The 57439-nt window shown below is 62.3% G+C and carries 52 protein-coding genes, 1 pseudogene and 1 CRISPR repeat array (1 of these 54 running past the window's edge); of the genes and pseudogenes, 27 read left to right on the forward strand and 26 right to left on the reverse strand.

The features are described 5' to 3' along the window. Positions 1-385 precede the first annotated feature (385 nt). From ACH6CV_RS02655 to ACH6CV_RS02680, 6 genes are all read left to right on the forward strand, one after another. Positions 386-1219, forward strand: coding sequence for a MurR/RpiR family transcriptional regulator (locus ACH6CV_RS02655; RefSeq protein ID WP_456356612.1), 834 nt, complete (start codon positions 386-388; stop codon positions 1217-1219). Between the two features lie 17 nt (positions 1220-1236). After that, positions 1237-2568 carry an ADP-dependent glucokinase/phosphofructokinase gene (locus ACH6CV_RS02660; RefSeq protein ID WP_456356613.1) on the forward strand — a complete coding sequence of 444 codons (1332 nt, stop codon included), beginning with the start codon at positions 1237-1239 and terminating at the stop codon, positions 2566-2568. 33 nt (positions 2569-2601) lie between these two features. After that, entirely contained in the window at positions 2602-4155 is a 1554-nt protein-coding gene (locus ACH6CV_RS02665; protein ID WP_456356614.1) for a sugar ABC transporter ATP-binding protein, read from the forward strand. After that, positions 4142-5122, forward strand: a complete 981-nt coding sequence (locus ACH6CV_RS02670) for an ABC transporter permease (RefSeq protein ID WP_456356615.1) — start codon at positions 4142-4144, stop codon at positions 5120-5122. The genes ACH6CV_RS02665 and ACH6CV_RS02670 overlap by 14 nt, the downstream gene beginning before the upstream one ends. Positions 5123-5177: 55 nt before the next feature. Continuing rightward, positions 5178-6125, forward strand: a complete 948-nt coding sequence (locus ACH6CV_RS02675; RefSeq protein WP_456356616.1) for a substrate-binding domain-containing protein — start codon at positions 5178-5180, stop codon at positions 6123-6125. A gap of 85 nt (positions 6126-6210) precedes the next feature. After that, on the forward strand, positions 6211-7077 hold the full coding sequence (locus ACH6CV_RS02680) for a ketose-bisphosphate aldolase (RefSeq protein WP_456356617.1): 867 nt from the start codon (positions 6211-6213) through the stop codon (positions 7075-7077). Here the strand turns inward: ACH6CV_RS02680 and ACH6CV_RS02685 are convergent. The 8 genes from ACH6CV_RS02685 to ACH6CV_RS02720 form a co-directional block, all read right to left on the reverse strand. After that, positions 7065-8792 carry a DEAD/DEAH box helicase gene (locus tag ACH6CV_RS02685; RefSeq protein WP_456356618.1) on the reverse strand — a complete coding sequence of 576 codons (1728 nt, stop codon included), beginning with the start codon at positions 8790-8792 and terminating at the stop codon, positions 7065-7067. The genes ACH6CV_RS02680 and ACH6CV_RS02685 overlap by 13 nt on opposite strands. After that, complete coding sequence (locus ACH6CV_RS02690; protein ID WP_456356619.1) at positions 8789-9169, reverse strand: hypothetical protein; 381 nt, start codon at positions 9167-9169, stop codon at positions 8789-8791. The genes ACH6CV_RS02685 and ACH6CV_RS02690 overlap by 4 nt, the downstream gene beginning before the upstream one ends. 3 nt (positions 9170-9172) lie before the next feature. Further along, positions 9173-9382, reverse strand: a complete 210-nt coding sequence (locus ACH6CV_RS02695; protein WP_456356620.1) for a heavy-metal-associated domain-containing protein — start codon at positions 9380-9382, stop codon at positions 9173-9175. Between the two features lie 61 nt (positions 9383-9443). Next, on the reverse strand, positions 9444-9941 hold the full coding sequence (locus tag ACH6CV_RS02700) for an HD domain-containing protein (RefSeq protein ID WP_456356621.1): 498 nt from the start codon (positions 9939-9941) through the stop codon (positions 9444-9446). After that, positions 9941-11710 (reverse strand): ABC transporter ATP-binding protein, encoded by a 1770-nt coding sequence (locus ACH6CV_RS02705; RefSeq protein WP_456356622.1) that lies wholly within the window; start codon positions 11708-11710, stop codon positions 9941-9943. The genes ACH6CV_RS02700 and ACH6CV_RS02705 overlap by 1 nt, the downstream gene beginning before the upstream one ends. Next, positions 11711-13432 (reverse strand): ABC transporter ATP-binding protein, encoded by a 1722-nt coding sequence (locus ACH6CV_RS02710; protein ID WP_456356623.1) that lies wholly within the window; start codon positions 13430-13432, stop codon positions 11711-11713. Positions 13433-13447: 15 nt separating this feature from the next. Continuing rightward, complete coding sequence (locus ACH6CV_RS02715) at positions 13448-13765, reverse strand: AzlD domain-containing protein (RefSeq protein WP_456356624.1); 318 nt, start codon at positions 13763-13765, stop codon at positions 13448-13450. Then, entirely contained in the window at positions 13766-14461 is a 696-nt protein-coding gene (locus ACH6CV_RS02720) for an AzlC family ABC transporter permease (protein WP_456356625.1), read from the reverse strand. 122 nt (positions 14462-14583) lie between these two features. Here ACH6CV_RS02720 and ACH6CV_RS02725 point away from each other — a divergent pair, with 122 nt between their 5' ends. Genes ACH6CV_RS02725 through ACH6CV_RS02740 form a run of 4 tightly spaced genes read left to right on the forward strand, consistent with a single transcriptional unit; the run spans position 14584 to position 16767 of the window. After that, positions 14584-15234 carry an endonuclease gene (locus ACH6CV_RS02725; protein ID WP_456356626.1) on the forward strand — a complete coding sequence of 217 codons (651 nt, stop codon included), beginning with the start codon at positions 14584-14586 and terminating at the stop codon, positions 15232-15234. 55 nt (positions 15235-15289) lie between these two features. Further along, a complete protein-coding gene (locus ACH6CV_RS02730) occupies positions 15290-15724 on the forward strand; it encodes a pyridoxamine 5'-phosphate oxidase family protein (RefSeq protein ID WP_456356627.1) in 435 nt (144 codons plus the stop codon). Continuing rightward, the gene (locus ACH6CV_RS02735; protein ID WP_456356628.1) at positions 15724-16257 is read left to right on the forward strand and encodes a putative immunity protein; all 534 of its coding nucleotides are present in this window, start codon (positions 15724-15726) and stop codon (positions 16255-16257) included. Before ACH6CV_RS02730 ends, ACH6CV_RS02735 begins: the two co-directional genes overlap by 1 nt. A 12-nt stretch (positions 16258-16269) precedes the next feature. Further along, on the forward strand, positions 16270-16767 hold the full coding sequence (locus tag ACH6CV_RS02740) for an N-acetyltransferase family protein (protein ID WP_456356629.1): 498 nt from the start codon (positions 16270-16272) through the stop codon (positions 16765-16767). A 95-nt stretch (positions 16768-16862) separates the two neighbouring features. Here ACH6CV_RS02740 and ACH6CV_RS02745 read toward each other — a convergent pair whose 3' ends face one another. The 8 genes from ACH6CV_RS02745 to ACH6CV_RS02780 form a co-directional block, all read right to left on the reverse strand. Further along, positions 16863-18518, reverse strand: coding sequence for a bifunctional metallophosphatase/5'-nucleotidase (locus ACH6CV_RS02745; RefSeq protein WP_456356630.1), 1656 nt, complete (start codon positions 18516-18518; stop codon positions 16863-16865). 85 nt (positions 18519-18603) lie between these two features. After that, complete coding sequence (locus ACH6CV_RS02750; protein ID WP_456356631.1) at positions 18604-19815, reverse strand: MFS transporter; 1212 nt, start codon at positions 19813-19815, stop codon at positions 18604-18606. Continuing rightward, a complete protein-coding gene (locus ACH6CV_RS02755; RefSeq protein ID WP_456356632.1) occupies positions 19812-20795 on the reverse strand; it encodes a PHP domain-containing protein in 984 nt (327 codons plus the stop codon). The genes ACH6CV_RS02750 and ACH6CV_RS02755 overlap by 4 nt, the downstream gene beginning before the upstream one ends. Before the next feature lie 10 nt (positions 20796-20805). Beyond that, positions 20806-22062 (reverse strand): MFS transporter, encoded by a 1257-nt coding sequence (locus ACH6CV_RS02760; RefSeq protein WP_456356633.1) that lies wholly within the window; start codon positions 22060-22062, stop codon positions 20806-20808. Between the two features lie 273 nt (positions 22063-22335). After that, on the reverse strand, positions 22336-25353 hold the full coding sequence (locus ACH6CV_RS02765) for a glycoside hydrolase family 2 TIM barrel-domain containing protein (RefSeq protein ID WP_456356634.1): 3018 nt from the start codon (positions 25351-25353) through the stop codon (positions 22336-22338). 68 nt (positions 25354-25421) lie between these two features. Continuing rightward, positions 25422-26231: a carbohydrate ABC transporter permease gene (locus ACH6CV_RS02770; RefSeq protein WP_456356635.1), complete on the reverse strand. Its 810-nt coding sequence runs from the start codon at positions 26229-26231 to the stop codon at positions 25422-25424. Further along, on the reverse strand, positions 26228-27148 hold the full coding sequence (locus ACH6CV_RS02775) for a carbohydrate ABC transporter permease (protein ID WP_456356636.1): 921 nt from the start codon (positions 27146-27148) through the stop codon (positions 26228-26230). Before ACH6CV_RS02775 ends, ACH6CV_RS02770 begins: the two co-directional genes overlap by 4 nt. Positions 27149-27265: 117 nt before the next feature. Next, complete coding sequence (locus tag ACH6CV_RS02780; RefSeq protein WP_456356637.1) at positions 27266-28534, reverse strand: ABC transporter substrate-binding protein; 1269 nt, start codon at positions 28532-28534, stop codon at positions 27266-27268. 306 nt (positions 28535-28840) lie between these two features. On the opposite strand from ACH6CV_RS02780, the gene ACH6CV_RS02785 reads away from it, so the two are divergent. From ACH6CV_RS02785 to ACH6CV_RS02795, 3 genes are all read left to right on the forward strand, one after another. Beyond that, complete coding sequence (locus tag ACH6CV_RS02785; protein WP_456356638.1) at positions 28841-29881, forward strand: LacI family DNA-binding transcriptional regulator; 1041 nt, start codon at positions 28841-28843, stop codon at positions 29879-29881. Positions 29882-29967: 86 nt separating this feature from the next. Continuing rightward, positions 29968-31329 carry a CRISPR-associated endonuclease Cas3'' gene (locus tag ACH6CV_RS02790; RefSeq protein WP_456356639.1) on the forward strand — a complete coding sequence of 454 codons (1362 nt, stop codon included), beginning with the start codon at positions 29968-29970 and terminating at the stop codon, positions 31327-31329. 334 nt (positions 31330-31663) lie between these two features. Continuing rightward, positions 31664-33018: a CRISPR direct-repeat array (repeat unit 32 nt; unit sequence GTCGCGCCCTACACGGGCGCGTGGATTGAAAT). Positions 33019-33303: 285 nt separating this feature from the next. After that, positions 33304-34149: a class II fructose-bisphosphate aldolase gene (locus tag ACH6CV_RS02795; protein ID WP_456356640.1), complete on the forward strand. Its 846-nt coding sequence runs from the start codon at positions 33304-33306 to the stop codon at positions 34147-34149. A gap of 135 nt (positions 34150-34284) precedes the next feature. Here the strand turns inward: ACH6CV_RS02795 and ACH6CV_RS02800 are convergent, their stop codons facing one another. Together ACH6CV_RS02800 and ACH6CV_RS02805 are read right to left on the reverse strand one after the other, a co-directional pair. Next, positions 34285-35649, reverse strand: coding sequence for a DUF1254 domain-containing protein (locus ACH6CV_RS02800; RefSeq protein ID WP_456356641.1), 1365 nt, complete (start codon positions 35647-35649; stop codon positions 34285-34287). Between the two features lie 225 nt (positions 35650-35874). Then, on the reverse strand, positions 35875-36354 hold the full coding sequence (locus ACH6CV_RS02805; RefSeq protein ID WP_456356642.1) for a hypothetical protein: 480 nt from the start codon (positions 36352-36354) through the stop codon (positions 35875-35877). 670 nt (positions 36355-37024) lie between these two features. Here ACH6CV_RS02805 and ACH6CV_RS02810 point away from each other — a divergent pair. Together ACH6CV_RS02810 and ACH6CV_RS02815 are read left to right on the forward strand one after the other, a co-directional pair. After that, positions 37025-37153 (forward strand): amidase domain-containing protein, encoded by a 129-nt coding sequence (locus ACH6CV_RS02810; protein WP_456356643.1) that lies wholly within the window; start codon positions 37025-37027, stop codon positions 37151-37153. Between the two features lie 117 nt (positions 37154-37270). Next, the gene (locus tag ACH6CV_RS02815; protein WP_456356644.1) at positions 37271-37855 is read left to right on the forward strand and encodes a hypothetical protein; all 585 of its coding nucleotides are present in this window, start codon (positions 37271-37273) and stop codon (positions 37853-37855) included. Between the two features lie 277 nt (positions 37856-38132). On the opposite strand, the pseudogene ACH6CV_RS02820 reads toward ACH6CV_RS02815, so the two are convergent. Then, positions 38133-38730 (reverse strand): annotated as a pseudogene (locus ACH6CV_RS02820) (IS256 family transposase); the annotation flags it as partial. A 107-nt stretch (positions 38731-38837) separates the two neighbouring features. Between ACH6CV_RS02820 and ACH6CV_RS02825 the strand changes: the two are divergent. Continuing rightward, positions 38838-38993, forward strand: a complete 156-nt coding sequence (locus ACH6CV_RS02825) for a YegP family protein (protein WP_456356645.1) — start codon at positions 38838-38840, stop codon at positions 38991-38993. Between the two features lie 980 nt (positions 38994-39973). Here the strand turns inward: ACH6CV_RS02825 and ACH6CV_RS02830 are convergent. From ACH6CV_RS02830 to ACH6CV_RS02855, 6 genes are all read right to left on the reverse strand, one after another. After that, on the reverse strand, positions 39974-40990 hold the full coding sequence (locus ACH6CV_RS02830; protein WP_456356646.1) for an ABC transporter ATP-binding protein: 1017 nt from the start codon (positions 40988-40990) through the stop codon (positions 39974-39976). Next, complete coding sequence (locus ACH6CV_RS02835) at positions 40991-41962, reverse strand: ABC transporter ATP-binding protein (protein ID WP_456356647.1); 972 nt, start codon at positions 41960-41962, stop codon at positions 40991-40993. 2 nt (positions 41963-41964) lie between these two features. Next, positions 41965-42804, reverse strand: coding sequence for an ABC transporter permease (locus ACH6CV_RS02840; protein WP_456356648.1), 840 nt, complete (start codon positions 42802-42804; stop codon positions 41965-41967). Positions 42805-42814: 10 nt separating this feature from the next. After that, positions 42815-43813, reverse strand: coding sequence for an ABC transporter permease (locus ACH6CV_RS02845; RefSeq protein WP_456356649.1), 999 nt, complete (start codon positions 43811-43813; stop codon positions 42815-42817). A 101-nt stretch (positions 43814-43914) separates the two neighbouring features. Next, positions 43915-45783, reverse strand: coding sequence for an ABC transporter substrate-binding protein (locus ACH6CV_RS02850; protein WP_456356650.1), 1869 nt, complete (start codon positions 45781-45783; stop codon positions 43915-43917). A gap of 85 nt (positions 45784-45868) precedes the next feature. Further along, on the reverse strand, positions 45869-46582 hold the full coding sequence (locus ACH6CV_RS02855; protein ID WP_456356651.1) for a pseudouridine synthase: 714 nt from the start codon (positions 46580-46582) through the stop codon (positions 45869-45871). Between the two features lie 88 nt (positions 46583-46670). On the opposite strand from ACH6CV_RS02855, the gene ACH6CV_RS02860 reads away from it, so the two are divergent. The 5 genes from ACH6CV_RS02860 (at position 46671) to ACH6CV_RS02880 (ending at position 51634) form a co-directional block, all read left to right on the forward strand. Beyond that, the gene (locus ACH6CV_RS02860; RefSeq protein ID WP_456356652.1) at positions 46671-47906 is read left to right on the forward strand and encodes a DUF1015 domain-containing protein; all 1236 of its coding nucleotides are present in this window, start codon (positions 46671-46673) and stop codon (positions 47904-47906) included. Between the two features lie 239 nt (positions 47907-48145). After that, on the forward strand, positions 48146-49315 hold the full coding sequence (locus ACH6CV_RS02865; RefSeq protein ID WP_456356653.1) for a class I SAM-dependent rRNA methyltransferase: 1170 nt from the start codon (positions 48146-48148) through the stop codon (positions 49313-49315). A gap of 18 nt (positions 49316-49333) precedes the next feature. After that, the gene (locus ACH6CV_RS02870) at positions 49334-50194 is read left to right on the forward strand and encodes a class I SAM-dependent methyltransferase (RefSeq protein ID WP_456356680.1); all 861 of its coding nucleotides are present in this window, start codon (positions 49334-49336) and stop codon (positions 50192-50194) included. Continuing rightward, on the forward strand, positions 50191-50910 hold the full coding sequence (locus ACH6CV_RS02875; RefSeq protein ID WP_456356654.1) for an RluA family pseudouridine synthase: 720 nt from the start codon (positions 50191-50193) through the stop codon (positions 50908-50910). Before ACH6CV_RS02870 ends, ACH6CV_RS02875 begins: the two co-directional genes overlap by 4 nt. Then, entirely contained in the window at positions 50897-51634 is a 738-nt protein-coding gene (locus ACH6CV_RS02880) for an acyl-[acyl-carrier-protein] thioesterase (protein ID WP_456356655.1), read from the forward strand. Before ACH6CV_RS02875 ends, ACH6CV_RS02880 begins: the two co-directional genes overlap by 14 nt. Positions 51635-51870: 236 nt before the next feature. On the opposite strand, the gene uvsE is transcribed toward ACH6CV_RS02880, so the two are convergent. Beyond that, positions 51871-53130: a UV DNA damage repair endonuclease UvsE gene (gene uvsE, locus ACH6CV_RS02885; protein ID WP_456356656.1), complete on the reverse strand. Its 1260-nt coding sequence runs from the start codon at positions 53128-53130 to the stop codon at positions 51871-51873. 503 nt (positions 53131-53633) lie between these two features. Between uvsE and ACH6CV_RS02890 the strand changes: the two genes are divergently transcribed. The 6 genes from ACH6CV_RS02890 to ACH6CV_RS02915 form a co-directional block, all read left to right on the forward strand. Further along, positions 53634-54329: an RNA polymerase sigma factor gene (locus tag ACH6CV_RS02890; RefSeq protein WP_456356657.1), complete on the forward strand. Its 696-nt coding sequence runs from the start codon at positions 53634-53636 to the stop codon at positions 54327-54329. 10 nt (positions 54330-54339) lie between these two features. Continuing rightward, positions 54340-55038 (forward strand): DUF4367 domain-containing protein, encoded by a 699-nt coding sequence (locus tag ACH6CV_RS02895; protein ID WP_456356658.1) that lies wholly within the window; start codon positions 54340-54342, stop codon positions 55036-55038. A 134-nt stretch (positions 55039-55172) separates the two neighbouring features. Then, complete coding sequence (locus ACH6CV_RS02900; protein WP_456356659.1) at positions 55173-55568, forward strand: hypothetical protein; 396 nt, start codon at positions 55173-55175, stop codon at positions 55566-55568. 134 nt (positions 55569-55702) lie between these two features. Beyond that, positions 55703-56101, forward strand: coding sequence for a hypothetical protein (locus ACH6CV_RS02905; protein WP_456356660.1), 399 nt, complete (start codon positions 55703-55705; stop codon positions 56099-56101). An 80-nt stretch (positions 56102-56181) separates the two neighbouring features. Further along, entirely contained in the window at positions 56182-57198 is a 1017-nt protein-coding gene (locus tag ACH6CV_RS02910) for a hypothetical protein (protein WP_456356661.1), read from the forward strand. Between the two features lie 6 nt (positions 57199-57204). Further along, positions 57205-57439 carry the beginning of a hypothetical protein gene (locus ACH6CV_RS02915; protein WP_456356662.1) on the forward strand. The gene runs 842 nt beyond the window's last position, so 235 of the gene's 1077 nt are visible here — the first part of the coding sequence; the start codon lies at positions 57205-57207; its stop codon lies beyond the right edge, outside the window.

Genomic DNA, 57439 nt, shown 5'->3' on the forward strand with positions numbered 1-57439 from the left:
CCCATTGCACCCGCTCCGCCCGCAGCCGCTCCATCGACCGGCCGCATGTGTTCACGCGCCTCGGACTGGCGCAGGATGCTCGTCCTCGTCCGGCGGCGCGTCGTCCATCAGGGCCGCGAACGCTCGTACATAGCGTCGCCAACGAATTTCAGGATGGTAGACATTGAGGGGTTTTGCCGAGCCATCGAGCGCCGCGTCCACCTCTTCCCAAAACCGCCGTAACGCTTGCGGTCCCTCGGTCTATTGAACCATATGCCTTCGCTCACAAAAAAAACTTTCGTGAAATGCGCGATATGGATTGACACAAGGGGCGAATTCTTGTATAATCACGTTGATTTTCGAAATATTTCATTAAAATCCCACAGAAACGCAGAGGTGCGCGAAATTGGAATTCACAGATTCCGCCCTCGACAACATTCGCAGCAACCTCGACAGGGTTTTCTCCGCCGAGCGTCGCGTTGCAGAAGTTATTTTGAAGAACCCGGACCAGGTCGTCACGCTCAACGTCTCCGACGTCGCCGAACAAAGCGGCGTCAGCGACGCGACCGTCATCCGCCTGTGCAAGCGCCTGGGCTACACGGGTTTCTATCAAATGAAGCTGCAGCTGGCCCACGAGCTGGGCCGGAACCAGCTGCTGCGGGGCCAGGGCAGGGTGGGCAGGCCCGCGTCCACGGACGACCTGCTGCAGGAACTGGCGGCGGGCGTCATGAGCATCAGCCAGGGCGTCGACATGCCGGTGCTGATAAACTGCGTGGAACGGATCCGCTCGGCCGGCACCGTCTACCTCGCGGCGGTCGGCAATGCCGTGCAGGTGGCCGAAGGGCTGTCGTTCCGGCTGGGGCGGCTGGGCATCCGCGCGATCAGCGCCAACCACCCCGAACAGATGATCATCAACATCAGCAACGGCACGCCGGGCGACCTCGTGATCGGCATCTCGCACTCGGGCAGCTCCAGACAGGTCATCAACGCCTTCGAGCTGGCCAAGAAAAAGGGCATCCCCACGATGGCCCTGACCGATATCAAGCGCTCCCCAGCGGAGCAGGCGGCCGATATCACGCTGTCGACCGGCGTCGTCGATTCGAACGTGTTCATCTTCGGGGCGACCTCCTACCTGTTCCTCTACGCGCTGACCGACCTGATCGTATTCTTCGTCGAGGACGCGCGGCAGGGGTTTGAGGACGATATGGTCGAGTACGTGCTGTCGGATACCAAGGTTTAAGGCGGCGGAGGGTTGTCATGGATCATCGGATGTTGTATCAAAGCGCGCTGGACCAGACCGAAGCCGACGCCGCCCGCTGCGCCGGCGGACATCAGATGGTACTGGGCTATACGAGCAACCTCGACGTGCTGCTTGAATGGGACGGGGCCGCCTTTGCCCGGATCGCGGACGAGTATTTGAAAGACGCCCCCGCATACGCGGCGGGCGATCGGATCGACTCGATGGAGGACTTCGCGCGGATCGTCACCCACTTTCTGGCGGCCGGGCGGGGGGCGGAGGTCGATATCGCCGCCCCGGTGTGCGAAATCCTCGAAAGCCGCTTTGAGACCGCCTACGCGCTGGGGGGCACCTGCGCGCAGGGCGCGGCGGCGCTGGGCGCGCTCGGCTTCCCGGCGACCGCCTACCTCACCGACCGGTCGCGCGCGGTGTGCGACTTGATGGATCGGCCCGGCATCGCGCTCTACGCGGATGGGCGCGTTGCACCGATCGGCGCATGCGTCTCGGGCGAGCCGCCGGTCAGGCACGTCATCCTGCAGTACCCGCAGGGCGCGGAGGTAAAGGCCCGGGGGATCACCTACCGCGCGCCCGCCTCCAACCGGATGATCCTCGACGACGATCAGGTGCACAAGACGCTGCCGATCGAGCCCGGCTTCCTCGCCTGGTGCGAGGAACACGCGAGCGATATTCGCGTTTTGGGCATATCGGGCTTCAACGCGATCGTCGATTTGCAGGTGCTGACCGACCGGCTGGATCTGCTGACCGCTCACTACAAAGCCTTTCGCGCGCGCAATCCGCGCGCCGCGATCTACCTGGAAGGCGCCTACTACCTGAACCCCGACGTCAAGGATCTGGCCTTCGAGCGGCTGGCCCGCTCGGTCGACGTGCTGGGCATGAACGAGGAGGAACTGGCCGAGCACGCCGCGCGGCTGGGCTGCCGAACCGACACCGGCAACCTGCCTTCGATCCTCGAGGCCCTTCAGCGGCTGTTGTCGCGCTGCCCCGCAAAGGGCATCGTGCTGCACACCGCGGATTATTCGATGTACTTCGGGCGGAAGCTGCCGGGCGTCAACCTTCCAAAGGGCTTGGCGCTGGGCAACCTGATGTCGGGCACCCGCGCCCGCACCGGCCGGTACGGCACGAAAGCGGACTGCCTTGAGACGCTCGAAACCCAGCCGCTCAGCGCGGCGGGCGTTCAGATGGCGTCGGCCTTGAGCGGCATCCGGACCGGCGAGCACTTGGTTCAACTGGTGCCGACGCTGCGCATGGAACAGCCCCGGTGCACGATCGGCCTGGGCGACACCTTTACCGCCGGCATGCTGACCGCCTTTATCCGCGAGGCGGCGGAATAGATCGGCAGCGACTCAAAAAGGGGGGGATTCGCCTTGGACGGCAAGGGCGGCGGACGCGAGTACATCCTCGAATGCAGCGACCTTTCGAAATCCTTCGGCGGAACGCGCGCGCTGGACGGCGTGCAGTTCAAAGTCAAGCCCGGTCAGGTGCACGCGCTGCTGGGCGAGAACGGCGCGGGCAAATCGACGCTGATGAAGATCATCATCGGCCTGCTCAAGGCGGACAAAGGTCAAATCACCTTTGAAGGCCGGCCCTATGCGGCCGCCAGCCCGGCCGAGGCGATCGCGGCGGGCATCTCGATGATCCATCAGGAGCTGAGCCCCGAGCCGCACCTGTCGATCGCCGAGAGCATCTTCCTCAAGCGCGAAGATACGCGGCCCGGAACGCCCTTCCTGAACAAGAAGGCGACCAACGAGCGCGCCGCCCGTCTGCTCAAGGAGTTCGAGCTCAAACTGAGCCCCAAGCTGCTGGTCGGGGAGCTGACGATCGCGCAGATGCAGATGGTGGAGATCATCAAGGCGGTCTCCTGCAACGCGCGGCTGGTCATCATGGACGAGCCCACCTCCTCGCTGGACAGCGAGGAGACCGAGCGCCTGTTCAAGACGATCCGCAACCTCAAGGCCGCCGGCGTCACGATCATCTACATCTCCCACCGCATGGAGGAGATCTTCAAGATCTGCGACGCCTACTCGGTGTTCCGCGACGGCCGCTTCATCGGCAGCGGCGAGGTCTCGGGCGTGACGATCGACAAACTCATCGCGATGATGGTGGGCCGCGAGGTCAAGAACATCTTCCCCAAGGTCACCCGCCCGATCGGCGACGTGGCGCTCAAGGTCGAGGGTTTGACCGGCAAGGGCTACGCCGACATCTCGTTCGAGGTGCGCCGGGGAGAGATTTTGGGCCTGTCGGGTCTCGTGGGCTCGGGCCGCAGCGAGACCATGCGCGCGATCTTCGGCATGGACCGATTCGAGCGCGGCAAGGTCTTCCTCGAAGGCCGCGAGGTGAAAATCCGCAGCCCGCGGGACGCGATCCGCCTCGGCATCGCGATGATCAACGAGGACCGCAAGGGCTACGGCCTGTGCCTGTTCCGCTCGCTGCGCGAGAACATCTCGCTGCCCAATCTGCCCTCTCGCCAGAAAGGGCTGCTGCTCAACCAGCGCCGGGAAAAGGCAGAATGCAACGAATACGCGAATCTGCTGCGCGTGAAATCGGCCGGCATCGAAGCCGACGCCTTCTCGCTGTCGGGCGGCAACCAGCAGAAGGTGGTGCTGTCGAAATGGGTCATGTCGATGCCCAAGGTGCTGATCCTCGACGAGCCCACGCGCGGCGTCGACGTGGGCGCCAAGGGCGACATCCACGCGCTGATGTGCAAGTTCGCCGCCGAGGGCATGGCCATCATCATGGTGTCGTCGGAACTGCCCGAGATCATGGGCGTCAGCGACCGGATCCTGATCTACCACGAGGGCCGGCTCAACGGCGAGGTCAGCCGTGAGGACATCGAGTCGGGCGCGGTGGGCCAGGAGGACATCCTCGCCAAGGAGTTTGGCGGCAAGCAAGGAGGGGGAAGCGACCGTGCAGCGCAATGAAGACAAGCGAATCCTGGGCATGGATCAGCACGATCTGAGCCTGTTCACCCGCCGGTACGGCATCGTCCTGGTCATGATCGCGATGTTCATCATCCTGGCGCTGTCCTCGAGCGCGTTCCTGACGTTTGGTAACATCACCAACGTGCTGTCCACGGTGGCGCTCAACGGCGTGCTGGCGATGGGCATGGTGTTCGTCATCACCGCGGGCGGCATCGACCTGTCAATCGGCTCGATGCTGGCGCTGGCCTCGACCTTCATCGGCATCGTGCTGCAGGCGACCGGCAATATCCCGCTGGCCTGCCTCGGGGCCGTCGCGATCTGCACGCTGTTCGGCTTAATCAACGGCTTCTTGATCGCCAGATTCAACATGTTCCCCTTCGTGGTCACGCTGGCCAGCCAGCTGGTGATCCGGGGCTTGGGCTACGTGATCTCGGGCGGGTACTCGTTCGCGCTCGCCAACCCCGACTTCTCCCAGATCGGGCTGGGCAAGCTGTTGGGGTCGGTCCCCTACCCCATCCTGATCCTGCTCGGGATCACGATCCTCGCCTACCTGCTGCTGCACTGGACCCGGTTCGGCCGCTATGTGTACGCGGTGGGCGGCAACATCGGCGCGGCGAAGGCCTCGGGCGTCAATGTGTTCTGGACGCAGATCGCCACCTACCTAATCAGCGGCTTCTGCGCGGGCGTGGCCGGCATCATCATGACAGCGCGCATCAACGCGGCGCAGCCCAACATCGGCATCGGCTACGAGACCGACGCCATCGCAGCCTGCGTCATCGGCGGCACCTCGTTCGCCGGCGGCATTTCGACGATCCCCGGCACGCTGGTGGGCATCATCATCATCGGCCTGATCTACAACGGCATGAACCTCGTGGGCATCAGTTCCTATTGGCAAACGATCTGCAAGGGCCTGTTAATCATCGCCGCGGTGCTGATCGACACGCTGATTAACAAGCGCAGGAAGTGATCTTGTCCCGGCGAAACCGGGCTGAGATAAATAAAACAGGAGGAGAACACGATTTATGAAGAAGCTCATCGCTGCGGTCCTAACCCTGATGCTGGCGCTGTCCCTGTTCGCGGTCTCGGCCGTTGCCGAGGCCAAGGCGGAAGTCAACGTCGCCTACATCGCCAAGAACACCGTGGACGCCTTCCACGCGACGCTCAACAACGCCGCCAAGGAATCACTCGACGCACTGGTCGCCGACGGCACCATCGCCAAGTGGCAGCTCTACGACGGGCTGACCGACCCCATCACCCAGGTCAACCTGATCGAGGACGCGATCAACAACGGCGCCAACTTCGTCGTGCTGCTGCCGGCCGAGAGCCAAGGCAGCGCGCCGGTCGTCACCCGCTGCAAGGACGCGGGCATTCCGATCGTCGTCATCAACTCCAAGACCAACAACACCGACGAGCTCGCCAATGCCTTCGTGGGCTCCAATGACGTGCAGGCCGGCGAGATGATGGCCACCTTCGTCAAGGAGCAGGTGCCGGACGGCGGCAAGTACGCCCACATGATGGGCATCGTGGGCAACTCCGCGCAGATTGACCGCGGTCAGGGCATCAAGAACATCATGGACGGCGACGCCAAGTGGGAAGCCGTCGGCGACTTCGCGGCCGACTGGTCCGCCGACAAGGCCGTGCAGTTCGCCACCGACGCCGTCAACAAGTACGGCGCGGAGCTCAAGGCCATCATCTGCGACAACGACGACATGTCCTCCGCCGTGCAGGCCTACTGCAACTCCGTCGAGCGCTCCGACATCGTCTGCATCGGCGTCGACGGCAACCAGGGCCCGCTGACCATGGTCAAGCAAGGCGCGCTGCGCGCCACCATTTTGCAGGACGGCGCGGGCCAGGTCAAGGCCGGCATCGCGCTGATCCCGGACATCCTCGCCGGTAAGGAAGTCGAGAAATCCATCATGATCCCGTTCGTGCAGGTGGACGCCGCCAACGTCGACCAGTTCCTCAAGTAATACCACCAAAGGCCGGCCGCGGGCCGAGTGGCTCGGCCCGCGACCGGCAAGCATCTACACCGCTATAATTGGAGGCTACATCCGTATGTTGATGAATATCGCGCAAATCCTCTCCGTCGCCAACGAACGCAACTTCGCGATCCCCGCGTTCAACATCGGCACCTGTCAAATCCTCAAGGCCGTCATCGAATGTTGCGAGGAGAGGAACGCCCCGGTGATCCTGGCGGTTCACCCGTTGGAGCTCAACTTCCAGGGCGACGCCGTCATGGCCGCCATCGCAGCCGCCGCGAACGCCACCCGGATCCCCGTCTGCATCCATATGGATCACAGCTCCACCATAGAGGACATCCTGCACGCGGTGCACACCGGCTTCACCTCGGTGATGATGGATGCCTCGAGCAAGTCGTTTGAGGAGAACATCGCGCTGACCCGCCAGACGGTCGCCATCGCACACCCGCTGGGCATCTCGGTCGAGGCCGAGCTCGGCACGATCGGCACCACCGAGCACGACACCGAGGGCGGCACCTCCGAGATCACCTACACCAACCCCGACGACGCCGTGCGATTCGTCGAGGCCACCGGCATTGACTGCCTGGCGATCGCCATCGGCACCGCGCACGGCATCTACCCCAAGGGCTTCGACCCCCGGCTGCGCCTCGACCTGCTCAGCGAGATCAAGCGGCGCGTGTCGATTCCGCTCGTGCTGCACGGCGGCTCAGCCAACCCCGACGCCGAGATCGCCGAGAGCGTCAAGCGCGGCATCAACAAGATCAACATCTCGTCCGACACCAAGGACGCCATGTACCGGCGGCTGCGCCAAGTGCTGGCCGATCCCCACATCCGCGAGCCCTTCGAGCTGTACGTCGAGCCCATCAAGGCGATGAAGGACGTCATTTATCACAAGCTCGCGCTGTTCGACGCGGTCGATAAGACACAGTACTATACCCTGTAATCCGGCCCTTCCTCGCGCAGCCGCTCGACCAACCGCCGCATGTGCTCGCGCGCCTCGGATTGGCGCAGGAACTGCTCGTCCTCGTCCGGCGGCGCGTCGCCCATCAGGCCCACGAACTGGCTGACCTTGAGCCCCAGCGCCTCCTGCATCGCCTGGTCGCTGCCGCGCGGAGAGACGAGGTAGTAGCACAAGAGCGAATCCCGCTGGCCGATCCGGTGGGCGCGGTCCTCGGCCTGGGCATGCACCGCGGGCGACCAGTCGAGCTCGCCGAACACCACGCAGGTGGCGCGTTGCAGGTTGAGCCCGCTGGCCGAGCGCAGCGAGATCGCGCACAGGTCGGTGCGCCCCTCCATAAACGCCTTAAGCGAAGCGTCCTTCTGCCTTTCGTCCTCGCGCCCGGTGATAAAGACCGGCCTGAGCGCCTTGAGCTCCCGCTTGTAGGCGTCCATGACCGCATGGTGGTGCGCAAACAGCAGCACCTTCTCCCCGCCCTCTACGAGCGCGCGCACGAATGCCGCCGCGTAGGGGGCCTTTGCGATGCCGGTGGCCTGGCGCTCGAGCGAGCAGATCTGGTCCTCGATCAGCGCGCGTTCGGACGCGCTTTGCGCCTCGTCGAGCTGCTTGAGGCGCGCCGCGACCGGACGCATCAGCTCGCGGTAGAGCCCATCGTTCCAGTCGATCTCCTGCACCAGGCGCCGCTTGGGCAACAGCTCGCTGAGCACGTCGGCCTTGCGCCGGCGTAGCATCAGCCCCTCGCGCCGGAGGTGCTCGCCCAGCAGCTCCGGCTTGGCCACGAGCTTCGAGGCGTAGCCGTAACACCATTCGCGCGAAAAGCTCTCAAAATCGCCCAGGCAGTGAAAGTCGAGGATGTTGACGACGTTCCAGATCTCGCCGCCCGCGTTGTAGATCGGCGTGCCGGATAACCCGACCACGTTCTCGCAGGGCCCGGCCAGCAGGCTGGCCGCCGAATATTTCTCGGTGCCGGCGCGGCGCAGCTCCTGGATCTCGTCGAAGATCACCGCGCCGAAGCGCATGTTCGGCAGCACCTGTTTCCAGCCGCGCAGCAGCAGGTAGTGGATGATGTAGATGTCGGCCGGCGGCAGTTGATAGGGCGTCAACCCCCGGATGACGTGTACGCGCACACCGCCGGGAAGCCGCAAGAACCGCTCGGCCTCGCTGCGCCAGTTGCGCACGAGGTGGGGCGGCACGACCAGCAGCGCCGGGAAGGCCGCAAGCGAGGCGATGAAGCCGAGCGCCTGAACGGTCTTGCCCAGGCCCATCTCGTCGGCCAGCAGCGCGCGGCGGCTGGCGAGCAGGAACGCCAGCCCCTGCTGTTGAAACGGCATCAGTTCGCCCGCGAACGTCCCCTCGGGCGGCGCGGCGTATTCGGGCGCGCCGAGGCGCTGCTCGCGCAGCGTGGCGTACGCTCGCGCCTCCTCGAGCGCTTCTTCCCAGCGCGCGCGGTCGGCCTCCTTGACGTCCAGCGGGTAGCGCAGCATCAGCCAATTGAGGTCTCCCACGACGCGCCGGTGCGCGGTGAAGCGGGCCACGCCCCTCCCTCGCCCGTCGCAGCCGGGAAACAGCCGCTTGGCGAGCTCCGTCACGCAGGGCTCGCCCTTGATGACCCAGCACTTCGATTTGCGGTTGTAGCTTAAAGTGCCGTAGGTATGCGACAGCGCGTAGGGCTCGCGCAAATAGGCCGGATACAGGCTCACGGCAGCGCCACCCCCCACAGTCGATTGAGGCCGAACACCACAACCCGCTTGCCCGCTACCCGGCCGGGCATGCGAACGCCGCGCGTGGCGACCAGCACCAGCGCGTGGAGCCTGTCCGATTTCAGGTATTTCTCGGCCTGGGCGCGCAGCGCGCGCGCGGGCGCCGCGCCCCGCTTGACCTCGATGCCCACGTCGCCGGCCAGAAAGTCGATCCGGCAGCGCGGGGCGAGCGGGACCTCATGTTCGCATGCGATCCCGGCGCGCGCGAGCGCCTCGCCGATCATGCGGTGCAGATCGTACTCGCCCGGCGTCGCCGGCACGCGCAGCGGCCGCAGCGCGGCGAGCACGCCGGAGAGCGTTTCTTCCGTGTCCGGCATGGCTCAGGTGATTTGGATCACGTCGTAGCCGGCGTCCTCGACGGCGCTCTTCAGCTGCGCGTCGTCCACCGGCCCGGTCAGCGTCACGGTCGCGGTATGCTTCGCGAGATCCACCGTCGCGCTCGCGCCCGGGATGGCATTAAGCGCCTTCTCGACATGCGCCTTGCAATGTCCGCAGCTCATGCCCTCGATCATGATGGTCTTGGTGGTCATGGGGTTATCCTCCTTGTCTTTCATACGCATGATGATACCCGCCCCGGTCATTGGGCAAACATCACGGACGCCGGGCCAGGTACATCGTGTTCAGCATCCACTTCCCCGCCCGGGTCTTGAAAACCCTTTCCAGCGCGGCGCGGATGGCGGCTTCCGGCATGGCGGCTTCGTCGGCATTGACGAGAAAATCCGCCTCCAGCAATATCTGATGATCGATGTCGCGCACATCGTCATAGGTGTGATGATGCCCCACCAGCCAGGCGACGCGCTCCGCGACCGGATCCGGGGCGGATAGTTCCGCCATGAATTGCCGCGCCAGCGGGATGCCCTCCTCCTCCTGATGCTTTGCGTCCGTGTTGCCGTACTTCTTCTGGCATAGCGGGCGCGCAATGTCGTGCGCAATCGCCGCGAACTCGAGCACCTGCTGCGTCTCGGCGTCCAACCTCTCGCTCGCTCCGATGGCCTTCGCGAAGGCATACACCTTCAGGGAATGGTTGACATTGTGCAAATCGCCGCCATAGAAGTCGATCATCTTCTCAATCGCCGCACCGATCACCATTATGCGTTCCCCCTTATCATATCGAACTGACTGTTGTACAGCCTGGCATAACTGCCGCCGCGTTTGAGCAAATCCCCGTGCCTCCCCTGCTCGACCACACGCCCGTTTTCCATGACCAAAATCAGGTCGGCGTGCTCGATTGTCGAAAGCCGATGCGCCACGATGAAGCTGGTCTTGCCCTCCATCATGCGGGCGAAGGCGTCCTGGATGCGCCGCTCGGTGCGGGTGTCGATCGACGAGGTGGCCTCGTCCAGAATCAGCATCGAGGGGTTCATCAGCATCACCCGCGCGATGCCGATCAGCTGGCGCTGCCCCTGCGACAGCGCGGCCTCGCCGCCCGTAAGCTGCGTGTCGTAACCGTTCGGCAGGCGCGTGATGAACGAATGGGCGTGCGCGGCGCGGGCGGCCGACGCTATTTCCTCGTCGCTGGCGTCGGGTCTGCCGAGCGCGATGTTCTCGCGCACGGTGCCGCCGCGCAGCCAGGTGTCCTGCAGCACCATCCCAAAGCTTGCGCGCAGCGACGCGCGCTTGATCCGCAGGACATCCGCTCCATCGACCGATATCGCGCCCCGGTCCGCGTCGTAGAATCGCATCAGCAGGTTAATCAGCGTGGTCTTGCCGCCGCCGGTCGGCCCGACGATCGCCACGCGCTCGCCCGGCTTCGCCTCAAGGCTCAAATCCTCGATCAAGGGCCGGTCGGGCCGATACGAAAACCAGACCTTGTCCAGCGCCACCCGTCCCAGAACATCTTCCATCTCCAGCGCGCCTTCCGCATCCGGCGCTTCGGTCGGCGCTTCGATCAGCTCGAACACCCGCTCGGCGCAGCTGAGCGCGTTCGTCAACTCGGCCATCACGCCCGATATCTCGTTGAACGGCTTGGTGTACTGGTTGGCGTAGGTCAAAAACGCCGACAGCGCGCCCACGCTGATGCCGCCCGACATCGCCGACAGCGCGCCCGCCATGCCCACGCCCGCATACACCAGCGCGTTCACGAAGCGGGTCGCGGGGTTGGTGATCGAGGAATAAAATGTGGCGCGCAGCGACGCCCCTTCGAGCTTCCCGGCAATCTCGTCAAACCGCGCTTCCACCGCGCGCTCGTGCGCGAACGCGCGCACCACCTTCTGCCCCGAGATGATCTCCTCGACGAAGGCGGTCTGCTCGGCGCGCGCCTCGGCCTGCGCGCGGAACATGTCGCGGGTGCGCCGCGCGATGAACGCGGCCACCACCAGCGACAGCGGCGTGATTAGTACCACCACCAGCGTCACGCGCGCGTCGATCAGCAGCATGAAGATCAGCGTGCCCGCGATCGTGGCGACGCCCGTGAACAGCTGCGGGAAGCCCATCAACAGCCCGTCGGAAAACTGATCGACGTCGGCGATCACCCGGCTGGCCAGCTCGCCCGATGGGTGCGCGTCCAGATACGACAGCGGCAGCCGCTCGATTCTATGGAACGCCGCCGCGCGAATCTCTTCAACCGTACCATAGGCGACTTTGTGGGCGATGACGTTCATCGCCCACTGCGCGGCGGCGGTAATCAGCACAGAGAGGCCGATGCGCGCGAGCAGCTCGGCCACGCGCCGAAAGTCCACCTTGCCGGCCCCGATGATCCCGTCGATTGCCTGGGCGACCAGCACCGGCACGTACAGCGTAAGCGCCACGCCCACCAGCGCGCACAGCAGCATCCAGACGATCAGCGCGCGGCTGCGGCCCACGTAGCCCAATACCTTCCCGAGCGTTCCCCGGCGCGGCGGCTCGTTCTTCCCCGGCATCTACGAAGCCTCCTTCGGAAACTGCGAATGGTAGATTTCCTGATACACCGCGCACGATTTCAGCAGCTCGTCGTGCGCGCCCACCGCGACCACCCTCCCGTCGTCGAGCACCGCGATCTGGTCGGCATGCATGACCGACGCCGCGCGCTGCGACACGATGAACACGGTCGTCCCCGAAAGCCCCCTGAGCGCGCGGCGCAATGCCGCGTCGGTCGCGTAGTCGAGCGCCGAGGCGCTGTCGTCCAGAATCAATATCTCCGGTCGGCGTATAAGCGCCCGCGCGATGGTCAGCCGCTGCTTCTGCCCGCCCGACAGGTTCAGGCCCCGCTGCGCGACTTTCGTGTTCAATCCCTCGGGCAGCGCCTCGACGAACGCCCTCGCCTGCGCCTGCTCGAGCGCATGCCACAGCGCCTCGTCGGTGGCGTCGGCCTTGCCCCAGCGCAGGTTCTCTCTGATCGTGCCCGCAAAAAGCTCCGCGCGCTGGGGTACCACGCCGACGCGCGCGCGCAGCTCGCCGACCGGCCAATCGCGCACATCCACGCCGTCCACGGCCACCGTGCCCTCGGTCGCCTCGTAGAAGCGCGGGATCAGGTTGACCAGCGTGGTCTTGCCCGAGCCCGTGCCCCCGATCACCCCGACCGTCTGCCCGCGCGGCACGGAAAGCGTCGCGCCGGTCAGCGCCTGCGCGAGCGCACCGGGGTAACGCATAGACACATTTTCGAACGACACATGCGCGAGCGCGAGCGCCGCCGGCGGCGCCGTCCCGCCCGGTCCCTCGCCCCGGGGTGTCCGCAGCACGTCCTCCACGCGGCTCCAGCAGGCCATCGCGCGCGTGACGGAGACGATCAGGCTCGCCAGCTTGACGAGCTCGACCAGGATCTGCAATAGATAATTGACCAGCGCGATCACCGCGCCCTGCGAGATCGCGCCCGCGTCCACCCGCGCCGCGCCGGTCCACAAAAGCACGATCAGCCCTCCGTTGAGCACCAGGTAGGTGGCCGGATTCATCAGCGCCGAAATGCGCCCCGCGAAGCGCTGCGCCTCGCTGAGACGGCGATTGCGCGCGTCAAACTCGTCGATCTCGGCATCCTCGCGGTGAAACGCGCGGATCACGCGCACGCCGGTCAGGTTCTCGCGCGTAAGCGACAAAAGCCGGTCGAGCCCGTTTTGCACCTTGCGGTAGAGCGGGATCGTGTACGCCATGATGCCGAACACGATCAGCGATAAGAGCGGAATCGCGGCGACGAAGACCAGCGCCGCGCGCGCGTCGATCGTGAACGCCATGATTGCCGCGCCGAGCACGATCGCCGGCGAGCGCAGAAACAGCCGCAGCGTCAGGTTCACGCCGGTCTGCACCTGACCCACGTCGTGTGTCTGTCGCGCGATCAGCGTGTCCGTGCCCGCCTGATCCAGCTGCGCGTAGGACATGCCCTGGATCCGATCGAGCAGCGCGCGCCGCACGCCGGTGGCGAAGCCAGCCGCGGCCTTCGCCGCAAAATACTGCGCGGTGATCGCGCTGACCATGCCCACGACGCCCAGCGCCACCAGCAGCATGCCGTACCGCCCAACCAGCGCGCCGTCGCGCCCGCCGATGCCCCTGTCCACGATCGCCGCCACCACCAGCGGCACGAACAGCTCGAAGCCCGCCTCCAGCAGCTTGAACAGCGGCCCGAGTATGCTTTCCTTCTTATAGGGCCTCAGAAACTTCCACAGGCTTCGCATCGCACCCTCCCGCGTTTACATCATCCCCAGCGCCCACTGCGCGACGAGCACCATGAGCGACGCGCACATGGCCACGGTCAGCAGCGGCTTCTCCATCCACGCGAGCACCACCGCCGCGATCAGCCCCGCCGCCGCGGTCCAGATCGACCCGGTCGCGTACAGGACGCCCGGCAGCGTCATCGCGGCCAGCACCGCGTAGGGCACGTACATCAGGAACGAGCGCACGAAGCGGCTCCTGATGCGCCGCCGAAACAGCGCCAACGGGATCACGCGCGTCAGATAGGTGGTCGCGGCCATCACCAGCAGATAGGGCCAGAACAGCTCATATCGCATCTACGCGCCCTCCTCGGCGGGGCGGCAGTATGCGCCTACGCCCGCCGCCACGACCGAACACAGCACGATGGCCACCCCGTCTGAAATGAAATCAAACAGCGGGACGTACTTGAGCATAAGGTTCAGCCCGAGCGCGACCAGCACCACCAGCCGCACGGCTTTGAGTTTCTTCATCGGCGGCACGATGATCGCGATGAACATGCCGTAGATCGCGACGCCGAGCGCCGTGGTCACGCTCGCCGGCAGCAGCGACCCGGCGGCAGCGCCCAGCAGTGTGCCGAGCGCCCAGCCCAGGTAGGGCATCGCCGCCAGGCCGTAGAGATAGGACTTGCCGATCAGGCCGTCCTGGCTGCTGGCCACGGCGAACACCTCGTCGGTGATGAAGAAGGCCGCGCCCAGCCGGTGCGCGAGCGTCATCGAATCGTCGAGCTTCTGCGTCAGCGACATGCTCATCAGCGCGTACCGGATGTTGATCGTCAGCTGCACCAGGAACAGCTCCGCGAGCGGGGCCAGCGCGATCATCAGCTTGAGCCCCGCGAGCTGCCCCGCCGAGGTCAGGTTGGTCATCGAGATCAGCGCCGTCTGCAGGATCGTAAGCCCGCCCTGCGCCGCGTTGATCCCAAACGAAAACGAAACCGACAGATACCCCAGCCCGATCGCCACCCCATCCCGGAGCCCCTTCGTAAACGGCTGCACGTCGAAAGCCTCCCCCAATCGCTCCATCAATATCCGATTGTAGTGCCCACCTCGGGGTTTGTCAAGAAACGCAGGATTAACCTTCGATTGACGCTCGCGCGCGGCTGAGGTATACTGAAGCCATGACGAATCATCCTTTGTTATCGCTACACGAAACCCTCCTCGCCCGCTACGGCGAGCCGCATTGGTGGCCGGCGGGAACGCCCTACGAGGTCATCGTCGGCGCGGTGCTGACGCAAAACACGGCGTGGGGCAATGTGGAAAAGGCCATCGCGCGCTTCGGCGGCGCGCTCTCGCCCGAGCAAGTGCTGCGCCTGGAACTCGCGGAGCTTTCGCAGATCATCCGCCCGGCGGGGTTCTTCAATCAGAAGGCGCGGTATTTGCAGGCCGTCACCGAATGGTTCGCGCGCTACGGCTTCGACGTGCCGACCGTCCGGCGCGAGCCGCTCGAAAAACTGCGCGCCGAGCTTATGTCGGTAAAGGGCGTCGGACCGGAAACCGCCGATTCGATCCTGCTGTACGCCTTCGGGCACCCGACCTTCGTGGTGGACGCCTACACCATGCGGCTCTGCTTTCGATACCCGATCGACGCGGGCGCGGGCTATGAGGCGGTCAAGCGGTACTTCGAGGCGGGCCTTCCGCGCAGCGCGCCGCTCTACAACAGCTTTCACGCGCTGATCGTCGTGCACGCCAAGGCACATTGCCGGAAGAAACCCCTGTGCGACGGGTGCCCGTTGGGCGATACTTGTGAACGGCATGGTGCAGACCCGTGAGGCGCTCCTGCCCGAAGCAGCGGCCAAGCCAAATAATTATTAGGAGGAATCCCCCATGCGCAACCCCGAACAGACCATCGGCAACCTGATCGACAAGCAAGGCGTGGCGTTCGTCGGCTCGGTGGACGGAAATGGCTTTCCGCAGATGAAGGCGATGCTGCCGCCCCGCATGCGCGAGGGGATTCGCACGTTTGTGTTCACCACCAACACCTCCTCCATGCGGGTAGCGCAGTACCGGGCGAACCCAAAGGCCTGCGTCTACTTCTTCGACAAGCGGTTCTTCCGGGGCGTACAGCTGCTGGGCACCATGGAGGTTTTGGAGGACGCCGAGGCCAGGGAAGGGGCGTGGCGCGACGGCGATACCCGCTACTATACAGGCGGCGTGACCGACCCGGACTATTGCGTGCTGAGGTTCACGGCGAGCGGCGGCCGGTACTACAGCAACTTCAGATCCGAGGATTTTGAGATCGCGAATCCGGAGGATCCGTGATGGCAAAGAAGCTTCGCAAGATGCTGGGCGACGCGGGCGGGCCGGGAGCGACGGCGCTGATGCGCCTGATCGACACGCAGAGCAAGCCGACCATCTGCAACTGGTGCATCGACTATGCCGAAGCCCATTTCCTGCCGATCTTTGAAAGGCGCTGCCCCGGCGACGGGCGAGCGCGCGGCGCGCTCGCCGCCGCGCGCGACTACCTGAACGGAAAGGTGAAATTCCCCGCGGCCCGCCAGCGCATCCTGAACGAATGCCACGCCGCCGCGCGCGAACTGGATGCGGACCCCGCCGCGCAGGCGGCGGCGCGCGCGGTCGGGCAGGCCTCGGCGGTCGTGCACACGCTATCGCACGCGCTCGGGCTGTACTTCTATGGCGCGGCGGCGGTTGCGTATGATCGCATCGGGCTGGAGGCGAGCGCCGAGGCCTATGCGGCGATCGCCGACGAGGTCTGCGCCGATATCGCGGCGGCGCTGCGCGCCGTGGCCGTCGAGAACGAGCCGAACCCCGCGAAGATCAAGTGGTATTGCTGAGGTGGAGGCGCAATGAACGAGAAAAGCCATGCGCACGACGCGATCATCGAGGCTTCCGAGGCCGGGACGCCCGCCGCTCCCTGGCGCGTGCGCGAGGCCCGCGCCTGCGACGCCGCGGCCATCTGCCGCATCAACCGGGCCGCGCTGGGCTACGACTGCCCGGAGGCCGAGACCCGCGCGCAGCTTACGCTGCTGCTTCACAGCGCGCACAATCGGCTATGGGTGGCCGAAAACGCGGGGGATGTGCTCGGCTACATCCACGCCGCCGACTACGACACCGTCTACGGCGGCTGCCAGAAAAATATCCTGGCGCTGGCCGTCGACCCCGTCGCGCAAGGGCGCGGCATCGGCCGCGCGCTGCTCGCCGCCGCTGAGGACTGGGCCGGCAAATCAGGCGCAATCGGCATGCGTCTGGTCTCGGGCTTCGACCGCACCGGCGCGCACCGGTTCTATTTGGCCTGCGGCTATCGGATGCGCAAGGAGCAGAAGAATTTCGTGAAGCGGTGGTAGGCGGGGCCTGTTTCGCGCGGCGGGAGCTCGTCCTGACGATTTGGGCGCTGCCAAATGGCAGCGCCCAAAGTCATCATCGGGAGCGCAGGCCGACCCTACTTGATCGTGATGCGGCCCTGGGGCGCGCCGTACCGGGCTTCGGTTACCTTGCCGCCCAGTTCCTCGGTTACGTAGCTCACCAGCGCGTCCTCGAGCGCCACGCCGGTCATGTAGCCGCTGGTCTGATTGGCATAGCGGAACGCGTAGTAGGTGTCGCCGCCCGCCGCGGTGAAGTCGTTGGTCGCGATGTTGTACAGCGCCTCCGGATCGAATACCTGGCCGCCCACCTCCTGGATCGTCACGCGGCTGCCCGGCTTCGCGGGCGCGTAATAGGTCGAGTCGGGGTACTGCTCGCCCTGCTCATAGGGCACGGCGGTGTCGATCGTCAGTTCGATGCCCGCCACCTGCGGGAACGCGCCGATCGCGTCGGGCGTCGTATGGGTCGCGGCCTCGAGCGCCTCGAGCAGTTCCTTGCCCGTCACCTTGAGCACCGTCACCTGGTTGCCGAACGGGAACACCGTCTTCATGTCGTTCATCGTGATGTCGCCTTGCTGGATGCTGGCGCGGATGCCGCCGCCGTTGGTCAGCGCGGCCGCCACCTGGTCCTCGCCCAGCGCCCTGCGCGCCGCCCACAAGAGCGCGTCCGCCGCAAAGTCGCCGAGGTTGGTCTCCTCGGTGCGCACGCCCGGGTCGCGCTCGCCGTTGAGCAGCACCTCGGTCGTGGCGAACACTTGGCTGAGCTGCTCCTTGACCACCTTATCCACCGAATTCACGGCGTCCGCCACCTCGGCGTCGCCCTGGAAGGCGATCAGCCCCAGCTTCGCGGCGGCCGAATCCACCTTGGCCGAGACAAGGCTCGCCTTGAGCGCCTCGCCGTCATAGGATACGCTGCCGATCGCGCCGAAGTACGAGCCGGTGCTGGTCAGCAGCGCGTCGCCGACCATCTTCCCGCCGTCGATCACGGTGTGGCTATGGCCGTCGATCATCAGGTCGATGCCGCCGACCTTTTCGAGCACGTCGGTCGAGCGGTTGGGCGCGCTCTCGTCGGCCACGCCCAGGTGCGACAGGCACACGATCAGGTCGCAGCCCTCGGCCTTGAGCGCATCCACCTGCGCCTGGGCCGCCTTGTACAGTTCCTCGCCCATGAGGATGCTGAGCCCCTTGACTTTGTCGGGATGGGCCTTGGTCAGCGTCTCGGGCGTCGACAGCCCGAACACGCCCACCTTGTAGCCGGCCTGCGTGTCCAGGATCACATGGGGCTTGAACATCGGCTCGCCGCTGATCTTGTCCATGATGTTGGCCGACACCACGGGGAACTTGGCCTCCTCCAATATCTTCAGCAGGTTGTCCGAGCCCCAGTCAAACTCGTGGTTGCCGGGGGTCATGGCGTCGTAGCCGACGGCGTTCATGAACTCGATCGCCGTCTGGCCGTAGCTCAAATTGACGATGGGCATGCCCTGCGCGGCGTCGCCCGCGTCCAGCAGCAGCACCGAGTCGCCCGCCGCCTCGAGGTCGTGTTTGAGCTTGGCGACCGCGGCGTAGCCGAACACGCCGTCCGCCGGGCTCGCCACCGCGCGGCCATGCACGTCGTTGGTGTGCAGGATGGTCAGCTTGCCCTTGGGCTCGGCCGTCTGTGCGGCGGCCCCGGGCAGCGCCATCAGGGCGGTCAGCATCAGCGCAAGGAGTAAAGCACAAAGCGATTTGCGATTCATGAGTACCCTTCCTTTCTTTGCGGCGCCATAATCTTCCATCGACATCATAACAAAATACACAAACATTTTCAACCGTGCGCGCCCTTCAATTTTTCACCTTCTCCGCCACAATCAGCGCCGCGGCGCCCACCAGCGCCACGCCCAGCCACAGCGCGATCACACCTTGCCAGCCCATTCGGTCGAGCAGGAAGCCGGACAGCACCGCCGTGCAACCGGCGGCCAGGTAGGCGCTGAACTCCAACAGGCCCGTCACGCTGCTGACTCGGTCCTCCTCGGCAAAAGATATCGGATACACGCCCAAGAGCAAGGTGTTCGCCGCGCACATCGTGCCCGACGCCAGCGCCAGCAGCGCCATCGCCACCAGCGCACCCATGCCCCACAGGAAGCTCAGCGCGCCGGTCATCAGCGCGCCCATCAGAAATGTCAGCGCCGCCATCCGCGCGAGCCGCCGCGGGAACTTCCTGTACAATTGCCCGATCGCGATCACGCCCAGAAAGTTCGCCGCCGGAATCACCAGCGCGAACAGCACCGCGCGCTTCACATCGAGCCCATACGCCTCCATGAAGAACAGCGCCGCCCACAGCGAAATGCCGTCCCGCACGATGCCCTGACAGAAGCAGGCCAGCGTGACCCACTGAACGTCGCGCCGTCTGAGGATCGCCGCCATCGGCACGGCGGGCCGGTTGGGTAGCGCGGCGATCCGGTCGATTGCGTTTGCAGGGCGGTCCTGGAACGCCAGCAGGTGCAGTGCGAGGTACGCCCCGCCGATCAGCGCGGGCACGAGGAAGATGTTGCGCCAGCCCGTATCCGACGCCAGCAGCCCCGATAGCCCCATCGCCAGCAGCCCGCCGACGGCCGCGGACGTGCTGATGGCGATCATCGCGCGGCCGCCCTTGCCCGGCTCATACCAGTTGGCGACGGTCTTGATGATCGGGCCCCACAGCATCGACTGGAACCAGCCATTCGCCGCCCAGCACAGCACCATCATCCAGTAACTGTGCGTCATCGCGAAGAAGGCGTTCATCAGCGACGCCATCCCGAGCCCCAGCAGCATGAAGTACTTTGCGCTGATCCGGTCCCCGATGTAACCGTTGACCAGCTGCCCCAACCCATACACCCATAGAAACACGCTCGACATAAACCCCAGCGACGCGCGGGAGATGCCGTATTCCGCCTCGATGTAGGGCAGGGCTACCGACAGGTTGTTGCGCAGCAGATACACGATGGTATACATGAGCCAGCAGCAGCCCATCACGAGACCCCGCCGTTTCAGTTGGTTCCCACTGAGCGCCGTCATGGCGCCTCCTGCGGGAACATCGGCTGGCTCCAGGCGATCTTGCCGTCCCTGCGCTGGCAGCGGATGCGGATGTAGCGCTCCCGCCCGCTGATCCGATGCTCTGCCCGCGTCACGCCGTCGCCGCCTTCGAGATCCCACACCGTCGAGCCGCAGCCGATGCCGCCGCCGGCGACGAAGTTCACCTGGTTCACGCCGCCGCACTCCATGAACGCGACGCCGCCCTCCACGCCGTAGCGCAGGATCTCCGGCCCCGTGGTGGCATAAAAGTCGCCGTCGATCAGCGCCTGCACGATGGCGTCCTGGGTCAATGAACCCGCGCGCGCCATGATCCAGCCGCCGAACGAATCGTCGGGCAGGCCCAGATTGTGGTTGTCGTCCGCCGCCACGGCGCGAACGCGCGAGCCGTCGGACAGCAAACTGTCCCAGTGCGCCTCGTTGAACCCCGTGAAATTCTCCAGCTCGCAGCCGCGGTTGTGCACCTCCATGGCGCAAAATCCGCCCAGCAGCCCCATGTCCTCGGGCCGCACGCGGGACCACGCCGGATGGTTGTACACCGCGATGCAGCCGTGGCCGTGAATTTCGTCCAGCATCCTGCGCGCGCTGGCCTCTCCCTCGAAAGACAGCCGCGGGAAAACCTCACCCGGTTGGTACCGCCCGAGCGGCGCGGCGTCCAGCATCGCCTGCGTGCCCTCGATGACGCCCACGTGGTGGCACCGGTCCTTCGCGCCCGACGCCCGGTCGCTGTGGCATGACCACTCCGCCGCCGCAATCACCAGGAACCCCGGCGCGCACAGGTCCCGCCGCGCCGTGAACAGTTCGTGCTCCGTGAAGCACAAAAAGTCATAACCCGCCTCGCGGTACCGCCGCGCCAGCTCCGGCGCCTCCAACCGCCCGTCGGACGCCGTGGAATGGCAGTGGATGTTGCCCCGATAGAACCGCCCCTCGCCCTCAAATGAGACCTGATCGCGATAGCTGTACATGTTTTCCCCCCTACGCCTTTGTACTGCGAAAGAATATCCCCGTCGCCAGCATGCCGAGCAGCAAGAGCGCGATGCTCAGCACAAAGGGCAGCACCTTCGAAATGTCGCTGAGCAGCCCGCCGATGTAGCCGAAGGGCACGCTGACCAGCATGACCACGGTCTGCAACAGCGCCATGATGCCCGAGCGGCGCTCGGGGTCCACGTGGATGGCGACCAACGACTCGCGCAGCGTGCCCAGCACGGCTCCGCCCAGCGCCTCGAACAGCAGCGAGGCGAACAGCAGCGCGTAGCCCCATGGGCTGGCGGCCGGTATGGCGATCAGCAAAAGGCAGCTGATGATCGCGCTCACAAAGCCCCCGTACAGCGGCGCCTTGATGTGCGACTGGCGTATGCGTGAGAGCACCGTGAAGAACAGAGCGATGGACATCACGCTGCGCACCATCGGGAACAGCGGCAACAGGGCGTCGGGGATGCCGATCCGGCGCGACGCGATGATCTGCCAGAAGGTCATGCTCAGCATGGCGACGATCTCGACCAGGACGCTGATGACGATCGCGAACTTGGTCCCGCGCGAATGCAGGATCATGCGCACCGCCACCTTGTAGCCGGACAGCATCTCGCCCCACGACTTGCCGCGGGCCTCTTCGCGGCGAACGACGCCGACCTTTGTCTCGGTGGAGTACTTGTACAGCAGCAGCACCTTGGCCGTCATGACGACGAAGGCGTTGATGTAGAGGATGCGCACGGCAGGCACCAGCGTGAGCCGCGCGACCAGCACGGCGGATATCGGCGCGAACAGCGCCGACAGGTTACCGGCGATGAGCACCCACGAATAGACGTGCGTGATCTTGTCCCGGGGCGCGTCCTCCACCAGCAGGCAGTCCCAGGACACCGTGGTGATCTTCATCGTGCCGTTGAGCAGCGCCGCGACCGCGAAGAACCAGAATCCCTCGCTGTACGCCCAGATCAGGCAGGGCAGGCTCCACGATACGATGTCGAACACCAGGGTGCTGAGCCGGCGTCCCATCTTGTCGACGATGACGCCGGACAGGAACGCGAACACCATCTGCGAAAACATGTAAATCGAGGCGATCACGCCCACCTGCACGTCGTTCATGCCCAGCGCCAACATGTATACGCTGACGTAGGGCAGGCACAGGTTCATCGACAGCCCCCACAGGGGCTCGGTGTAGATGCAGGCGCGCGGATTGCCGCGCAGCTCGAACAGCGTACGCAGCAGAGGGTTTTTGAGCAAGCGGTTCTTCATGGGGATGTGTCTCGCTTTCGTAGATCAGTCGTTGGATGAGGCGGCGCCCGGCCCGTACCCATTCCCCTCCAAGGAGGGAAATGGGGGATGGGCGGAAGCCGCGCCGGAGGTTAGGTAAGCGCTGATTAAAGCACACGTGCGGTGGCGCGCTGAATTTTCGTCAGATTGCGCTTGCAAAATCTGAAGGCGTAGCGGCGCTACGTCAAGGATTTTTGAGGCGCAAGATGGCGCAAAGGCAGCCGCCACCGCGCGTGGGATTTGATCGGCGGTTACCTAGATCGCCCTTATGATGAACGAGAAACTGTGCGGCACCTCGCCGTCGATCGTAAATTCCGGGTGGGTCTTCGCGCCCCAGCCGTCGTCGCCGCCGACGCCCATGCGGCGCATGGCCACGTCCACGACCGTGTAGGTGACGGGCGGCAGCTCGTCCGGATGCAGCGCGTTTTCGAGCTGGCCCGCGGTGTAGGGCAGCACGGCGACCTCGAGCGGCAAGCCGTCCATCTCGACGCGCAGGCCCGCGCCCGCCTCGTCGGTTACCTCCATCCAGCGCACGCCGGCGCGGTTGCCGCATTCCTGCGGCACCGCGTAGCGGGTAAGGTTGGCCTCGGCGGTGGTCTCGTAAATGCCCAGCCGCGCGCCGTGCAGCCGGTCGATGTAGTTCTCTTCCGGACCCAGGCCGTACCATTTCAGCCTATGGAACGCCTTGGGCATCCTGAGCGACAGCCCTACGGCGGGGATATCCCCCATGCCATGGACGGCGGGCAGATCGAGCGTCACCCTGACCGCGCCGTCGGGCAGCGGCCGGTAGCCGATGTGCGCAAAGGTGTCGCGCACGATGGGCAGCGCATAGACGTGGGTAATCGCGAACGGCTCGCCGGGCGCGGACAGCTTCGCGTCGACGACGCGGCTGCAGGTGGTGGCCGCGCGCCAGTACGCCATGTCGCGGTCGAGGCCGTTGCCGTAGTCGGTGTCGGTCGGGGCGCGGAACAGGCTCAGCTTGAACGGCGTTTCGATCAGCTCGGGGCCGCCCGCCTTGCGCAGCGAGACCAGCCCGCCCTCCTTGAACGAGAACAGCATGTCGCGTCCATTCGCCCCCGCTCCGATGTTCCAGTCGCCGGGGATCACGCGCACCTCGCCCTCGCTCGCCGCTTGCCTGGCTTTTACCTTGAACACATGCTGGCCGTGCATCTGCTCGTAGCCGGCCGCGGCCCAGGGCGCGTCTGCCTTGAGCACCAGCGCGCAGTTGAGCGCGTACTCGCCGGGGGCGTCGCAGGGGGGCAGATTCAGCGCGATGAACTCTTCCTCGCCCGCCGCCACGCGCGGCTGAACCTCGCCCGAGGCGATTCGGGCGCCGTCCTTCAGCAGCTCGTACTTGAGCGCGTATTCCTCCACGCCCGCGAACAGGTTCCGGTTGACCAGCCGCACGCCGCCCCTCTCAGGCAGGATCTTGACGCCCTGGTACAGGTACTTGACCTCCTGCATCTTGGGCGAGGGCGTCCGGTCGGCGAACAGCAGGCCGTTGGCGCAGAAGCCGCGGTCGTTGGGCCGGTCGCCGAAGTCGCCGCCGTAGGCGTAGCGCTGCCGCCCATTTGGCGCGCGGGCCAAAATCGTCTGGTCGATGTAGTCCCAGATGAACCCGCCCTGGAACATGGGGTAGCGCTCCATGAGATCCATGTACTTGAACAGGTCGCCCACCGAGTTGTTCATCGCGTGGGCGTACTCGCACAGGATGTAGGGCTTTGCGGGGTTGTCCTTCAGGTATTTCTCCACATCCCAGGGCTTGGTGTACATGCGGCTCTCCACGTCGCTCGTGTCGTTATACCGCCGGTCGCTGGACACGCCCTCGTAATGCACCAGCCGCGTGTCGTCGAGCGAGCGGATCAGGTTCGACATGTTGTGGATCACCGAGCCGCCGTGGCTCTCGTTGCCGCAGGACCACATGAGGACCGAGGGATGGTTCCTGTCGCGAAGCACCATCGAGCGAGCGCGGTCGTCAACCGCCCCCTGCCATTCGGGCCTGTCGCAGGGCACGGCCTTGTCCCAGTTGATGCCGCGGGGATTCGACCAGGAGCCGTGGGTTTCCATGTTGGCCTCGTCGATCACGTAGAGGCCGAGTCGGTCGCACAGCGCGTACAGTCGGCTGTCGCCCGGGTAGTGGCAGGTGCGCACGGCGTTGATGTTGTTGCGCTTCATCGTGAGCAGGTCGGTCTTAAGTTCCTCCTCGCTCACCGTGCGCCCGCCCGTGGCGCTGAACTCGTGGCGGTTGACGCCGCGGAGCTCCACACGCTTGCCGCTCAGCAGCATCAGCTTGTCCTTTATCTCGAAGCGCCGGAAGCCGACCATGGTCTCGGCGACCTCGCATTCGCCCGAGGGGTCGGTCAGCGTCAGCCGCAGCCGGTACAGGTGGGGCCGCTCCGCGCTCCACTGACGGGGCGCGGCAATCGGCTTTCGCACGCGCACATGGGGCTCGGCGGGCAGGTCAAAGGCCAGCGCCTCCGCGCCGCGTTCGTCCGCCAACTCCGCGCGGACGGTCACCTGCCGATCCTTCGGCAGTTTGAGCTTGACATCCAACTCCAGCGCGCCGCCTACATAATCGTCGTCCAGGAGCCCCTTGGCGAACAAATCCTCCACATGCGCCGCCGGTTGCGCGCTCAGCCGCACGCCGCGAATCAGGCCGGTAAAGCGCCAGAAATCCTGGTCCTCAAGCCAGGAGGCGGTCGAGTAGCGGAAGATGCGCAGCGCCAGCCGGTTCTTGCCCGCTTTCAGCAGTTCGGTCGCATCGAAGTGCGAGGGCGTGAAACCGTCCTCGGCGTAGCCCAAGAAGGTGCCGTTAACCCAGGCGTACAGCGCGGTCGCCGCGCCGTCGAAGCTGAGCACGACGCGCTTGCCGAAGAAGTTTCCCGGCAGCTCGAAGTCGGTGACGTACTCGGCCACCGGGTTTTTCTTCGGGATGGCGGGCGGATCGATCGCCTCCCAGCCGTCCCAGGGGTACTGCACATTGACATAGTGGGGTATGCCGTGGCCGTTCATCTCCAGGCAGCCAGGCACCGGCATATCGGCCCAGCCGGAGGCGTCGAAGTCCGCCGCCTCGAAGCCCAACGTCCGGGCGTCGATACCGGGCGCGTAATGCAGCTTCCATTGGCCGTCCAGCGATTTCGTCAGGCTGCTTTGGCCCGCGTCGGCCTCCGCCTTGCCGGCATAGATCGCGTGGTCGGAATGCGCGTCCAGCCGATTTACCTGAAACACGCGCGGATCGTACAAGAAGTCCAGGGTGGGCTTCGTCGCCTTCATGGTGCACCTCCGGTTAACATTGGTTTTCCCAACTCACGCGAATACGGCCGCGGCAGGACTCGCGCGACTCATTTCACCGACCCGGCAATGCCCTCGGTGAAGAACTTTTGCAGCGCGAAGAAGATCACGACGGTGGGCAGTGTGCACAGCAGCACGCCCAGCATCAGCGCGCCGTAGTCGGTCACGTAGCCCGCGATCAGGTTGGCGATCAGCATGGGCATGGTGATCGCCTCGTTGCCCTGCATGACGACCTTGGGCCACAGGTAGCTGTTCCAGGCGTTCATGAACGTAATCGTCATCGCCGCCGCGTAGGTGGACTTCATCGTGGGGATGAACATGCGCAAGAAGATGGCCACTTCACTAAGCCCGTCGATGCGCGCCGCCTCGATGATGTCGTGGGGGAACGCGCGCGCGTTCTGCCTGAACATCATAATCAAAAACGGCGTCGAGATGCCCGGGAGGATGAACGCCGTGTAGGTGTTCAGCAGCTTCATCTGCGAAAACATGCGAAACAGCGGGATCAGCGTGGCCGCCATCGGCACCATCATCGCCAGCAGCAGGGTCGACATCACGCGGTCCTTGGCCTTGTCGTGGTAGATCTCAAAGCCGTAGCCGGCCAGTGAGCAAATCGCGAGCGCCAGCACGGTCTGCAAGGTCGCGGTGACGAACGAATTCTTCATCGCCAGCATAAGGTCCTGCGAGGCCAGCAGCGCGCGGTAGTTTTGCACGAGGTTCGCGCCCGGCAGCATCGCGCCGCCGAGCACCACGGCGCTCTCGTTGGTGGCTGACACCGCCATCCAGTATAAGGGAAACACCGAGAGCAGCGCTGCCACGATCAGGAAAAGGTATTTGAAAATCGTCGCAAGTGTGCGCTTCATCGCTTGTCACCCACCTTCATCTGGAGCAGCGCCAGGATCGCCACCAGGATAAAGATCACGAACGACATCGCCGCCGAGTACCCAAACTTGGGCACCTGCTCGAAGGTCGCCTTGTAGATGTAGTGGCTCATGGTGATCGTCATGTTGGCGGGCCCGCCTCGGGTCAGGTTCATCGATTCATCGAATAGCTGGAGCGTTCCGTTGGTGGACAGAATCGCCGTCAGCAAGATGATCGGCCGCAGCATAGGCACCGTGATCTTGCGAAACTGCTGGAACCAGGAGGCTCCGTCGATGCGCGCGGCCTCGTAGATCGAGGGCTCGATCGACTGGAGTCCGGCCAGGTAGAACACCATGTTGTAGCCTGTCCAGCGCCAGATCAGCGCCACGACGACCACCGCGCGGGACGTCCAGGCGTTGTTGAGCCAGTTGATGCCTTCCGATAGAAGGCCCATCCGAATCAGCGCCATGTTGATGAAGCCGTTCACGTCGAACAGCGTGCGGAAGATGATCGAATAGGACACCAGCGAGGTCGCGCACGGCAGGAAGATCAGCGTGCGGAACAGGGCGCGGAATTTAAGCTTCGGGTCGTTGAGCAGCGTGGCCAGCACGAGCGCCAGCGCCAGCATGACCGGCACCTGGATGAGCAGGAACAGGAAGTTGTTGGTCATGGCTTGGCGGAAGATTGGGTCGCGGACCAGGTATTCATAGTTTCTGAGGCCCGCGTAGCTAAGCTTCGCGCCCTGGCCCGATTTAAGCGACAGCAAGGCCGCCTGCACCATCGGATAAAAGTTCATCCAGGCGATCATGAGGCTGGCCGGCAAGAGAAACGCCCAGCCGGTGATGCTTTGACGGCGGTCGAGCGACGCTCCGACCGCCTTCCCCGCCCGGTTTGCAGGTTTTTCTGTAATCACGGCCATCCCCCCTGTGGAAGCATATGCGTCAAGGGGAGCGCCCCCTTCATTCCCCTCCTTTAAGGAGGGGAATGAAGGGGAATGAAGATGGGCCGCCCCCTCGATCATTGCTCGAAATCTGTATTACGCGCCCATTTTGAAGGCGACGGTGGCGTCGGCCTCGGCGAACGCCGCGTCGATGTCCGTGCCGGTCAGGATCTGGTGGATGGCGGTGGAGACGGCGTCGCGCGCCTCGTAGTAGTAGGCGCCGGTGGCGTTGGAGGGCACCTTGGCCGCGAAAGCGGTGATGTCGGCGAAAATCTTCTGGCCGCCGAAGAACTCGCTGGGCTCGTTGTACACCGCGCTGTCGCCGGCGGGCAGGTAGGTGGCCAGCGCACCGGAGGCCGGCAGGATGGTCTCATAGAACTTCACGGAGCCGCCGAAGGTGGCCGCCAGGAAGTCGTTGGCCAGCGCATAATTCTTGCTGCCGGCGGACACGCCCCAGGAGGAGCCGCCGTTGTTGGAGTAGTTGGTGCCGCCCTCGATGTCCACCTTCGGGATGTTGGTCAGCGCCCACTTGCCGGCCTGGTCCTTGGCGGTCTGGATGGAGCCCAGAATCCAGCAGCCGTTGATCGTGCCTACGCAGTTGCCGCCGATGAAGGTTCCGATGTAGCCGTCCCAGCCGTTGGCCTCGACGTAGACGCCCTCCTTGACCATGGTGGCGAAGTATTCCGCGACCTTCTTGAGCGCCGCGTTGTCCTTGATGTTGAGCGAGCCGTCCTCCTTGAACAGCGACGCGCCGCAGCTCTGCAGCATAATCATCACGAGGTCGGGCTCGCCGGCGGTGCCGGACAGCATCGGCAGGCCGGTCTTGGCCTTGACGTCCTTGCCGATCTCGATGAAGCGATCCCAGGTGATGTCGGCGAGGTCGGCGATCGTGTAGCCGGCCTTTTCCAGGATGTCTACGCGCATGGCCTGGATCGTGGTGCCGTTGTCAAAGGGCACGCCGTAATTCTTGCCGTCCACGACCGAGTAGGCCACCTTCGCGCCCGGGAACTTCGAGAAGTCCACGCCGCCCGAGGTCAGATCGGCGAACAGATCGGGCAGGTTGATGACGTTCTTCTGAAAGGCGTTGTCCTGGCAGAGGAAGATGTCGGGCATGCCGGAGAGGTCGCCGGACATGGCCATCGTGGTGAGCTTGGTCTGCAGGTCGGGCCACGGAGTATCGACGATGTTGAGCTTGAACTCCGGATGGGCTTCCTGATAGACCTTGGCGGCCTCTCCCATGGCGTACAGGTTGAACGCCGGGTCCCAGCACCACACGGTCAGTTCGTTTGCCGACTGCGCTGAGGCGGCCGCGAGCGGCGAGAGCACGAGGGTAAGCGCGAGCAGGAGCATGAACAGTTTCTTCAAAGAAATTCCCTCCCGATGCTTTATTTCGTACGGGTGCGAGGCCGGCGTCGGCCCTGTCCCGTAAGATACGCGCCAAGCAAATGTAAACCCTTTCTTCTGCGCCCAGATTATAGCATGCCGCGCCCCGTCTGTCAACGGATCATTCATTTTTGGTTTACACATTCGGTAAAACACGCCTCCTCCGTAGTGATCTATTTGCATTCGCGCTGCGATAAATGCAGCATAATGCGCATTTGTTGCCCAATTCGTCCTTGTAAACCCTTTCATTATACTGTATACTAAGGCAAAACTATGGGAGGGATGCAGATGGGCGAGCACATCACGATCTTTGACATCGCGCGGGAGGCGGGGGTTTCGATCGCGACGGTTTCGCGCGTGATTAGCGGCAACGCATCGGTGCGCGCCCAGACCCGCGAGCGCGTGATGGCGGTCGTCACAAAGTACAACTTCCGGCCCAGCATGGTGGCCACGGGCCTGATGCGCAAGAAGACCCACACGATGGGCATCATCCTGCCGCTGCTCGCCAATCCCTTCTATTCTATGATGTGCGTGGCGCTCCAACAGGAGGCCACGCGGCTCAACTACTCGACGCTGCTGTTTCAAATCCCGCGCGGCGCGATCCTTCAGCAGGACTTCCTCGACCAACTGATTGCGCGGCGGCTGGACGGCGTGATCTTCTCGGGCGACGTGACCGACGACGCCTCGAGCGCATCGGCGCTCGAGGGCATATGCAAGCTCAGGCGGCAGATGCCGCTGGTGGCGATCAACCTGCGCGAGATCTGTCCCGAGCTGCCCTGCCTGGTGACCGAGCTCGCCGCCTGTTCTCAGCTGGCCATCCGCCATCTGACAAAGCTCGGCCATATGCGCATCGCGTTGATCGGCGGCATGGGCGCGGCGCAGCTGCCCAACACCCGCGAGCAGGGCTATCTGAACGAGATGGAGCGCCTGGGCCTCGAACCCTACCCGATGACCGCCGGCGAGGACGCGCCCGGCGGCGAAGCCTGCGTCACCGGCCTGTTAGCGCAGTTGAACGGCCGCAAGCCGCCGACCGCGCTCGTCGCCTTCAACGACCTGGTGGCGCTGGGCGCGCTGCGGCAGCTAAAGCGCATGGGCCTGCGCGTGCCGGGCGACATCGCGCTGGTCGGCTGCGACAACCAGTTTTTCGCCCCCTACGCGGCCCCCCCATTAACCACGCTCGACCTGCACATCGAGGAGACCTGCCGCCTGGCGATGAATCTGCTGGTCAGCACCCAGACCGCCAACCTCGACGCCTTCGCCCAGCACTTCGAACCCACGCTGATCGTGCGCTCGTCCTGCGGGTTTATGTCGGAAAAAGGGAAAATTTGACAATAAAGCGTTATGCATTTATAATAGCGGCAACAAGCATCTGTCGGCAATTGAGTTATTCGCGCGACCAAGCGGGAGGCAGCGACATGATGAACGCGCGCTTTCGAAAAACGGATGGAGCGGGGCAGGTGTTGAGCGAGCATTGCCGCGAGGTCGCTTATTTGGCCGGGGGAGCTTTGAGCTCATTAGGGCTTGAGGATACGGGGCGGCTGGTTGGGTTGTTGCATGATATGGGGAAAGCTCCGGTGGCGTTTCAGGACTACCTTGAGATGTCGTACACGCATCCCGAATTGCGGGAACGAGGTTCTGTATTGCACGCTCCGATCGGCGCGATCTTTGCCTACGAGCGGTGGTTTGACGGCGATCCATTTGCGAAGCTGACCGCGCAGGTCATTTCTATGGCGGTTTATGGGCATCACGCGGGATTGCCGGACTGCCTGAATGAGAAGGGCGAGTCGCCCTACTTGAGGTATTTTTCTTCCGAAGAGAAAGAAAAACTGCATTATCGCGAGGCGGTGGGGAATTATCTGCGCGAGATTGCTGGAGCAGATGAGCTAGACAAGCTATTCGCGCGCGCCAAGGCGGAAATCAGCGCCCTGTTTGCTCGGCTCGAATCGGATGCTCAAGCGTTTCAACTGGGCATGATTGCACGAATGGTACTGGGCGCGCTGGTAGATGCCGACCGCTGGGACAGCGCTTGTTTTGAGCATGGCGCCGACCCTCTCGCGCCCGGCGAACCGCCTCCGGATTGGGCGGAGTTGCTCGCGCGGCTCGAAGCGCACTTGTCGAAATTCACGGATCCTTCTACGCTTAACGATATCCGTACGCGCATCTCGCGAGAGTGCTTGGGCTGCGCGAGTCTACCGCCGGGCATATTCACCCTGACGGTGCCGACTGGCGGCGGCAAGACCTTTTCCACGCTGCGCTACGCGCTCGCACATGCCGATGGTGCGCATATGCGCCGCATCTTCTACGTGATTCCCTTCAACACCATCCTCGACCAGAACGCGGCGGACATCCGCGAGGCACTGAACAACTACGAGGGCATACTCGAACACCACTCGGGCGTCGTGCGAAACAACGAGGACGAGGAAGCGGCATACCGGCTGCTGACCGAGCGCTGGGACAGCCCCATCGTGCTGACCTCCATGGTGCAATTCCTGAACACCCTCTACCGAAAGGAAAACTCGGACGCGCGTCGGATGGGCGCGCTCGCACACTCGGTGTTGATCTTCGACGAAGTCCAGGCGCTGCCCAAGCGTTGCACGCACCTGTTTGAGCAGGCAATACGCTTCCTCGTGCGCTTCTGCGGCTGCACCGTGGTCCTGTGCACCGCGACGCAGCCCCGACTCGACTTGCCCGCCCAGCCGATGATCGGCGAGGTGTCGAAGCTCTTCGAGGATATGCAGCGCGTGCGTTACGTCGATCAATCCCGCATAATCCGTTGATTCTCTAGTGTAAGCGCTGAAGAAATCCCGCGCACGGTGGGGGCTGAACTTCCGCCATTTCGCGCCCGCAAAATCCTCGTAGTAGCGCTGCTACACCTTCAGCTTTTGCGAGCGCGATCTGACGAAAATTCTCCTTGTCAGCCAACGCCCGAATGAATCAGCGGTTGCTTGGTGTGCGAACCCCGCCGCCCAGAGAATCCCCCGGAGATTCGCACCAAAATTGGCGCGAAAATACGCATCCGTCCCGGTCCATCCACCCGTCTTCAGTCTCTCGCTCCCCGAAATCTGGTTATATGTAACAAAATCAACAAGTCCCCCTCCAGGCAGTAATGCTGTCGCGCCCTACACGGGCGCGTGGATTGAAATCGCAGAGAAAGTGAGGTGTACACATGGAGAAAGCGTCGCGCCCTACACGGGCGCGTGGATTGAAATATCCGAGTAGACCGGTTCTACGCAAGCAGTCAGAGTCGCGCCCTACACGGGCGCGTGGATTGAAATATCGTGCAGCAGCCGGTACAGCGGATGATCTATCGTCGCGCCCTACACGGGCGCGTGGATTGAAATGTCGTTCGTGTCGATCCGCAGGTGTCGTTTCAGGTCGCGCCCTACACGGGCGCGTGGATTGAAATGTGTTCCATCTGGCCGATGCGCAGCAGGCGTTCCGTCGCGCCCTACACGGGCGCGTGGATTGAAATAGCGCGTGAGCAGCCGGTTTGGATTGTACTAACCGTCGCGCCCTACACGGGCGCGTGGATTGAAATGCCCGATGCGTTAATCACTGCCGCCAGCTCCCGGTCGCGCCCTACACGGGCGCGTGGATTGAAATCAAGAGCAACGCAACCACCGCAGAGGGCGGAATGGTCGCGCCCTACACGGGCGCGTGGATTGAAATGTTGCCGGCGGCGTCCAGCGGCTTGAACGCAAACGTCGCGCCCTACACGGGCGCGTGGATTGAAATGAATACCGGATCAAGGGGCACCACCCCGCTCCCGTCGCGCCCTACACGGGCGCGTGGATTGAAATCGACGACCAGCACTTCGGGAACGCAAAGCATCTGCAAGTCGCGCCCTACACGGGCGCGTGGATTGAAATATTTGCACAGAAACGCTGATGCCGAAGAACATGAGTCGCGCCCTACACGGGCGCGTGGATTGAAATACCACGAATGCCGGCGCGTTTTCTTCGACGACAGTCGCGCCCTACACGGGCGCGTGGATTGAAATAACCTGGTCTTGCCGCGCGGCCTGCAGGGACTGATCGTCGCGCCCTACACGGGCGCGTGGATTGAAATAACTTGACCAACGGCGTCCTGATCCCGGACAGCGGTCGCGCCCTACACGGGCGCGTGGATTGAAATTGACGCTTTTTGAGGGACGTTTTGCCGGGAAGCCGTCGCGCCCTACACGGGCGCGTGGATTGAAATATTGGTTCTGCGGATGGAACGCCGTTCGGCTTTGGGTCGCGCCCTACACGGGCGCGTGGATTGAAATGGTGTAATTCTTCGTGTTGTAGCTCACGCGATTCGTCGCGCCCTACACGGGCGCGTGGATTGAAATAGCGGCGCGGTCTTGCCCGTCTTGCTACGGATCGGTCGCGCCCTACACGGGCGCGTGGATTGAAATGCGCAGGGTTTCCGCCATCGCTACCCGCCTCCAACGTCGCGCCCTACACGGGCGCGTGGATTGAAATAAGGCCTACAACCGGTACTTCTACCTGTATTACCAGACGATGCAGAAGTTCTGCGCCGCGGGGCACCCCGACTTTTTCGATTTGCAACTGTCTGTGCAGGAAGCACTCCGCGAATATCTGCGAAAGAAAATGCAGCTTTGTAAAATGACGGTGTGACGGTAAGAAGGCAATGGGGAACGGCGAAACGCCTGCCGGGAAAAGACGGGCGATCGGCTCAAGGAAACAGGATTGTCTTCTCGCGCAAGCCCTTCGGACGTGGGAGAACAAGCTATGGAGGGATGTTGCATGCTGGTTACGAGTAAGGTAATGCTTCTTTCCGCACAAAGCAGCAAGTATGCTGTGGGCGCATTCAACATCGAGAACATGGAAATGGCGCAGGCCGTCATTGAGGCTGCCCAGGAGGCGAAGGCCCCGGTCATCCTGCAGACCACGCCCGGCACCCTAAAATACGCGGGCCCGGCGGTCTTCGCCGGGATGGTCGGCGCGCTGGCGCGGCAGGCGAGCGTTCCGGTGGCGCTGCACCTGGATCACGGCAGCAGCTTTGAACTGGCCGTGAAGGCGCTGGACGCCGGGTACACCTCGGTGATGATCGACGGCTCCGCGCTGCCCCTCGAGGACAACATCCGTCTGACCCGGCGCGTGGCGGAGGCGGGCGCGACACTGGGCATCCCGGTGGAGGCCGAACTGGGAAAGGTGGGCGGCAAGGAGGACGACCTCGCCGCCGACGCCGACACCAACACCGATCCCCAGGAGGCCGAGCGCTTCGCGCGCGAGACGGGGATCGACTCTCTGGCGGTAGCCATCGGCACCGCGCACGGGTTCTATGTGGGTACGCCGGTATTGGATAAGGCGCGGCTCGGCGAGATCCGCAAGCTCGTCCCGATCCCGCTGGTGCTGCACGGCGCGTCCGGGCTGCACGACAAAGACGTCCGGGATTGCATCGCGCTTGGCATCTGCAAGGTGAACTTTGCCACCGAGCTGCGCGCCGCCTTCACCGACGGCGTGAAACAGGCGCTCGCGGCGACACCCGACCTGTACGATCCCAAGAAGATGGGCGTCAAGGCCAGGGACAACGTGCGCCGCCTGGTGATTGAGAAGATCAAGATGTGCGGTGCAGACGGCAGGGCTTGACGATCCGGCATCTTAATTCCGATATGGAAAGCACGCCGGCCGATTGGGGCAACACCGCGCAAAGAGTAAAAGGGGGAAGGTGGCGGTAGGAAGCGGAATGGTTCCCCGCCTGCTATCCGGAGAGGAAACGGAAGTCTACACAGACGCGGGTAACTGTACGGTAATCACGGGTGGCTGCCAATGGTCCAAACCCGCCATGTCGGGTAAGTACACGCGCATGTATAGGTGGAAGTTTTCCTTAGAGACAGGGAGCCAATTGTTCGTATTTTGCGGCTCGTTTATGGAAAGGATAACATCCAGCGAGCCGTCGTCGTTCATCATGAGGTCGGAACGATCATTGAGGCAGTAACGGTTGAGCGGATTGGCGATCAGGAAATCGTCGCTTCCGTAGGCGGTTATGGACCAGAATCCGCCTTCCAGTGTCGGCGGCAGAGAATCGAAGTGCAGGACATAGGTCTTTTCGCCGGTCAGCGCGTCGCCGTTCTCGTCCAGATCGGTCTTGGGATAGATGGCAATATCGACCGTGTTCGCGCCCAGCCCGCCGAGCGCCACCATGGCGCGGTACGCATAAGCCGTGCCAAAATCGCCAATGGGCGCGCCAAAGTACTTCCACGAGCCGAGCGTCAGCATATATTCCCGCCCCGCAGCCACGAGCTTCGCGCGCAGACCGGTAAGCAGTTCGCGCCATTGCGCCGCGCGGTCGCCGGGCAGCTGCTCCGCGTCAAATTGAAGACCGGGGCCGATGTTCAGCTTCGCGAAGGAAGCCACCACCTCGGAGTCCTCTTGCGCAGGCGGATTGTCCGCGATCAGGCGGTTCGCCGTGTCAAAGAAGGTCTGCATGTCCATGGACAGCACCGCCTGAACGGGAACGATATCGTTTTGCGCGCGGTACTCGCCCTTGAGCGGAAGGTATTCCGCGCCGCTTTCATAGGCGCTCAGGGGCAGCAGCTTCATGCCGTCCTGAATCTCCCGCACGGCAGGAAGATCGCCGTCGCCGTTGAGCACAATGAGGGCTATGATCCAGACCATACTCGTCGGCACATCCACGCGGGTCACGCCGTCCGGCAGCGTGCCTTCCCAGTCGGGCAAAGTGAACGCATAGGTTCCGGCCTGATCCAGCAGCGCCGGCGTGTTCGTCCATGCGTCAAGCACCTGCACCGTGAAGAAGCGGTTCGCCTCGGGCATCGCATACACCATCGGCTCCGCGCTGATGTCCAGCCACGCCTGCGTGTAGATCGTGTCCACGTTGGGCGTAACGACCATCTTGGACTCGGCGTCTGCCAGCCGTTGGCTGTGGATCAGTTGATTGATCGGCGCGTGCCCTGCCAGATCGGGTGCTTCCACATTGGTGGCGGCTGTCTTCGTCGCGTCCATGATGACGAGCGGAAATGCATAGGTATACGCATCGCCCAGCAACGTCCACGCCTCAGTTTCCCCGCTTTGCGCCAGTGCGCCGTTCGCGAGGGAGCAAATCAACAGCGCCGAAAACCACTTTTTCATCCGAATGTCTCCCGTCAAATCCCGATTTCCCGGGCATTTCGATGGCGGCAGTATACCACATCGATCCACATGACGCAAGATACGGAGGCCAGCCCGATACAGACCGGTCTTTATAGCCTGCTGTTTTATCGCCGTCAGACCCGCAAGCGCGTTACGCCTTACGAATGAAGGATTAAGTTCCCCATGTGTTCCTTTGCTTTCTGCTTATACCACGCATCCTACAAGTCAAGTCGGCGCAGGGCAATCGCTTACGGCCGCATCCGAAAGCGATTGCGCTGAAGTCAGCGGATGAAAGCACAGCACCGCGCGCCCGCCGGGCAGTTGCGCAACCTCCGGCCGGCGGCGGCACGCGTCGCTCGCGTAGGGGCACCGGGGCGCGAACTTGCAGCCGCCCGGCATCGGCACCTCGGCGCAGCCGAACAGCCCCAGCAGCACCGGGGCCAGGTAGTAGGACGCGCGCATCTTGCATGCCAGATCACGTGGCGGGCTGTACTTGTCGACCGTCGTCGGATCGACGCGCAGCGTGCCGTCTGTAAACTCCACGCCCGCGCCCAGCCACCTGAGCATTTCGATGAGCACGTGCACATCCTCGATGTCGGGCATGTTTTCGATGGTGCACGGCGAATGCGCGAGCAGCACCGCCGGGATCAGCGCGACCGCGGCGTTTTTGCCGCCGCTGACCGCCACCTCGCCCGCGAGGCGCACCCCCCCTGAATCAAGAGCCTTTCACACATATCATATCGAACGCCGGCTGAGCCGGCCACCCCTCGGATAAATCATACCATTGGCATCGGCGCGAACCCATACCAATCGAGCATAGGAACGCGTTCATCAGGCGTCCGCGCTTCAATTCTATGTATTATAGCCCATTTACCCGCGCGATCATGTTAAGTCAAGACAGGGAGCAGCCAACGCGTACGGACGTCGGGCATATGCTGCACATTGCGATAAAAATGAGCGGATCAACCACCTCTCCCTCAAAAGACGCAACGCCCGTGGGAAAGATCTTTGCGCGGTTCTCCCATGATTTGATCGTCTTTATCCCCGTGCGACGATACGCTCTATGACGATAATGCATCCATTCCAATGTAAAACTTGCTCACGTTGATCGTGTGGTAAATGGTGTTCGAGTCATCTGGGCGTTACGTATAGAAACTTGCGTACCTTGTAAATAGGCCAATCGTGAAATCATTATCATTAAACTTATTTAAATATGTACGTTTATATATTAGGTTAAGTTATCTTTAAATTTCCCGTGGAAGAGTTGAAAAAATTTGGTTTTTATAGTAATGTAAATAAAAAGTAAAAATTGAAAATGAAAGATCTTCACGATTCTAAGAAGCAATACATTTGAGTATTTTTGAATTATCAACATGTGGATGCAGAAAGATACGCTATGAAATATTGTAAAAATCCAAACTCAAGATACAAGTATTTTTCAAATGGTGATTGCACTATTTTGTATCTCAATGCCTCAAAGCGGGTAATATGCCAAATGATGTAAATGGAACATACAAGTGGGCCTGGCAAGACAAGCAGACCTTTACCAAATGCCAAGGCATTGACGGTGAGCGTTTTATAATAAGGTTCGATCTTAATATGGGATATGAGGTGAAATTCAATGAAGAAAATTCGACGCGTGCTGGCCATTGTTGTAATTGCGTCTTTGTCTTTATCGGTAAGTTCATTTGCCAACAATACTGTGTGGGAACGTTTCATGCGCAACAATTTCGATGTGATTGCAATCGGTGAAATCATTGGCATAAGCAAAAGTGGTTATGAGATTTATGTAGACGGCACCATTGTTAGTGCGCGCGGAGATCGGGAGCAATTGCATCCGGAAGCCATGCAATTGGTACTCGTTGATCCCGGCCAGATTTATGTTGGAAATGGAAATGTGATATGTCAGGCGGGGGATTATGTGCTTGCTGCCGCTGTAAAAAAGAAGAACGCGGATTACTATGAGGGGTATATGTATAAAGTTGATGACTTGGACAAAGCGTCCCTGAAATTGGATATTCACGACAGAGCTTCTGCGTCATTTTTGCTGGAAGTTGCAATGATTGAAGACTTTATCCACTCAGATGGTCAGAACACAGAATTCGGGACGCGCGTATCCAGCGATGGAAAGACCATGCAGGCATTACGTTACAAAGACAAAAGTCATAGGGATGCCGAAGTGATATTTGAAGTAGACAACCGCTGATTTACTCGGGGTATATGATTTATGGCCATGTTTTCATTCCCGCTCCCTTCCCGGGGGCGTATACAAATGTGCGATCGCGGTTCCCTGGCGGGCTGCGCCTTAAGACCTTTGCGCTGCGGCCCAATCCATTGGTCGTGTGAAGGTTATTTCGCACATTAGTGGGGGGCAACCCGACCGGTGGTCGGATAGCAGCAGCGGGGATCACCGTCGCAGTCGTAGTAATTCCTGTGGATCTATGGGAAACGCAGAGCGCGTTTTCCATCATATCCACAGGATGTCAGGCGAGGATTTCCGCCAAGTCGAATTTGGATAGCTTATCCATGCACAGGTAGCGCTTCTCGCCCCAACTGCTGGCCGAGACGTGCCGAAGCCTTGCACAGACCAGCATCAACGTCGAGTTGCCGTCTGGGAACGCGACGACAACCCGCGTACGCCGCCGGATCTCCATCATGATCCGCTCAATCCCGTTGTTCGTTCGGATGCGCGTCCAATGCTCTCTTGGGAAGTCCATATAGGTCAGCGTTTCCTCCATGCCCTTTTCGAGTTTGTCCGCCGCTTCCTTAAGCTTCATGGATCTGAGCTTGCCCACCACCGATTTGGCCTTATCCCGTGCGCTTTGCTTGTCCTCCTGCGCGTAGATCGCATTGAGCATCGCCGCCACTTCCTTCACCTTTCCGTGCGGCGTCACAGAGAACATGTTGCGGTAGAAGTGAACCACGCACCGCTGGTATTTCGCCTCGGGGAATACATTGCCCAACGCGTCCACCAATCCAAGACACTTGTCCCACAAACAATTGTGTGCCCGAAAGCCCATGTTCCTTGAGGTGCCGCAGGAAGTTCGTCCAGCTCGCCGTGTCCTCCTTCGCTTTCTGCTTATACCATGTATTCTAATCATTGACAGTATCTAATATATAGATTATAATACAATGTAGAATGTAAAAATACAGGGCGATGGTTATCCCCTATGCAAGGAGGTGAAATTATGGAAGATAGATGGGAGTTCTATCAGGACGCTGCCGGGCAGTGGCGTTGGAGAAGAATCGCGCCAAATGGCAAGATCGTAGGCGCCTCTTCGGAAGGGTTTTCATCCAAACAGGCCTGCGTAGAAAACGCAAAGAGAAACGGGTATCCAGGATAAGAATCTTTGGATCACCATCGACTGAAACGCTGGAAGCCAGAGTGTATTTGCGCTTGCACCAAGGCTTCCAGCGTCTTTGCAGGTTGTTCTTTGATAAGGTTTTCATCCCGGAACATCAACCCATCAGGGCATGTCCGGGAATGCATAGGGGTACGCATCAGGCGAGGAAGCGGGAAGCGAGTGGCATTACCCCGATACTGCTTGAGTTGCTGAAAGAAACACTCGACCAGGTGGCGCTCCTTGGAAAGGGACCGGTCGCAAGGCATGGTTCCTTATTTGTCTTGGGCGGGATACAGTAATCCGCGCCTGACGTGGCGATGCATCGCGGATGCCTTTGAGCCGTGAGCCTTGTCCGTAAGCACGAGGGTTCCATCCGGCGGCACGGCCGACAGCGACACTTCCGCATCCCTGCAATCGTGGAAGTTGCCCGCCGACAAGTGAATGTGGGTCGGATTGCCCAGGCCGTCAACGTCCGCTTGGATTTTCGTCGTCTTTCCGCCCCGGCCGACCCCGATATGCCCGTGTACTTCCCAGTTTACCGCCCCGCACAGAACCCCGTTCAGAATTGGCCGGCGTCGCTCCTCGGCCTTCCCAGTTATCCATCCTGCCGCTCTGGAAAGTACTTCCTGAGCCGCTCCCACTTTGAATCCGTGATCTCATGCCGCCTTACCTCATATCCCTTACTCGACATGACATTCAGAAAATCCTTTTGGTTATACATATTCATCGGAGTGAGTATCCATACCCTCTAGGTAAGCGCCGATTAAAGCACGTGTGCGGTGGCACGCTGAATTTTCGTCAGATTGCGCTTGCAAAATCTGAAGGCGTAGCGGCGCTGCGTCGAGGATTTTGCAGGCGCAAGATGGCGCAAAGGCAGCCGCCCCCGCGCGTGGGATTTGATCGGCGGTTACCTGGGACGCGCGCCAACCGGCGCCTACCCAAATGCCCTCAATGTCCGACATGTTTGACAAACCTACAAGTCAAGTCGGCGCAGGGCAATCGCTTACGGCCGCATCCGAAAGCGACTGCGCTGAAGTCAGCGGATGAAAGCACAGCACCGCGCGCCCGCCGGGCAGTTGCGTAACCTCCGGCCGGCGGCGGCACGCGTCGTTCGCGTAGGGGCACCGGGGCGCGAACTTGCAGCCGCTGATCGCGTATTCCCGATCCTCCATGTCGGGCATGCACACCGCATCGTCCCACTTGCCGCCCACCCGCGGTACCGAGTTCATCAGCAGCGCCGTGTACGGGTGCGCGGGGGCGCCCATGATCGCCTTGGCCGGGCCGTACTCGACGAGCCCGCCGCGGTACAGCGTGGCGATGTAGTCCGACACGTAGTACGCCGTCGACAAATCGTGCGTGATGTAGATGAACGACACGCGATACTCGTCCTTCAGCGACTTGAACAGGTTGATGATGTTCATCTTCATCGACGCGTCGATGGCCGCCACCGGCTCGTCGGCGACGATCAGCTTGGGCCGCGGGATCAGCGCGCGCGCGATGCTGACGCGCTGCAGCTCGCCGCCGGAGAACTGGGTCGGGTACTTGCCCTTCACGACCGCCAGAGACAGGCCGACGCTGCGCAGCACCTCATCCACGCGCCGCTCGGCCTCCTTGTGCGAGCGGCAGAGCTTCAGTCGCAGCGCCGTATTGAACAGGTAGGTGTCCACGGTCTTGCGCATTGAAAACGACTCGTAAGGATTCTGGAAGATCGGCTGCACGTCCAGACGGAACCGGTCGGGGTCGTACGATTTTCTGTCGGCGTAGTCGTTGCCCATGAGCGCGATGCGTCCGGCGCTGGGCCGGTGCAGGCGCAGGATCAGCTTGCACAGCGTGGACTTGCCGCAGCCCGATTCGCCGACGACCGACAGGATGACGGGCGCGTCGTTCGCGATCTCGAGCGACACGTCGTCCACAGCCGTGAGCTTCTTGCCCATCAGCATGCCGCCGATCTTAAATTCCTTGCTGACGCGATCGACTTCGAGCAGCTTGACGCCCATCTACCGCACCTCCCCCGTCAGCAAATGGCAGGCCGCGAAGCGGCCGGGCACGATCTCCTCGAATTTTGGCGCGACCTGCCGGCATACCTCCCTGGCCTCGGGGCATCGGGGCGCGAACCGGCAGCCCGGCGGCGGGTCGGTCAGCGCCGGCGGACGGCCCGGGATGCCGACCTTCGGGTTTGCATCGCCCACGCGGGGCAGCGCGCCGATCAGCATCCGGGTGTACGGATGGATCGGGGCGTCGAAGATGGCCTTTGTGGAGCCCAGCTCGGCGACGCTGCCCGAGTACATGATGGCCATGCGATCGGTGATCTGGTAGTGCACGCCCATATCGTGGCTGACCAGCACCAGCGCGTTGCCGTGCTGGCGCTGCAGCCGCGTCAGCATCATCAAGATGCCCCGCTGCACCACCACGTCCAGCGCCGTGGTGGGTTCGTCGGCCAGCACCACGTTGGGGTTCATGAACGTGGCGAGCGCGATGATTACGCGCTGGCGCATGCCGCCCGACAGCTGGAACGGGAACGCCTCCAGCACATCCGGGTTAAGGCTCAACGCCTCCAAATACTGCGCCACGCGCCGAAGCGTCTGCCGCTCGGTCTTGGGGTTCCGGTCTTCCTTGGGGATGGAGTCGAGGAACTGGCGCTTCAGCCGCGCGATGGGGTTCAGCACGCTCTGGGCGGCCTGTGGGATGTAGGAGATGTGGTTCCACCAGGTCTTGCGGATCTCGCCGGTGCCGAAGCCAAACGGCCTGCCGGCCTTTTCGCCGCTCAGGGTCACGCTGCCCTGATCCAGTTGCAGCGGGAACTCGACGATGTCGTACAGCGCCTTGAGCAGCGTGGTCTTGCCGCAGCCCGACTCGCCCGCAATGCCAAAAATCTCGTCGTCATGAACCTGGAAGCAAATGTCGTTCACAACGCGCACATCGCCGTCGATGGTCTTGTAGGAGGCCGACAGATGATCGACGTTCAGCATCGCTACACCCTCCCCCGTTTCATCGACATATAGTCGTTGTAGCCCGTAATCAGCAAGAACAGGGCGATGAACAGCAGCGCCGTCGCGACGATCGGCGAGCCGATCCAGAACCACTGCCTGGCCAGGATCGCGTTGCGCTCGCGCGCCCACTGGATCATGTTGCCCAGACTGATTAAGTTGGCGGGGGAAAGGCCCAGCACGGCAAGGCTCGACTCGGATGCAATAGCCGCCAGCGTGGCGTTCATGAAGTTCGACAGCGACCAGGCCAGCGCGAACGGCAGGATCTCCGTCGTCACGACCTGGATCATCCCCTCGCCCGAAAACCAGGCGGTATGGATGAAGTCGCGCTCCCTGAGCGTCAGCGCCATCGAGCGGATCTGGCGGCTGGGCCAGGCCCAGGCGAACATCGACAGCACCAGCGCCATCAGCAAAACCGTGGCACTGCCCTTCATCAGCGAGGTCATCAAAATCAGGATCGGCAGCGACGGAATGACCACAAAGGTGTCGGTGATTACCATCAGCACCCGGTCAAGCGCGCCGCCCGAAAAGCCGGCCACGAGTCCCACGAACACGCCCACCACCGTGCCGATGAGCGCCACGATCAGGCCGATCATCAGCGAGTTGTGGATGGCTTCGATCAGCAGCCACAGGATGTCCTGACCCATGCCCGTCGTGCCCAGCCAGTGCGCCCAGGAAGGCGGCAGCTTGTTCGGATAGGTGTTGTACGCGAACGGGTTTGCGTGGGGCAGGTAGTAGACGACGAACCCGACGAACAGGAAGCAGGCCGTCGCAATCAGCCCCGTCCTCAAGCGGAAATTGGCGTTTCTCCAAAACCTTTTCATGCGATCCCCCTCAGGCGTACCGGATGCGCGGATCGATGAACGGATACACGAGGTCGGCGATCAGCGTAGCCGTGGAGATGGCGACGATCGATATGGTGATGCATCCGAGGATCATATTGTAGTCCGACTGCAGAATCGCCTTTTGGATCAGCGTACCCACGCCCGGATAGCCGAAGATGATCTCGGTCATGATCGAGCCGGAAAATACCCCGCCGAGGCTCATCGCCAGGGCGGTGATCTGCGTCAGAATGGAATTTCGCAGCACATAGCTGCGGGCGATCCTGCCCTCGGGGATGCCGCGATAGCGCGCGTACAGCACGAAATCCTCCTCGCTCGTCGTGCCGGCAAGCGACTTCATCGAGATGATCCACCAGCCCGTGCCCACCAGCAGCAGCGACGCGGCGGGCAGGATCGACGCCTTCAGCAGCGACAAGAGCCACGCCCGCCAGCCGCCGATGGCGATGATGTTGGACTGGAGCGGCAGCCACCCGAGCACAAACGCAAACACGATTTGCAGGACCAGCGCGATCACGAAGTAGGGCACCGGATACAGGCAGATGGCGATGCCCTCGAGGATCTTTGACGAGCACTTGTTCTTGCGGAAGCCCGCGAGCAGGCCGATGACGTTGCCGATGAGCCACGCCACAACCGTCGTGAACAGCGTAAGCACGATCGTGTAGGGCAGGTAGGTTCCGATGATCTCGCCCGCGGGCGTCGGAAAGCTCATCAGCGAGGGGCCGAAGTCGAAGCGGAACAGCCCGTTGCGCAGATACGAGAAGTACTGTTCGGAAAGGCTGCCGTCCAAGCCGAACTGCACGCGCAGCGATTGGCGCAGCGCTTCTTTTTGAATCGGGTCCATCTGGCCCGCGCGCGACTGCATCTGGCCGATCATGTTTTCCACCGGGTCCGACGGAAACATGCGCGGGATGAAGAACACGAATGTCACGCCGATCAGGATCGTGAGCGCCCACGTCAGAATGCGCAACAACAGAAATTTCCGAAAGCTCATAGGCCACACCCCCCTTGCCTCGGGTAATGCATGAGCAGAAGGCGCGCACGTCGCCGTTCGAGGCTCAGGCGCGCCTTCTTACGCTCAGGTCCGATTGACCGTCAGGCGGGGGTGATCTCGGTGGTGATGTACTTGAAGCAGCTCCACCACCACCACGGGCCGTTGTAGGCGTTGGCCGCGGAGGGGTAGTTGGTCCAGACGGTTGAGTTGGTGGGCACGAACTTCACGCCGGAGTGGAAGCCGATGAAAGGCATGTCCGCGATGGCCACCTTCATGAACTCCATGTTCAGCTCGTACGCCTTGGGGTCTTCCGGGCTCAGCCTCGCCAGTTCGTGGATGATCTCGGTGGCGCGCTCGTTGTTCCAGCGGGTGCCCTGGCCGGCGCCGCGCTCGCCCACCGGCTTGATCAGGCTGGCGTCAAAGCCGCTGATCTGGCTGTAGATGTCCTTGGTGATGCCGCCGGTCGGCCAGTAGCCGGCGAGCTCGTACTCGCCGTTGTCGCGGTGGGTGTCCCAGGTCGCGGAGGACTCGGAGGCCAGCGTGCAGTTCAGGCCGAACTTCACCAACTGGTCGTACGCGGCCTTGGTGCCGCGGCCCGCCTGGGCCTCGGCGTCCGCCATATAGGTCATGTTGATCGTGAAGGGCTTGCCCTCGAAGTACCAGCCGTCGTCCTGCTTGACGAGGCCCGCTTTGTGAAGCAGCTTGGCGGCCGCGTCCGGATCGTACTTCCAGCAGCCGATGCCGAACATGTCGATCAGCTCGTCGTCGGTGCCCTGGATGTTCAGCCGCTCGGCCATGCGCTTGGCGTAGCCGTTGTCAAAGGGCTTCACGGTGGTGCCGTCGCCCAGATCCAGCTCGAACGCTTCGACCCACGGCTGAAGCGGCTTGTAGTACAGCTCCTGCATCGCGGAGGTGGCGGTCAGGATCGGGAACGCGCTGGCGCGGCCCGCGCCGTCGAAGATGTTCATCGAGACCTCGTCGAAGTTCATCGCCAGCGCGATGCCCCAGCGGAAGTCGGCGCTGTCGTACGGCGCTCCCCGGCCGATTGAGAACGCGATGCCCTTGCTGCAGGGGTCGTCGGAGGTGGCGTAGGGGAACTTGTCGTACCAGCAGGCGATCTTGTCGTTGGCCGCGGTCATGACGCCCAGGGCCTCGGGCGTGACCTCGCACAGGATGTCGACCTGGTTGGATATCATGGCCATCTGGCGGGTGGTGTCGTCGCCCAGCGCCTTGAACAGGATGTAGGGGGCCTGCGGCATCTTGCCGGTCACGACGCCCACGGTGCTGTTCTGCCAGTCCGTGCGGCGCTCGTACAGAACCCACTTGCCCAGCGGATCGAACGACTTCACCGTGTAGGGGCCGGCCACGACCGGGTGCTCATCCTTGAACTGGGTGGGGTTGTCGAGCTTTGAGTAGATGTGCTCGGGCACGATGCGCAGATCGTTGCCCCAGATCGTCACGCCGAAGCGCATCGACAGGCGGGGGAACGACTCCTTGGTGACGATCTTCACCGTGTAGTCGTCCACCTTGTCGATGGATTCAAACACCTGGTTGTAGTAATTGCTCTGGTTGATGTCCGAGTGTCGCATGATCATGTTCATCGTGAAGGCGACGTCGTCGGCATTGAGGTCCTCGCCGTCGGACCACTTGATGCCCTTGCGAATCCTCACGATGTGCTCGGTAAAGTCGGCGTTCTGTTCCGGGAAGCCTTCGGCCACCTCGCCGAACTGCTCGCCCTTCACGGTGTCCATTTCCCACATCATGGCGCTCATCAGCTGATGAATGCCAAAACCCATCTGGGTGCCCTGCATGTAGGAGTTGAATTGGCCGGGCGTGTCGGTGGGGTTCTGGGTCTCGACGATCAGCGTCTCGCCGCGCGGCGTGCCGACTTCCGTCATCTCGGCCGACGCGAGAGAGCCAAGCGAGAGAGCCAACATCAGTGCCAGGGCTAATGAAAGCAGCTTTTTCATGTGGCGACCTCCTTGCCTATTCTGCCTATACATATGTACAGGAGGTCAACACATATGCCGGATTTTTAGGCCAAATTCGATGAGATCAATCGCCGAGCGCCGCCATCAGCTCCGCCAGTTCGCGCTCGGTCAGGTGCCGCCAGCCGCCGCTCTGCAGGTCGCCCAAATGGATGTTCATGATCCGTACGCGCCTCAGCGAGCGCACGCGGTAGCCGAGCGCCTCGCACATGCGCCGGATCTGCCGGTTCAGGCCCTGCACGAGCACCAGCCTGAAGCTGTTGACCGTGAGCGGCTCGATCTTGCAGGGCAGCGTCACCCGGTCCAAAATGGGTACGCCGTCGGCCATTTTTTGAAGGAATTCAGGCGTCAACGCCTGGTCCACGGCCACGATGTACTCCTTTTCGTGCGCGCCCGCCGCGCGCAGCACCCGGTTGACGATCTCGCCGTCGCTGGTCAGCAGCAAAAGCCCGCTCGAGTCCTTGTCCAGACGCCCGATCGGGAACACGCGCTGCGGGTAGTTCAGGTAATCGACCACGTTCAGCGGCTCGCGCGCATCGGCGGTGCACACGACGCCGACCGGCTTGTTGAGCGCGATGTACACCTTCTCGCTCTCGCCGCCGAGCGGTATGCCGTCTACCAGCACGCGGCTGCCGGGGGCGACCTGGTCGCCCAGCACGCCGACGCGCCCGTCGATCGTCACCCGTTTCTGCTCGATCAGCCGGTCGGCCTCGCGGCGGGAGCAGTAGCCGCTGTCGGCCAGGTATTTGTTCAGCCTTTTTTGCGCAATATTATCATCCATCGCTCGATTTGCCTCGCTTTCGCTGTCGACGCGCTTCCGTTCCCATGATACAATAGGCCCATGAATTGAGCAAGGAGTTCTACGCAAAATGAATGAGCGATTTCGGCAATACGGGCTCGGCGTGCCGCGCATTTTGCTGCCGGGGCCCGAAGTGGACCCGGCCAAATGGGCGGTGGTGGCCTGCGATCAATATACCGCGCAGCCCGAGTGGTGGAAGCAGGCGGAGGCACTCGTCGGCTCAAGCCCCTCGACGCTCAAGCTGATCCACCCGGAATACCGGCTGCGCGAGGGCGAGCCCGACGCGCGCGCGCTGCACGAGGCGATGCGCGACGCGCTGGATCATGCGCTCACCCGCGCGGTAGACGGCTTCGTGCTGGTCGAGCGCGAGACCACGCAAGGCGCGCGGCTGGGGCTGGTGGCAAACGTCGACCTCGAGGCCTACGACTATGCGCCGGACGCGACGCCGCTGATCCGCGCGACCGAGGGCACCGTGGTCGACCGGCTGCCGCCGCGCATGGCGGTCAGGCGAAAAGCGCCGCTCGACCTCACGCACGTGATGCTGCTGGCCGACGACCCCGGCCGCACGCTGATCGAGCCGCTGTACGCGGCGCGCGCGACCCTTGCGCCGCTCTACGACTTCGAACTCATGCAGGGCGGCGGGCGGCTGCGCGGCTGGGCGGTCGGGCCGGAACGGTTTGAACAGCTGCTCGCGGCGCTCGAGGCGCTTCACAAAGCGGCAGACGGCTTCCTGTTCGCGGTGGGCGACGGCAACCACTCGCTGGCCGCGGCGCGCGGCTGCTGGCTTGAGCTGCGCGAGGGACTGAGCGAGGCGGAGCGCGCGAATCACCCGGCGCGCTACGCGCTGGTCGAACTCGTCAACCTGTACGACGAGGCGCTTGCGTTCGAGCCGATCCATCGCGCCGTGTTCGGTGTGGACGGCGCGCGGCTCACCCACGACTTTATCCTCTACTGCCGCGCGCGCGGCATGAGCGTGGTGCCCTGCGAGAGCGAACGCGCGCAGCTGTATATGCTCGACGAACCGCTTGCGATCGAGAACGCGTCAAACCCGCTGGCGGTCGCCATACTGCAGCCCTTCCTGGACGCGTGGCTCAAGGAGCATCCCGAGGCCCGGATCGACTACATCCACGGCGCGGACGTGCTGGAAAGTCTCGCCGCCTGCCGTATCCGGCTGATGCCGATGGACAAGCGCGCGCTGTTCCCGGCGGTCCGCGCGGGCGGCGCGCTGCCGCGCAAGACCTTCTCGATGGGCGAGGCGCGCGACAAGCGGTATTATTTCGAGTGCAGGTCACTCACATCCGGCTGAGGCCGGATGTGAGTGAGAGGGGGAACGGGGGACGGCACCTGAAAATTCTGCGGAGTTTTCCGGGCGGCGCCGGGATCGGGTGAGCATTTCTCAAACGAAATGCCGCCCGCCCCGGCGTACACGCCGGCCGAAGGTCGGCCCCCGCGGTACGATTGAACATGGAGGGCGTAGGCATCCAAACCTCCCGAGCTTTCTTGCCAGCAATTGTTCCAAATTTCTGAGTGCAGGAGTCTTACATCATGGTAAAGGTATATCTGCGTAAGACGCGCGATTCCCGGGTGCGCTCGGGCCATCCCTGGGTATTCCAGTCGGACATCGAGCGCACCGAGGGTGCGTTTGAGCCCGGCGACGTGGCCGAGGTGCGCTCGGCCGCGGGCACGTTTTTGGGTCGCGCGTTCTACAATCCGCTGTCTCAGATCTCGCTGCGCATGCTCTCCCAGCAGGACGAGCCGATCGATGCCGATTTCTTCAAGCGCCGCGTCGAGGCCGCCTGGAACTACCGCAAGCTGCTGTGCGATGTCGGCAGTTGCCGCGCGATCTACGCCGAGAGCGACTTCATCCCGGCGCTGATCGTGGACAAGTTCTCAGACGTGTGCGTGATGCAATCGCTGTCGCTGGGGCTTGAAAAATGGAAGCATACGCTGACCGACATCCTCGTGCAGGTGATCGGGCCGCGCGGCATCTACGAGCGCAACGACGTGCCGGTTCGGCGGCTCGAGGGCATGGAGCTTAAGACCGGGCTGCTCTACGGCGAGGTGCCCGATCAGGTTGAAATGATCGAGAACGGCATCCGGTTCATGGTCGACGTGAAGCAGGGACAGAAGACCGGCTTCTTCCTCGACCAGAAGGAAAACCGCGCCGCGCTGAAACCGTTCTGTCCGGGCGCAAAGGTGCTCGATTGCTTCTGCCACAACGGCTCGTTCGCGCTCAACGCCGCCCGCTACGGCGCGGGGTCGGTGCTGGGCGTCGACATATCCGAGGAAGCGCTCGAGGTCGCGCGGGCTAACGCGCGGCTGAACGGCCTCGACGCCCAGTTCGAGGCGCACAACTGCTTCGACCACCTGCGCGCGCTGACCGAGGCAAAGGAGCAGTTCGACCTGGTCATTTTGGATCCGCCGGCGTTCACCAAGACGCGCGGCGCGGTCGAAGGTGCGCTGCGGGGCTACAAGGAGATCAACCTGCGCGCTCTCAAGCTGGTCAGGCCCGGCGGCTACCTGGTGAGCTGCTCCTGCTCGCAGCACGTGGGCGTCGAGCAATTCGTCCAGATGATTAACCAGGCCGCGCGCGACAGCCGTCGCAAGGTGCGGCTGGTCGAGCTGCGCACGCAGGCCCACGACCACCCGGTTTTGCTGGCCTCACCCGAGACGCAGTACTTGAAATGCGCAATCCTTAAGGTATTTCCGGTTTGAGAGGGGGGATGGAACATGATCTATTGCGCGTCCGATTGGCAAGACTACCGTGTGCTGGACGCGGGCGACGGGGAGAAGCTGGAGGCGTGGCGGGACGTGGTGCTGCGCCGGCCCGACCCGCAGGCCATCTGGCCCAAACAAGCGCCCGATGCATGGGCGCGTGCCGACGCCCACTACCATCGCTCGGCCAGGGGCGGCGGCGAATGGGAATTTTTTAAGAAACTGCCCGATCGTTGGGCGGTTTCCTATAAAGGTTTGAATTTCTACGTGCGCCCGACCGGCTTCAAGCACACCGGGCTGTTCCCCGAGCAGGCGGTCAACTGGGACTGGATGCGCGACCTGATCGCGCGGGCGAATCGCCCGACCCGCGTGCTCAACCTGTTCGGCTACACCGGCGGCGCGACCGTCGCCTGCGCGGCGGCGGGCGCGCACGTGACCCATGTGGACGCCGCCCGCGGCATGGTGCAGTGGGCGGGCGAGAACCGGGCGCTGTCAAACCTGCCCGAATCCGCCGCGCGCTGGATCGTGGACGACGCCTTAAAATTCGTCGCCCGCGAGGCGCGCCGCGGCAATGCTTATCAGGGCATCCTGATGGATCCGCCGTCCTACGGGCGCGGGCCGGGCGGCGAGGTGTGGAAGCTCGAGGACGAGCTGTTCGGCCTGGTCGACGCCTGCCGCGCGCTGCTTTCGCGGGACGCGCTGTTCATGCTGGTCAACAGCTACACCACCGGCCTGCAGCCGGCGGTGCTCAGCAATATGCTGCTGATGACGGTGAAGCGCTCTCACGGCGGGTCCGTCGAGGCGGGCGAGGTGGCGCTGCCGATCGAGTCGGGCGGGGTGCTGCCCTGCGGCGCGTCCGGGCGCTGGACGGGCGCATGACGGCCTCGTTTGCGGCCGGGCGCTACCGCGTGCCGGTGATCTACCTCGACAACCAGCTGCTGGTGGTCGAAAAACCCTGCAACCTGCCGGTGCAGGCCGACGCCTCGCGCGACCCCGACCTCTTAACCGCCGCTAAGCGATACGTCGGCCAGATCTTCGCCAAGCCGGGCGAGGTCTACCTGGGGCTGGTGCACCGGCTCGACCGCCCGGCCGGCGGCGCGATGGTGCTGGCGCGCACCTCGAAGGCCGCCGCGCGGCTGAGCGAGGCGTTCGCAAAGCATGCGGTTGACAAGCGCTACCTGGCCGTGGCGCAAGGCGACCCGGCGAGCGAGGCTCGGCTGATCGATTATCTTTTAAAGGACGAATCGACCGGCATGGTGTCGGTCGTGCCCGAAAGCACGCCCGGCGCGAAACGAGCCGAGCTGATTACCCGGCCGCTGGCAAAGCGGGATGGGCTTTCGCTGCTCGAAATCGAGCTCATGACCGGCCGCGCCCATCAGATACGGGTGCAGCACGCGCACGCCGGCTGGCCGCTGTGGGGCGACGCCCGCTACGGCGGCGGGCGGCCCGGCGAGCAGCTGGCGCTGTGGGCCTATGCGCTGACGCTCAACCATCCGACGCGCAAGGAAGAGATGCGCTTCGCGTCGCCGCCGCCGAAAACCAACGCGTGGGCGCGCTTCGCCGCGGAACTGGAGGCATTTCATGGAAAACCGTAGACCCGCGCTCCCGTCGAGCGTGTATTTTGACGTTGCCGTCAGCGACTGCGACGCGGACGGGCGCCTCAAGCCGTCCGCCCTGCTCACACTGATGCAGGAGCTGGCCGAGGTCAACGCGGCCGGCTTGGGCGCGGGGCGTGTGAAATTGGTCGAGGATGGCATATGCTGGGTGCTGTACCGGCTGCGCTATGCCTTTTCGCTGCTGCCCGCGGTCGGCGACCGGCTGCGCGCCACGACCTGGCCGTCGGGGCTGACGGGGCCGTTTTTCGAGCGCGGTTTCCGCTTCGAGGACACTGCGGGCGCGATGATCGGCGAGGCGATCACCACCTGGGTGCTGTTCGACATCGACAAGCGGCGGGTGCTCAGGCCGAGCGCGCTCAAGACGCCCGTGCCGATCAATGCGGAGCTGAGCTGCTCGCTCGCGCCGCCCGGCGCATTGCGGATGGAAGGCCTGGAACCGGTCGAAAGGCGAACGGTGCGCTACACCGAGCTGGACGTGAACGGCCATATGAACAACGCGCGCTACGCCGACTGGACGCTCGACCTGCTGCGCTCGGGCGGCGAAGCGCGGCCGGTGCGCGGCATGCAGATCAACTTCATCGCCGAGGTCCGTCTGCACGACCAGGTGACGCTCAGCGCGCGCCTTACCGAGGCCGGCGCGCTGATCGAGGGACGCCGGGACGGCGAAGCGCGGGCGATGTTCGAGATCGAGGCGCGGTACTGATACCGCGCCAGCGCATGGCCGACCCTCCCCATGAGCTGAGGGCCGAGCGCTGCGCCGACGCCGTACATGCCGGGACGGGCGTGTACCCGGGGAGCTGTGCGGCGAACCGATTCAGCTCGGCGCGGAGCGCTTCCACCGTGCGGCGCTTTCGGCTTTGCACATAATCCGGGACAGCCCAACGCCTCGCAGAGGTTATCCCAACCGTGGCAAAAGAACGCTGGACGCGGCGTGACAAATCAAATAAAATAGTAGGACTGCAGCAGGTAATCCTCATGACAGGCGTCCGCATGCTTGTAAAGCAGCCGTTTCAGCCTCTCAAGCGGAACCCGCCCCGCCATGTATCCCTTTAAGATACGCTCGAACTCGTCCTTGCTTTTGGCGGACGCAGTTTTTTTGAAGTATCCCCATACATGCATCGCCGCGTTGGCTGCGCCGCCACTGTCAACAGGCCGTTCCAGCGCAGATTGTACCAGATTGTAAAACGCAACGGCCGGATACGCGGTTTTGTCTTTGAGCAGAGAACGAATCTGCTGGTAATGAACCTGTGAGTGTTCAAGCACCGCGTACTTGTAGCGGCTCCATTCGAGCTCAAGTGCGTCGATTCCCGGGTCCTCCGTCAGGCAAAGCATACATTTGATTGCCGATAGATTTTTGTCCTTGACCTCCAGCATGACGTCGAGAGAACGCCCGGCAAGCGGCGCCATATCCTCGATAAAGGTGTCGATTGCGATGGTCCTTGAATGTGCGCCGGGTTTCCCGTTGGCGCTTTGCTGTGAATAGTGGACCTTCTGGCGGCCGTCAGAATGCTTCCAGGTCGATGCGCAGCGATCGACCCACGCCGAATTTCGCAGTTTCTGCGCCGGCGGATTCAAGGCATGGTGCAGGTTATCGAATACGGCCGGAACGCCGATTCGCTGCGCAACCTCCAAAACTTCGGCGATGTTATAAGACCGTTCGTCATTTTCCAATACGAGCCGTCTTTGAACCGCGGGTGACAATCGCTTGAAATTATCAACGAACCTGTTTTGGGCTGCCGTTTTATCCCCATATATGCCGCCCAAGTGCAAAACAATCTTGCTCTTCGCATCCGTCTCCAATCGATCCAGTATCGCGTTATGGTATTCCAGGTCGAGGATTGCGCGATCCACCACATCCCTGTCCGGCGAATTGAGCACCGTATACTGCCCCGGGTGCATTGAAACGCGAAGATCATTGTCGGCGATGAGCGCACCCAAACGGTGGAAGGTCTCCGAAAAAACGATGTGCCACGGGAAAGTGTTTGCCGGGCTAGAGCCAAAAGGCACAAGATCGGAACTGATCCGAAATACCTTGATTTCGGATTTGATGTTGTATTGAATCAGCCTTTCCAAGGCTGAAAGGTTTTCCGCCGTAATGACGCTTACCTTCTCCTGCGTAAGCGTCCGAAGCCTGCAGCTTCTCATCTGGGTTCCGGGTACGGCCAATGCAAGGCACGCGTATCCAACACGAATCGCCAAAGCCAGTCACCTTTCATTTCAATGTTCGCCAAGCCCGGCGCGATCCCCGCCGCCCCCTATCTGTCATCGGTTCCATTCCCGGACGCGCTTGGGCCATATACGCGGTGAATCCTACGGTGGCAGGTACGACAACGAGGCCCTTATCTATAAACGTTTTATCGTCTCGATAAGCCGAGCGGGCCCGAAGCCCCTTCGATCTCTGTGTCCTTATCTCGGCGCTCATGCCATCGGCGGGAGCCGGGTAGGGATGCCCGCGCTCCAATACGCGGTACGGCGCGTCCAAATGATGGGTTACGGCTTTGTCTTTCCCGGTCCAATTCAGCGTCGGCGTGAATGCGCCCCTATCCATATCAAAAATCCAGACGTATTGGGCGGCATTGCCGTTTCCGGCGCCAGAGCGCCCAAGGCCTGTTGCGGCAGGCCCTTCATTCCATCTGTCAAACAAAAGGATCCACCGAAATATTCTCATAAGGAGTATACCGTTTTTCGGCGCGTTCCTCAACATGGAAAAGGCTTGCAAGGCGATATTGTCCGCAGGACCGCAATGGATATTGGGCAGGGGGAGAGAAAAAGGATTGCGGGAGACGGGCACATCGGTTATGATTGGTGCAATATGGGCGGCGAAGCGAGGCCAGCCGATGTTGTCATTTTATCTGAGCCTGATCTCGACGGAATCCGAGCGGGAGTTTGTGGTACGGCTATATCACAAGCTTAAGCGGCGTCTCCTCGGTTATGGGTATAAGCTGTCAGGCGATGTTCCGTGGGCTCAGGACGCGACGCAGCAGGTCTTCCTGGCCATCATCGATAGAATCGAAAAATTTACACAATTGCAGGATGATGAAATTGCCGCATACGGCTTTACCATGATGAAGAACCATTATATTCGATGTAAGCAGCGCAGCCGGAAGGTGGTGGAGCTCGAATTGTTTGAGACGGACGGGGTGGACGGCGCGCCGGAAAGCCCGGTCGAGGAACTGGTATTGGAACGGCTTGCGCATGCGGAGGCAAAGGCCGCGGTCGCGAAGCTCAAGGATAAGCAGCAGCGGGTGATCGCGCTCAAATACGGCCTGCGATGGACCCATGCGGAAATTGCCCGGGATATGGGGATCAGCGAGAGCTATGCCCAGAATCTGCTGGCGGCGGCCATCAAAAACCTGAGGGCCCTGCTCAATGATTGCGAATCGAGCGAAAAAGAGTGAGCGTACGGATATGACGAATGCGTTGGAGGCTCAAAACCTGTCCATACTCGGCGCTTGCGCGCTGGAACTGATCCGCGAGGAAGCGGATCGGGCACTTGGCGACGTGGACTGGACGGCGCTTGAGGACGTCGACCTGGACGCGTGGTTTGAACGCGTGCTCGAGCAACAGCGCGGTGTGAAGCCGCGGCGCAAACGGTCGCTCGCGCACCGCGTTGCGCGCTACGCCGCGGGCATTGTCCTGGCCGTCGCGCTGTCCGCGGCCGTCGTGCTCGCAGTCTACGAGCCCGCCCGGGCGGCGTTGATCCGCTTCCTGATCGAGCGCTTCCCGGAAAACTCCCTGTACTCCATCTCCTACGAGAAAGGCGAGCAGCCGGGCAAGATGGTCCATGTAGCCCCCGCCTACATACCGGAGGGGTTCGTGCTTCAAGATTCAACGGTCCTCGCAGAAGTAACCGATGCGTACTGGTTAAACCCCGAAACGCAGCAGTTCATCAGTTACTATCAATCCAACGGCGAATCGCCGCTGATGCTGGATACAGAAGACGCTTCTGTGCGGAGCGCTCCGATCCATGGCACGAACGCGGAGGTCATCGAGAAGGGCAACACCACGGCCATCCAGTTCTTCCACGGCGATATGTGTTTTGCGATCTATACGGATCTCCCATACGACGAATGCCTGAAGATCGCCGAGAGCATTCCAATCCCATAGGCATCTTTCCCGTAAAACAGGCAGGGCCGCGCGCCCTGCCTGTTTTAATATACAATTAACAGGAAACAGTGTGATGAAACGCTGAGAAAAGACTTTCCTATGGTGAAGGCACAAATTGGAAGGGAGACAAACAAATGGATAAAATCATCAAGCGAGCGCTGTGCATGGTGATGATGCTCGCAATGTCGCAGGTTTTCACGGTTGCCCTTGCGGAGGAATACACGCCGTTCAACACGAACATAAGCTTGTTCGCCGCGAATTTAACCGTGGCATCGAACGGCACGGCGACCGTTTCCGGCAGCGTTAAGGCCAGCAGTGCTTCTTATTCCATCAGCGCGACCTTGTCGGTCTTGCAGTACAAAAATGGCAAGTGGGCCACCTACAAGTCCTGGCCAACAGAATCGGGGAAATTCTCTCTGAAACAAACGGAGACCTGTTCGCTCGCCTCCGGCTACAAGTACAAGGCCAAGTACAACGCCAACGTCCAGGGAGAAAAACGCAGCGCGTACAGCGCGGAAAAATCGCGGTAGCGATTCGCCCAGCGCGGAATTTCGCAAGGGTGGGTTGAGAAAACGGCGGAGGGAGGCGATTGGCGTATGCGCGGGAAGTGGCCGGTTACCTTTGTGCTGCTTGCAAGCTGGATGACAATAAGGAGGCGTTTTGCATGAAAAAGCTTCGGGTGTTTCCTGTCGTTATGTCGCTCGTTCTATTACTATTTTCGGCGGTGACCGCATACGCACAGAAGTTCGGAACGAGCCCCAATATCGCAACCAATGATCACCCTGATATCTTTACATACAAAGGGTATGTTCAGGTGAGGCCTAATGCAATCCAAAAAGGTAAGCATGCCGCCTCTGGGTATATCAGATATCAAGGAGGATCATCCGGTGACACAGGGCGGTTGTACACGATCGGCAGTGGCTATGGTTGTTCGGATCCTAGTTACTATAAACGATCGAAGGAGTATAAAGATACCTTGAACCCAATCGCGCCAAAGACGACGTTCAACTATGGTTTTACATGGATAACGCACGAGACGACGAAACCTGAACGCTGGCCGTAAACCGGAATCATGCAAAGATTGGCGCAGTACCCCTTGCGCCAATCTTTGCGAAAAATTCTGTTGAAAGAAGGTGTGATGCCGTGCGGCTTCGATTCCTGATACTCATCCTTCTTTGCCTGGTCGCAGGGATCATGTTTTCGATTTTCGGGTTCACGATCATTGTCCGCTATCAGAACCTTACTTCCACACCTTATTCCGCTCATGGGTTTTATGAATCGCTCAATGTCTTTGATCCTGATGGTATTCCAGCCGCTCAGATGGAATCCGACCTTGTGGCGTTGAAAGCACTGCTAAACGAGCAGGACCCGTCTACCATCGTTATTTACGACTCGGTCGACGCGCTTGGTTTAGGCCTTTACGATCCGCAGCATTATTATGAGCGATATGCGCTGGCGTCCGGGCGGTATCCGGGCGCTGTGGGAACGACGGCGCATCATGAGATCATTGCGCTCGGCGATTCTTACATCGACGAATACCAAACAATGCACGATGGCCTTTATACGGTTTATGCGAAATCATATTCGGTCGTTGGCACATACGACGATCGGCATCCGCTCTATACGGTTGGGCATCCCTATATCGGCGATTTTGCGGACACAAGCAGCATTTCAGGAACATACACCATCATCGCATCGGAAGCGACAATCGGGACGATTTCAGATTTTTTTATCGAACGCGGTTATGAAGCCATTGCGGATGAACGCCCTCAACTTGCTTTTCAAACCTTACTGTGGCTTTTGTTTGATGGTGTGTCACTGGTCATTTCGATTGGCTTCTTGTTTGTACTGGTCAATTTTGTCATGGTTTGCCGGTTTATCCTCCATGGAATAACAGGGAGGCTGAAAATACATCTGCGTGTTGGCGCGTCAAAATGCGCGCTGTTCAGACGCAGCGTCGCTCCCATGGTTATGGCAATCGGCGGTGCTACATTGCCGGGTTGTTTGGTCGGCGCCCAACTGGTCGAAACTTGCTACCATGTCCCTCCTGTATCCAACATCGGTTGGATCATGCTAATTTGGCAAATGGAATTGATCGTGTTGTTTGCGCTATACGCGCTGTCGTTTGCGGTCACGCATGTGCGGCTATCGGAAGGATGACGCCTGATGATCCATCAGCTCTACTTTGCACTGAATGATGTTCGCAGAAGAATGAAGCTCTCTGCGCTCTTTATGCTGTCGCTCTACGTGGCGACGGTATTCTCCGTATTTTGTTTGGAGTATCTCCCCCAGGCCATTCGCAGTTATCGCGCCGCTTGGGAACTCCAACGGGCAAACATCACGGTATTTTCTCCTTATTACGCCGCGTATGGCATCAGGTATTCAAGCGCCGGCTATGGGT

It is taken from the genome of Anaerozeibacter quisquiliarum (genome assembly GCF_051162045.1).
GTDB lineage: Bacteria > Bacillota > Clostridia > Christensenellales > Aristaeellaceae > Anaerozeibacter > Anaerozeibacter quisquiliarum.

Coding starts and splice junctions, on each gene's coding strand:
- ACH6CV_RS02660 (WP_456356613.1), top strand. CDS start 1,237: ATGGATCATCGGATGTTGTATCAAAGCGCGCTGGACCAGACCGAAGCC.
- ACH6CV_RS02675 (WP_456356616.1), top strand. CDS start 5,178: ATGAAGAAGCTCATCGCTGCGGTCCTAACCCTGATGCTGGCGCTGTCC.
- ACH6CV_RS02680 (WP_456356617.1), top strand. CDS start 6,211: ATGTTGATGAATATCGCGCAAATCCTCTCCGTCGCCAACGAACGCAAC.
- ACH6CV_RS02690 (WP_456356619.1), bottom strand. CDS start 9,169: ATGCCGGACACGGAAGAAACGCTCTCCGGCGTGCTCGCCGCGCTGCGG.
- ACH6CV_RS02695 (WP_456356620.1), bottom strand. CDS start 9,382: ATGACCACCAAGACCATCATGATCGAGGGCATGAGCTGCGGACATTGC.
- ACH6CV_RS02700 (WP_456356621.1), bottom strand. CDS start 9,941: ATGGTGATCGGTGCGGCGATTGAGAAGATGATCGACTTCTATGGCGGC.
- ACH6CV_RS02705 (WP_456356622.1), bottom strand. CDS start 11,710: ATGCCGGGGAAGAACGAGCCGCCGCGCCGGGGAACGCTCGGGAAGGTA.
- ACH6CV_RS02710 (WP_456356623.1), bottom strand. CDS start 13,432: ATGCGAAGCCTGTGGAAGTTTCTGAGGCCCTATAAGAAGGAAAGCATA.
- ACH6CV_RS02715 (WP_456356624.1), bottom strand. CDS start 13,765: ATGCGATATGAGCTGTTCTGGCCCTATCTGCTGGTGATGGCCGCGACC.
- ACH6CV_RS02725 (WP_456356626.1), top strand. CDS start 14,584: ATGACGAATCATCCTTTGTTATCGCTACACGAAACCCTCCTCGCCCGC.
- ACH6CV_RS02730 (WP_456356627.1), top strand. CDS start 15,290: ATGCGCAACCCCGAACAGACCATCGGCAACCTGATCGACAAGCAAGGC.
- ACH6CV_RS02735 (WP_456356628.1), top strand. CDS start 15,724: ATGGCAAAGAAGCTTCGCAAGATGCTGGGCGACGCGGGCGGGCCGGGA.
- ACH6CV_RS02740 (WP_456356629.1), top strand. CDS start 16,270: ATGAACGAGAAAAGCCATGCGCACGACGCGATCATCGAGGCTTCCGAG.
- ACH6CV_RS02745 (WP_456356630.1), bottom strand. CDS start 18,518: ATGAATCGCAAATCGCTTTGTGCTTTACTCCTTGCGCTGATGCTGACC.
- ACH6CV_RS02750 (WP_456356631.1), bottom strand. CDS start 19,815: ATGACGGCGCTCAGTGGGAACCAACTGAAACGGCGGGGTCTCGTGATG.
- ACH6CV_RS02755 (WP_456356632.1), bottom strand. CDS start 20,795: ATGTACAGCTATCGCGATCAGGTCTCATTTGAGGGCGAGGGGCGGTTC.
- ACH6CV_RS02760 (WP_456356633.1), bottom strand. CDS start 22,062: ATGAAGAACCGCTTGCTCAAAAACCCTCTGCTGCGTACGCTGTTCGAG.
- ACH6CV_RS02765 (WP_456356634.1), bottom strand. CDS start 25,353: ATGAAGGCGACGAAGCCCACCCTGGACTTCTTGTACGATCCGCGCGTG.
- ACH6CV_RS02770 (WP_456356635.1), bottom strand. CDS start 26,231: ATGAAGCGCACACTTGCGACGATTTTCAAATACCTTTTCCTGATCGTG.
- ACH6CV_RS02775 (WP_456356636.1), bottom strand. CDS start 27,148: ATGGCCGTGATTACAGAAAAACCTGCAAACCGGGCGGGGAAGGCGGTC.
- ACH6CV_RS02785 (WP_456356638.1), top strand. CDS start 28,841: ATGGGCGAGCACATCACGATCTTTGACATCGCGCGGGAGGCGGGGGTT.
- ACH6CV_RS02790 (WP_456356639.1), top strand. CDS start 29,968: ATGATGAACGCGCGCTTTCGAAAAACGGATGGAGCGGGGCAGGTGTTG.
- ACH6CV_RS02795 (WP_456356640.1), top strand. CDS start 33,304: ATGCTGGTTACGAGTAAGGTAATGCTTCTTTCCGCACAAAGCAGCAAG.
- ACH6CV_RS02800 (WP_456356641.1), bottom strand. CDS start 35,649: ATGAAAAAGTGGTTTTCGGCGCTGTTGATTTGCTCCCTCGCGAACGGC.
- ACH6CV_RS02815 (WP_456356644.1), top strand. CDS start 37,271: ATGAAGAAAATTCGACGCGTGCTGGCCATTGTTGTAATTGCGTCTTTG.
- ACH6CV_RS02825 (WP_456356645.1), top strand. CDS start 38,838: ATGGAAGATAGATGGGAGTTCTATCAGGACGCTGCCGGGCAGTGGCGT.
- ACH6CV_RS02830 (WP_456356646.1), bottom strand. CDS start 40,990: ATGGGCGTCAAGCTGCTCGAAGTCGATCGCGTCAGCAAGGAATTTAAG.
- ACH6CV_RS02835 (WP_456356647.1), bottom strand. CDS start 41,962: ATGCTGAACGTCGATCATCTGTCGGCCTCCTACAAGACCATCGACGGC.
- ACH6CV_RS02840 (WP_456356648.1), bottom strand. CDS start 42,804: ATGAAAAGGTTTTGGAGAAACGCCAATTTCCGCTTGAGGACGGGGCTG.
- ACH6CV_RS02845 (WP_456356649.1), bottom strand. CDS start 43,813: ATGAGCTTTCGGAAATTTCTGTTGTTGCGCATTCTGACGTGGGCGCTC.
- ACH6CV_RS02850 (WP_456356650.1), bottom strand. CDS start 45,783: ATGAAAAAGCTGCTTTCATTAGCCCTGGCACTGATGTTGGCTCTCTCG.
- ACH6CV_RS02855 (WP_456356651.1), bottom strand. CDS start 46,582: ATGGATGATAATATTGCGCAAAAAAGGCTGAACAAATACCTGGCCGAC.
- ACH6CV_RS02860 (WP_456356652.1), top strand. CDS start 46,671: ATGAATGAGCGATTTCGGCAATACGGGCTCGGCGTGCCGCGCATTTTG.
- ACH6CV_RS02865 (WP_456356653.1), top strand. CDS start 48,146: ATGGTAAAGGTATATCTGCGTAAGACGCGCGATTCCCGGGTGCGCTCG.
- ACH6CV_RS02875 (WP_456356654.1), top strand. CDS start 50,191: ATGACGGCCTCGTTTGCGGCCGGGCGCTACCGCGTGCCGGTGATCTAC.
- ACH6CV_RS02880 (WP_456356655.1), top strand. CDS start 50,897: ATGGAAAACCGTAGACCCGCGCTCCCGTCGAGCGTGTATTTTGACGTT.
- ACH6CV_RS02890 (WP_456356657.1), top strand. CDS start 53,634: ATGGAAAAGGCTTGCAAGGCGATATTGTCCGCAGGACCGCAATGGATA.
- ACH6CV_RS02895 (WP_456356658.1), top strand. CDS start 54,340: ATGACGAATGCGTTGGAGGCTCAAAACCTGTCCATACTCGGCGCTTGC.
- ACH6CV_RS02900 (WP_456356659.1), top strand. CDS start 55,173: ATGGATAAAATCATCAAGCGAGCGCTGTGCATGGTGATGATGCTCGCA.
- ACH6CV_RS02905 (WP_456356660.1), top strand. CDS start 55,703: ATGAAAAAGCTTCGGGTGTTTCCTGTCGTTATGTCGCTCGTTCTATTA.